Here is a 57671-nt window from a genome sequence, read left to right on the forward strand (position 1 = left end):
GAGCCTTAAGGTCCCGGTCGACCTCGCCGCCCTGCCCACCTACTCGCGCTCGCGGGAGTTCGACGGTTTCCGCGGCTTCGGCATCGTGCGCGTTGCAGATGCCGTCGAAGATCACAACGCCAACGGCCTTTCGCTCGATCGTGACGAGGATGCGATAGAGGCCAACGATCTGACGGCGCCAACTTCGCCGAATGGCGTGGCAGCCGTTGAAGAGGCGACCCACGAGATCGCGACCGCCGGCGCGAATGAAGCCGACGAACCTGCACTTTTTTCCGACGAGCCGCAGCCGACCGAGGCAGTAACGACCGACCAGCCCGCGGTGCCGGCCGATCCCTTCCTTGGTGAGCGCCCAGCACTTCGCATCGTCGAGACGCCCGGACGCCGGGCTTCCGACAAGATCATCGAACTCGAGCTACACCGCCCGGCCGGTTCAAGCGCGCTCACCCGCGGCGAGCAGGCGGCTTTTCGCGAAATCGCGCGGCAGCTCGGCGAAAATTTTGTGGGACGCCCAGAGGCGCACGAGACCCGGTCGGACGAGGCTTCAGACGACGCCATCCAAGGCGAAGCGGAACAACCGGTATCTGAAACCCTGGACGAAGCAGCTCTTGAGGCCGCGCCGACCGCGACCAGCGAGTCTGAGTTCGAGACGCCAGAAGCTTCGAGCGAGGTGGCCGCAGCCGAACCTCGATCCGACGACCTGGCCGAGGCGAGCATGGACCCGGCGACGATCGCGACCGTCGGTTTCAGCGGCGAGATCCTCGATAGCCTGCCTGTCGGCCTGCTCGTGCATCTCGGCGACGACCTGCTGCACGCCAATCCGGAATTCCTGCGACTGACGGGCTACGACACGCTCGATGATTTCAAAGAGGAAGGCGGCATCGACGCGCTCTTTGCCAATGACGAGGAGGTCGGCGACACGGAGCCGGACGGCACGATGACGCTGATCCGCAAGACCGGGCAGTTGCTTCCGGTAACGGCCCACTTGCACTCGATCCGCTGGGACGGAAAGAGCGCGCTGATGCTGGCCCTGGCATCGACGGAAGTCGCGCAGCCCCAAGAGAGCGAAGCGAGCCCGGTCGAAACCGCTCCGGCTCCCGTCGCCGACGAACAGGTCGGCAAGCTCAAGACCGAAATCGACGAGCTGCGCTCGATCCTCGAGACGGCGACCGATGGTGTCGTCATTCTCGGACACGACGGCGATATCCGCTCGATCAACCGCTCAGCGAGCGCGCTCTTCAACTACGATGAGAGCGAAATCCGCGGCAAGCCGTTTGCAGCGCTCTTTGCCCATGAGAGCCAGAAGGCGGTCATCGATTATCTGCAAGGCCTGTCCGGCCATGGGGTTGCCAGCGTACTCAACGACGGCCGCGAAGTGATCGGCCGCGAGGCCGCAGGCGGCTTCCTGCCGCTGTTCATGACCATCGGCCGCCTGTCCGCCTCCAACGGCTATTGCGCCGTCATCCGCGACATCACCCAGTGGAAGCGGACCGAAGAGGAGTTGCGCAACGCCAAGCGCGCGGCCGAGACGGCAAATGCCCACAAGACGGAGTTCCTGGCGCGCGTCAGCCACGAAATCCGCACGCCTCTCAATGCGATCATCGGCTTTTCCGACATGATGGCGAGCGAGCATTTCGGCCCGGTTGGCCATCCGCGCTATATCGAATACGCCGGCGACATCGGCCGCTCCGGCCGCCATGTGCTCGATATCGTCAACGACTTGCTCGATATCTCGAAGATCGAGGCGGGCGAGATGGATCTCGACTTCGGCTCGGTCGAAATCAACGATGCGGTTTCCGAAGCGGTGTCGCTGGTGCAGCCGCAGGCAAACAGCCAGCGCGTCATCATCCGCACGTCGCTTTCGACAGCTGTGCCGAACGTGGTTGCCGACAGCCGCTCGATCAAGCAGATCGCACTCAACATCCTGGCGAACGCCATCCGCTTCACGCCATCGGGCGGACAGATCGTGGTGTCGACCTCCTATGAGCCGAACGGCAGCGTGATCCTGCGTATCCGCGACACCGGCGTCGGCATGACGCGCAGCGAACTCGACCAGGCGATGAAGCCCTTCCGGCAGGTGACGACCGGTGGCCGCAAGCGTGGCGACGGCACCGGCCTCGGGCTGCCGCTGACCAAAGCCATGGCCGAAGCCAACCGTGCGCAGTTCGCCATCACCTCGGCACCGAACGAGGGCACGCTGGTGGAAATCTCCTTCCCGTCACAACGCGTCTTGGCGAACTGACGACAGATGCTGTAAGGAAATGTTGACTTGGGGAAACCAGTTTGTTGGCATCCTCACGGCAATTCCTGCTGCATAATCCTCTTCTTGAAATCGGAGGCGATCCAAGGGGAAGATTATGCAGCGAGTTTAAAGCGTTACAGCATCCTTAGAGCGTCATGTCAGACGCGCGGCGCTGTGGCCGTTTCGCTCCGGATCAGATCGATTGCAGTCCACGTCACAAATCCTCAAGCGGCGCCCAACCGGCGCGAAAACCGGTCTTTCGCATCCGCTGCTCGCCGTATGGGCCGGGGGCGCATCGCTGATCGTGCTGATGCCGATCCTCGCCATTGCATGGCTGGCGATTTCCGGCGGCGGTTCCGACTGGCCGCATCTCATGCAAAACGTCATCCCGCGCGCCACCATCCGCACGTTGCTGCTGATCGCGTTCACCGGGATGACGACGGCCGTCGTCGGCATCGTGACCGCGTGGCTGGTGGCGAGTTGCGAGTTTCCCTTGCGCCGGTTTCTGTCCGCCGCGCTGGTGTTGCCGCTTGCCATTCCCGCCTATCTCGCCGCCTACGCCTTCGGTGAGCTGTTCACCTTCACCGGGCCGGTGCAGGGGCTGATCCGCGCTATCTTCGGCTTCAAGACCAGCCGCGACTACTGGTTTCCCGATATCCGCTCGCTCGGCGGCGCCGTCCTGGTGCTGAGTTCCGTGCTCTATCCCTATATCTATCTCGCCTGTCGCTCGATGTTTCTGATGCAAGGGCGCGCGGCGGCCGATGTTGCCCGCACGCTCGGCGCCGGGCCGCTCAAGGTGTTCTTCCGCATCCAGATCCCGATGGCGCGACCGGCGATCATGATCGGTCTGACGCTGGTGGCGATGGAGACGCTGAACGACATCGGTGCCGTCGAATTCCTCGGCGTGCAGACACTGACCTTCTCGATCTTCGACACCTGGCTCAACCGCGGCAGCCTTGCCGGCGCGGCGCAGATCGCCTGCATCATGCTCGTCTTCGTCATCGGGCTGATGATGATCGAGCGGGCTGCCCGGCGAAGGCAGCGCTTCTCCAGCCAGAAGACGACGTCGGCAGTCCATGATGCGACCAGGCTTCCGCTTTCCGGCTGGAAGAAGTGGGCCGCGACGATTGCGTGCCTGCTTCCGGTGCTCTCCGGCTTCGCGGTCCCGTTCCTGATCCTCGGCAATTACGCGCTGAAGCGCCTCGATCAATTCATCGAACCGCGGTTGCTGAACGCACTCTTCCACAGCATCCTGGTTTCCGGTGCAACCGCGCTGGTCACGGTGCTGCTCGGTTTCGTGCTTGCCTATGCCGCGCGTACCGGACGCTCGCGTTTCACCGATACCGCCGGCCGCCTCGCCTCCTTCGGCTATGGCGTGCCCGGCACGGTTCTGGCGATCGGCGTGCTCTTCCCGCTGGCAGCGCTAGACAATCTGGTCGACGCCGGCTTTCGCAGCACCTTCGGCATATCCACCGGGCTACTGATGACGGGAACGGGCTTTGCCATCATCTACGCCTGCACCGTCCGGTTCCTCACCATGGCCGAAGGCACGCTGGAGGCGGGTTTCCAGAAGCTGTCGCCGCACCTCGACATGGCTGCACGTGCGCTTGGCCGCACCGGAGGGCAGACGCTGCGAACCGTGCTTCTGCCGATGATGCGCCCCGCCGTGTTGACCGCAGCACTTCTCGTCTTCATCGAGACCATGAAGGAACTGTCGGCGACGATCATGCTGCGCCCGTTCAACTTCAACACGCTTGCGACGCTTGTTTACGAGGACGCATCGCGTGCCAAGGTCGAGGATGCATCGGTGGCTGCGATGATCATCGTCGTTGCCGGCATGATCCCCGTGATCCTGGTTTCGAGATCGATGGAGCGTCGGCCCTAACGCAGGTCGCGCAAAAGTGCGCAGCGGTTTTGCGATAAGGACATGCGTTAAGAAAAGAGCTTAAAGCGCAACAAGGGAATCCTGGAAATCGCAACGCGCTTAACAGCATTTCCAGGAAAAGTGCGAAGCGGTTTTCCGTCTGGAAATACGGGAAAACAAAGAGATAGAGCGTTTCCGCACCTCCGCCCAAAACGCTCTGTCCCGAAGGCAAAAAAAGAGGTGGCTGGGAGGCCACCTCGATAATTCAATGCTAAACCAACAAATGCTCGAGAAGTAATGACATCATGTCTGCGGCGGCATCGCTGCCAGGCGCCGACCACTCATCGGCCGGCCTCAAGTTGACATGACCATGCGCCCCCAATCGTTAACAAGACCTTACCAGCCGATCCGACAATTTTAGGGATTTATCAGCAAGTCTGAAGCCTTGGTTAATTCCGAAAGCGCGAACAAGTTAACGGCCCCTCAATTTTTGAGGGCATCGAGCCCGGCGAAAAGATCGAGCGCTTCCGGGTTGGCGAGCGCCTCCTTGTTCTTGACCGGGCGTCCATGCACAACGTCGCGGACCGCCAATTCGACGATCTTGCCCGACTTCGTGCGCGGAATATCGGCAACGGCGATGATCTTCGCCGGCACATGGCGGGGCGATGCGCCGGTGCGGATACGGTTCCTGATCGCCTTCTCCAATTGCTCATCGAGCGAGGCGCCGGATGCCATGCGCACGAACAGCACGACGCGCACGTCGTCTTCCCAGTCCTGTCCGATGCAGAGCGCTTCGGCCACCTCTTCCATCTGCTCGACCTGATTGTAGATCTCCGCCGTGCCGATGCGCACACCGCCGGGATTGAGTGTCGCGTCGGAGCGACCATGGATGACGATGCCGCCATGCGACGTCCATTCGGCAAAGTCGCCATGGCACCAGACGTTGTCGAAACGTTCGAAATAGGCGGCGCGGTATTTGACGCCTTCGGGATCGTTCCAGAACATCACCGGCATCGACGGGAATGCCTTGGTGCAGACGAGTTCACCCTTTTCGCCGCGCACGGAGCGCCCCTCGTCGTCCCAGACATCGATCGCCAGTCCGAGGCCAGGACCCTGGATCTCGCCACGCCAGACCGGCTTCAGCGGATTGCCGAGCACGAAGCACGAAACGATGTCGGTGCCGCCGGAGATCGACGCAAGCTGGACGTCCTGTTTGATGCCTTCATAGACGAAGGAGAAGCCTTCGGGCGACAGCGGCGAGCCAGTCGAGGTCAAGAGCCGCAGGCTTGAAAGGTCGTGGGTCTTGGCCGGCTCAAATCCGCCCTTGCGGACCGCGTCGATGTATTTTGCCGACGTACCGAAGACGGCAAACGTTTCGTCCGCCGCATAATCGAACAGGACGTTTCCATCAGGATAGAACGGCGAGCCGTCGAACAGGCACAGCGTCGCGCCGACCGCCAGGCCGGAGGCGAGCCAGTTCCACATCATCCAGCCGCAGGTGGTGAAATAGAAGAGCTTCTCCCCGTCGCCGAGCCCGCAGTGGAAGCGATGTTCCTTCAAATGCTGCAGCAGCGTGCCGCCGGCCGAATGAACGATGCACTTCGGGACGCCCGTGGTGCCGGAGGAGAAGAGCACATAGAGCGGGTGGCTGAACGGCAAACGCTCGAAGGCGAGCGCCTCGGCTTTAAACGGAGCGATGAAGTCCTCGAGCGTCACGCCATCGGCAATTGAGGCCGCCAGCGCCCTCGCCTCGCCCGCATAGGGAACGATGAGGGCTGGAACGTCGAGAGCCATGGAGACCGCACGAACCTTGGCGTCGACGTCCTGTCGTTTGCCGTTGTACCAATAGCCGTCGCAGGCGATGAACAGTTTCGGGGTGATCTGGCCAAAGCGATCGAGAACGCCCTGCTCGCCAAAATCGGGAGAACAGGACGACCAGATCGCACCGATCGACGCGGTCGCCAGCATGAGAGCGATCGTTTCGGGCATATTGGGCATCATCGCGGCGACGCGGTCACCCTTGCCGATGCTGCGCGCTTTCAGCGCCTGCTGCAGCCGCGAGACCAGCGTGCGCAGATCATCCCAGGAAAGCCGGTAGCTGACCTTATCCTCGCCGCGGAAAATGAGCGCATCGTCGCCGCCGGCGCGCCGCAGCAGGTTCTCGGCGAAATTCAGCGACGCCTCGGGAAAGAACCGAGCGTCGAGCATGCTGTTACCATTGACCAGAGCCGTCGCGCCACGATCGCCGATGACTTCGCAATGCTCCCAGACCGCCGTCCAGAAATCGCCGCGTTCGGCAACCGACCACGCGTGAAACGCGTCGTAATCGGCAAAGTCTTTGCCGAAGCGCTCGCTGCACCAGGCGATAAATTGCGCCATCGGGCTGTGCTCGCGGATCTCTGGACCGGGAACCCACAAAGGTTGCTCAGACTGCATGCTTTCCTCCACTCCTACTCCATGCCCTCTATACCATGCTGCAACGCAAAATAAACAGCAGGAGAACCCGCTCCGGCGTCGCATTGGCGACATTTCCATGTCGGGCGCATTTGATTTATGCGGGCTGAAAGCCTATCCAAGCAGCGTGATCCCAAGCGATGGGCAACCAGGCGGAAATGACAAGAAAAATCCTGCATATGATGGGTGAATCACGCCTTTGGTCGCGGCTTCGTCGTCGCCATTTCCTCTGGCCGGCGGCGATCGGCATCGTGCTGGCCGTCGGATACAACGCGGCCCTGCCGCTCGTGATCTCGACGACGGACGTGCGGCCGACGATGGAGCGCATGCTCGACGCCTGGTCGGGTGGCAAGAGCAGGATAACCGGCGAGCCGAACATCCGTTTCTGGCCGAACCCGACGCTGACATTGTACGGCGCCACGATCGAGACGACCGACGGTACCCCCCGCACACTCGCCCGGATCGGCAGCATCACCGCAGCCTTCAGCCTGGTTTCTGCGCTTCGCGGCGAACCGGCACTCGAAGACATCCGCCTCATCGAGCCTGTGGTAACGCTGGAGCGTGGCATCGACGGCACGCTCAACTGGGAGCGGCCGCGCTGGCTTGCGCCGCGCGAGGCGAAAGCGGACAACGACGACACCCCCTTCGGCGACATCACGATCGAGAATGGCCGCCTGCAGGTATTCGACCGGGCGACCAATTATGCGCGGGAGTTTCCCGGCATATCCGGCACCGTGAAGTGGCCCTCCTTTGCCGGGCGCCTGAATGCGCAACTGTCGAGCATGATCGGCGGGCAGGCCGTGAGCTGGGCGCTGGCCTGCGACGAGCCGCTGACGCTGCTGGCCGGCCGCAACACGACGCTGAAGACATCGCTGACCTCGGCCCCCCTCAATTTCTCCTTCGAGGGCGTCGGCAATCTGTCGATGAAACCATTCGCCTCGGGGCGGCTCCAGGTTTCCACCGCCTCGCTGCCGGCGCTTGCCGCGTGGTTTGAGGGGGCCTCGCATGAGGGGCTGCCCGAGAGCAGCTTCGATCTCAGTGCCAACGTCACGACCGGAGACGCGACGCTGAAGCTGGATGACTTGCGCCTGGCGATCGGCGGCGCGACGGCAACCGGGGTGCTCGACGTTGTCGCTCCTGCCAACGACACACCGCGCGTCGAGGGCACGCTCGCGTTCGACAGGATCGACCTCAACGGACTGCAACCACTTTTTGCGCAGCTTCCGGTCGATCCAGAAGAACTCGCCAGACATATGACCGAGGCTTTCGCCCGCACCTGGCGCGTCGACGTGCGCCTTTCGACGCAGGAGGCAGCGATCGGCCCGTTGCGGCTGACCGACGTGGCGGCCGGCGTCATGGTCGATCACGGGCGGGCGTCGCTTGATATCGGCGACAGCACCTATGCCAATGGCAGGCTCAGCGGCCGCCTCGTGCTGTCGGAAGCGGGCTTGACCCGTGGCGGCAAGCTAGAGCTGGCTCTCAAGGATGCGGATCTTGCGGCCGCCGTCGCCGACTTCGGCTTCACCGGCCCGGTGCCGACGGGACGCGGCAACGTCAACCTGGACCTGGCGACCGATCACCCGTTCTGGACGCCACGCGCAGCCGACGCATCCGGGCGCCTGACCTTGTCGCTTGCCAACGGCAGACTATCCGAATTCGACTCCGACGCCTTCTCGGACCTGGTCCGCAGGGGTGAGTTCTTCTCGCTGTCGCAGGCAGGCAGCGGCACGTTCGATTTTCAGCGGGCCGACATCGAGGCGCGCTTCAGCGACGGATCGGCCCGGTTGAACCGCGCTACCTTTATCGGGCCGACGGGCAGCCTGTCGGTCAACGGCGTCATACCCTATCGCAGCGGCAGCCTGGCTCTTGCCGGAACCTTTACCGACGCTACCAATGCCGCCCAGCGATTGCGGTTCTTCGTCGGCGGCTCCTGGCCGAATGCGGTGATCTCGCCGCTCTCGGTTCTCGGCGAGCCCAACTGAAACGGCCGGCGCTTTAAATGCACCAGCCGTCCTCTTGAAAACGGAGCTGAACTCTACTGCGCGAAAGCGGCGCGCTCGTCCTTCTCGCGTTGCGCTTCACGCTGTTTGGTCACAACAGAGGCAACGACGACACCGATCGCGACAATGCCGATCAGGATCGTGCAGATCGCGTTGATTTCAGGCGTCACCCCGAGACGAACCTGGCTGTAGATCTTCATCGGCAGCGTGGTGGCACCGGGGCCTGTGGTGAAGCTCGAGATCACGAGATCGTCGAGCGACAGCGTGAAGGCCAGCACCCAGCCGGAAAAGACGGCCGGCGCGATCACCGGCAGAGTGATCGCAAAGAAGGTCCTGACCGGGGTCGCGCCCAGATCCAGCGCCGCCTCCTCGATCGACTGGTCGAAGCTCAGGAGCCGCGACTGCACGACAACGGCAACGAAGCACATGGTGAAGGTGATGTGCGCAAGGGTGATCGTCCAGAAGCCACGGTCGAGCCCGATGGCAACGAACAGCAACAGCAGCGACAGGCCGGTGATCACCTCAGGCATGACCAGCGGCGCATAGACCATGCCGGAAAACAGCATGCGGCCGCGAAAGCGCGTGTAGCGCACCAGCGCGAGGGCCGCCAAGGTCCCGAGCACGGTTGCGCAGGTGGCCGAGATCAATGCCACGCGGATGGTGACCCAGGCGGCGTCGAGAAGCGCCTGATTGTGCCAGAGCTGCGCGTACCATTTGGTCGAAAACCCGGCCCATACCGTGACCAGCTTCGATTCGTTGAACGAGAAGATCACCAAAAGCACGATCGGCAGATAGAGAAAGCCGAAGCCGAGCACGATCGAGGCAATGTTGAAGCGTGACCAGTTGCCCATGACCTACTTCCCCTCGCCGTCGGCTTTGGCCTGCGCGTTCTGGAAGAACACGATCGGTATCACCAGGATCAAAAGCAGGATCGTGGCAACCGCCGAAGAGACCGGCCAGTCGCGGTTGGCGTTGAACTCGTTCCACAGCGTCTTGCCGATCATCAGCGTTTCCGATCCGCCGAGCAGATCGGGGATGACGAACTCGCCGACAGCCGGAATGAAGACGAGCAGGCAACCGGCAACGACGCCGGCCAGTGACAGCGGGAACGTGACGCGCCAGAAGGCGGAGAATGGCGTGCAGCCGAGATCCAGCGCCGCTTCCGTCAGCGTGTGGTCCATCTTCTCCAGCGACGAATAGATCGGCAGGACCATGAACGGCAGGTAGGAATAGACGATACCGATATAGATCGCCCAGTTGGTGTTGAGGATGATCAGCGGCTGGTCGATGACATTGATGCTCATCAGGAACTGGTTGAGCAGTCCTTCCGGCTTCAGGATGGCGATCCAGGCGTAAACGCGGATCAGGAAGCTGGTCCAAAACGGCAGGATCACCAACATCAACAGCGTCGGGCGGATCGATTTCGGCGCCTTCGCCATCCCGTAGGCGACGGGATAGGCGATCATCAACGTCAGCACCGTCGAGATTCCGGCGATGATGACACTCGACACATAGGCGTTGAAGTAGAGAACGTCCTCGGTCAGCCAGACATAGTTGTCGAGCGAGAACTCCCGTGCCTTTTCCATAATGCCGGAAAGGCCACCGAGGAGATCGAAGACCGGCGTATAGGGTGGCATCGCCACCGCCGTCTGCGACAACGAGATACGGAAGACGATGAAGAAGGGAATCAGGAAGAAGAACAGTAGCCAGGCATAGGGGATGATGATGACCAGGCGGCTGAAGACGGCTGATGCAACGCGCGCCATGGCTTCAATCCTTCAAGACGACGCCGGCGTCTTCGCCGAACGAGATCCAGACCTGCTGGTCGTAGCCGAAGGGATCTTCCACGGCGCGCACCGCGTTCAAGGACGACGCCTTCACGACCCTGCCATCCTTCAATCTGATATGGAAGACGGTCATGTCGCCGAGATAGCCGACGTCCCAGATCTCACCCTCGACCGCGTTGACCGGCGCGTGCGCCGGCGGCTGGCGGGTGACACGGATCTTTTCCGGGCGAATGGCGACCGCGGCCTTGGCGCCGGCGGCAGGCCTCTCCGGCGATGCCATGCGAATGGGAAAGCCGTTGCCGGTTTCAATGCTGAGGTAGCCGTTTTCCGCGGTTGTGGCTGTTCCGTCGAAGATGTTCACATCGCCGATGAAGTCGGCGACGAAGCGCGAATTGGGCGCCTCGTAGATTTCCGCTGGCGTTGCCACCTGCGCGACCTTGCCGTGGCTCATGACGGCGATGCGGTCCGCCATCGTCATCGCTTCCTCCTGGTCGTGCGTGACCACGACGAAGGTAAGGCCGAGTTCCTGCTGCAGGTCCATCAGTTCGAACTGGGTTTCCTCGCGCAGCTTCTTGTCGAGTGCGCCGAGCGGCTCGTCGAGCAGCAGCACCTTCGGGCGCTTGGCGAGTGAGCGTGCCAGCGCGACACGTTGGCGCTGGCCGCCGGAAAGCTGGTGCGGCTTGCGCTTGGCAAACTTCTCGAGCTTCACCAGCTTGAGCATCTGGCCGACGCGCTCGGCGATGTCGGCCTTGGGCATGCCGTCCTGCTTCAGGCCGAAGGCGATGTTGGTCTCAACGGTCATATGCGGAAACAGCGCGTAGGACTGGAACATCATGTTGACGGGCCGCCGGTAGGGCGGAATGCCGGCAAGGTTCTGGCCGTCGAGAATGATCTCCCCCGAGGTCGGCTGCTCGAAACCGGCCAGCATGCGCAGGAGCGTCGACTTTCCGCAGCCCGACGCACCCAAGAGTGCAAAGAACTCGCGCGTGTAGATGTTGAGCGAAAGATCGTCGACGGCGGTGAAATCGCCGAACTTCTTGGTGACGTTCTTGACGGAAATGAATGGCTTGGAAGCGGGATCCGCCCAGGGGGCGAAAGAGCGCCTGATACTGCCGAGTGACTTCATCATCTATCCCCGAATGATACAGCCGATGGGCACTCTCGTTTTCCCCGGTGCCCCCTTTAAGAAAATTGCCCGGATTTTGAGGTCCGGGCAATTCGTTTTGCTCTTACTGGCCGGTGACGACCTTTGTCCAGAGCCGGGTCAATACCCGCTGCTCCTTCGCCTCGAACGGCGTGACCGTGAACAGTTTCTGCATCACATCATCGGTGGGGTAGATGGCGGTGTCTTCGAGAACCGCCTTGTCCAGGAACTGCTGCGAGGCCTTGTTGCCGTTGGCGTAGAAGACATAGTTCGACGCCTTGGCGACGACCTCCGGCTTCATCATGTAGTTGAGGAATTCATGCGCTTCGGCGACATGCGGAGCGTCCGCCGGAATGGCGAGCATGTCGAACCACATCTGCGCGCCCTGCGACGGGATCGCATAATCGACGGTTACGCCAGCCTTGGCTTCGGCGGCGCGGTCACGGGCCTGAAAGACATCGCCGGAAAAGCCGACCGCGAGGCAGATATCGCCATTGGCAAGCGCGTTGATGTATTCCGACGAGTGAAACTTGCGGATATTCGGACGAACGCTGGCAAGCAGTTCGGCAGCCTTTTCAAGATCGGCCGCTTCGTGGCTATCAGGATTGAGGCCGAGATAGGCGAGCGCCGACGGCATCACATCCGTCGGGGAATCGAGAACATGGATGCCGCAATCCTTGAACTTGGCGGCTAGTTCCGGCTTGAAGATGACGTCCCAGTTGGGCTTCTCGTCGGTGCCGAGAATTTCCTTCATCTTGTCGACGTTGTAGCCGATGCCGGTGGTGCCCCACATGTAGTCGATGGCGTATTCGTTGCCCGGATCGTACTTGGCCGTACGCTCCATGATCACGTCCCACATATTGGTGAGGTTCGGGAGCTTGGACTTGTCGAGCTTCTGGAACACGCCGGCCGCGATCTGGCGCTGCAGGAAGGTCGCCGTCGGGACGACGACGTCGTAGCCCGAGCCGCCTGCGAGCAATTTGGTTTCGAGGATCTCGTTGGAATCGAAGACGTCGTAGACGACCTTGATGCCCGTTTCCTTGGTGAAGTCTTCCAGAATGCTGCTGTCGATATAATCCGACCAGTTATAGACGTTGACCACCCGCTCCTGCGCCGAAGCGAGCATGGTCGAACCGGCCAGTATGACCGTCGCCATGGTTGTAACGATGAATTTGGACATGCAGTTCCCTCGTTATTATCGGTCCGGACAAGGCCGCCCCGTGACACGGATCCAGGCCCATTCTGGATCGCTCCGGGGCGAGGTTAGGCATGTTTCTCGACAACCTCAAGCGGTTTTGTGCCGGAAAGAGGCGGACCTCTTCAGCCACCCCAGTTTTCGCAAGCCAAGGAAAATCGGGCACTTATGGCGAAGGGCGCGATCCCGCCATCGGCAGGTACCAAGCGGCCGACGTTAACCATGGCGGCAACCAGCCAGAACACGCGTTCGTTTACGATTGATTAACCATAAGGCGCATGCGATTTTTCCCCTCGGTTGTGTATCAGCGTCTGGGTAGTGTCATGAGTGGACGGAACCGCAGGATCGATCCGAGAGAGTTGAAGCGCCTTTCGATACTCGAGCCACAGAAATCCCTTGCGGCGATCGCGGTCGACTGGGCGATCATCGCCACCGCCATCGCCGTCAGCGAATATACCGGCAATATCCTCGTCTACCTCATGACCGTGATCGTGATTGCCGGTCGCATGCATGCGTTCGGTTGTCTCGTTCATGAGGCGGCGCACTACCGCATCATCAAGAACCGCAAGCTCAGCGACTGGATGAGCGACCTGTTGCTCGCCTGGCCGATGCTGGCGACCGTCGATGGCTACCGGCAGAACCACCTGGCACACCACCAGCATGCCAACACCGACGACGACCCGGACTGGACGGCAAAGCTCGGCATGGCGCAGTTCACCTTTCCGCAGAAGATCGCGCGTGGCGTGATGCAACTGCTCGGCTATCTCGTCGCCGTCAACTCGATCCGCGACATGGTGCACATGGCCAAGCGCATGTCGAAGAACGACCGGTCGACGCGGAGCTACAAGATGCTGCGCCTTTGCTTCTATATCGCTGCCGCCGCCATTTTCAGCCTTCTCGGCATCTGGCGCGAATTCGCGCTCTACTGGCTCGTGCCGTTCTTCACCTTCTTCTGCCTGTTCCTTTACGTGCGCAGCGTTGCGGAGCATTTCGGCAACATGGACTATAGCGACGAGCTGACGAGTTCACGCACGGTCTATCCGCATGCCTGGGAAAGACTGTTCTTTGCTCCGCACCACATCAACTATCATCTGGAGCACCACCTCTATCCCGGCGTGCCGTTCTATAACCTGCCCGAACTGCACGCGATCCTGATGCGCGACAAAGCCTATGCGGACAAGGCGCACATTACCCGCGGCTATACGACCGGACTACCGGCCGAATGCTTCGCCGCCAGTGCGCCGCTGCTGCCGAGCCATCACCCCGTCAGCTACTGAAAGTCCCAGCGCCTACTGAAAATCGAAGACGCTGAGGCCTGTTGCCATCTCGTCGAGCCCAAGCGGGCGCGTCACCGGAGGCTCGGCGCGCGCAAGACAGCCCTGCCGCTCGCAGAGCCGACAGGCCGCCCCGATCGCAACCGCGGGCGAGCGTAGCGTGCCATAGACCACCTCATCGGCAAAAGAGGCCTCACAACTGATCAGCAACGCGGTGCGGCGAACCCGCTCTTCAAAGCCCGCCTGCGGACCATCGAGCGTGCGCGACACGGTAAGGAACGCCAGTCCCTCTGTTGTCTCTACGCGGTCCACCAGGATTTGCCCCGGCACCGAGAAGGCGGCATGGATATTGAGCTTCGGACAGCCGCCGCCGAACCTCGCTTGCGGGAAACCCGATGCGCCGGAACGACGGAGCCGATGCCCGGCATTGTCGATCTCCATCAGGAAAAACGGAACGCCGGTCGCGCCGGGCCGCTGCAGCATGGTCAGCCGGTTGGCGACCTGCTCGAACGACACTTGGAAACGCGCCCTGAGCACGTCGATATCGTATCTCGCCCGGACGGCTGCCGCATGAAATGCCGCATAGGGCATCATCAATGCGTGGGCGGCATAGCGGGCGAGTTCGAAGCGGCCGATGCGGCGCGCTTCGGCGGTCGACAGGCGCAGCGTCTCCAACTCCCGGACGATCGCTTCGTGACAGGCAATCGAGGCAACCTCCATGGCGATCTCGCGCAACTGGTCATAGGGCGATAGGCGCTCGGAGATGAAGAGCCGCATGGAATGGCGATCGAAGCGGCGACGCAGATTGGGCATGGCATGAACGGGCAGATTGCGCACGACCAGGCCGTGTTCCTTCTTCAGCCAGGCTTTCAGTGCGCCGATCAGATCATCGCCCGGCGAAAGCGCCTCGTGAAAGGCCTCCGCCATTTCTTCGATCCGGGCGAAATGATTGGGTCTCGCCTCCAGCGTCTCGCGCACCTCGTCCATCGGTAGGCGGGTGCCCGACAGCGCCTCCATGTGCCCCTGCCCCGCCAGGAGGTCGGCAAGGTCCTTTAGCCGCGCCGCCTGCTCGCGATAGGCGCGGTAAAGCTTGACGACGCCGCCGGCGGCATTGGGCGCCGCTTCGGCAACTTCGATCAATTCCTGATCCCCCGGCAGTTCCGCCGCCAGCAGCGGATCGGCAAAGACCTCGCGCAATTGCGCCAGTCCACCGCCAGTTTCACCCTGCAGTTCCTCGAGGTCGACCTTGTAGACCGATGCGAGTTTCAGAAGCAGCTGGACGGTCAGCGGACGCTGATTGCGCTCGATCAGGTTGAGGTAGGACGGCGAGATGCCAAGCGCTTCGGCCATCGCCGTCTGCGTCAGCGAGAGCCCGTTGCGGATCCGCCGGACACGAGGACCGGCAAAGATCTTGTTCTCAGCCATTTGTCACTACCTTTACAACTCTGACGACGACCACACATTTACATAATTTACAAATTTACCGTGCACGCCTGTCAAAGGCAAGACAAGATAACCCTTTTGAAAGGCCATGAACTTCGATTTCCATAGCCCTATTGCGCAGCGCAATGTAAAAACTGTCACATCAACTAGAGACGAGGAAAGCCATACGACAAAAGTCGAATGGTGGATGAGTTCCAGCAGGAGGAAATGATGACTGATTTTTACAAGCTTGTTCCCAGTGCCCAGCAAGGCCGCTTTGATGGCATCGAACGCCCCTACACCGCTGAAACCGTGAAGCGGCTGCGTGGTTCGGTCGAGATCCGTTACTCCCTGGCCGAAATGGGTGCCAACCGCTTGTGGAAGCTCATTCACGAAGAGGACTTCGTCAACGCGCTCGGCGCGCTCTCGGGCAATCAGGCCATGCAGATGGTTCGCGCCGGCCTGAAAGCAATCTACCTCTCCGGCTGGCAGGTCGCGGCCGACGCCAACACCGCATCAGCGATGTATCCGGACCAATCGCTCTATCCGGCAAATGCCGCTCCGGAGCTGGCAAAGCGCATCAACCGCACGCTCCAGCGCGCCGACCAGATCGAGACCTCGGAAGGCAAGGGGCTATCGGTCGACACCTGGTTCGCACCGATCGTTGCCGACGCCGAAGCCGGTTTCGGCGGCCCGCTCAATGCCTTCGAGATCATGAAGGCCTTCATCGAGGCCGGAGCTGCGGGCGTTCACTACGAGGACCAGCTGGCGTCCGAAAAGAAGTGCGGCCATCTCGGCGGCAAGGTCCTGATCCCGACGGCCGCGCATATCCGCAATCTCAACGCGGCACGGCTTGCAGCCGACGTCATGGGTACGCCGACGCTCGTCATCGCCCGCACCGATGCGGAAGCGGCCAAGCTGTTGACGTCGGATATCGACGAACGCGATCGCCCCTTCGTCGATTATGACGCCGGACGCACGGTCGAAGGCTTCTACCAGGTGAAGAACGGCATCGAGCCGTGCATCGCGCGCGCCATCGCCTATGCGCCGCATTGCGACCTGATCTGGTGCGAAACCTCCAAGCCGGACCTGGAGCAGGCCCGCAAGTTTGCCGAGGGCGTGCACAAGGCGCATCCGGGCAAGCTGCTCGCCTACAACTGCTCGCCGTCGTTCAACTGGAAGAAAAACCTCGACGACGCGACGATCGCCAAGTTCCAGCGGGAACTCGGTGCGATGGGCTACAAGTTCCAGTTCATCACGCTTGCCGGCTTCCACCAGCTGAACTTCGGCATGTTCGAGTTGGCGCGCGGCTACAAGGCCCGGCAGATGGCGGCCTATTCGGAGCTTCAGGAGGCGGAGTTCGCCGCCGAGGTCAATGGCTACACCGCGACCAAGCACCAGCGCGAAGTCGGCACCGGCTATTTCGACGCCGTGTCGCTGGCCATCACCGGCGGCCAGTCATCGACGACAGCCATGAAGGAATCGACCGAGCACGACCAGTTCCGCCCGGCCGCAGAGTGAAGGACCGGGGAGCGTGGCAATCCCTGCCCGCCGCGCTCCCCATGCAATCGACGAGAAACCGCTGACACCAAGGAGAACTCCAATGACAGTTCAGACACGCGTCAAGGAAAGGGCCGAGGAACAGTCTTCGGCCATGACCCCGGATCAGCAGGCGGCGATCCGCATGGTCGCCAACGACCTGCACCGCCTTAACCAGGCCGTCATGAAAGCCGTCGACGCCGGCGTATCGGTCGAGCTGGTACGTTCGGCCCGCCATCATGGCGGCGAAGGCAACTGGGGCGACCTGTTGATCCCTGTTATCGTCACTCAGGGACGCGCGTGATGACGGTGCTGACGGCCGCAGCCTTGCTGCTTCTGGCGGCTTGGTCGAGCATACCCAAACCACAGACGGCAACCGCGACCGTCCGCCGCCCCGTTTAGCACCCCACAGACCGACAACCCTGACGCGAAAACGGCCGGCAGCAACGCCGGCCTGCCGCGTTTCACGCCGGTCTTGCAAGCAGATATACCATTTCAAGTTGCTTATTGCCGAGGCTCCTGCCTATACTAACTCGGTCTAGTGCGAGCGGGGGCACGCATGTTCCGGACAGGAACGGCGAATACGGAAGAACTGATCGATCTGATCTATGGCGCTGCGTTCGGCGAATGCAGCTGGGAGGATTTTCTGAGCCGGTTGGCGGGCACTGTGCCAAACGGTAAGTCCGCGCTCCACTATCATGACCTCGCGGCACCCGCGTCGCATGTCCCCTATGTCTCCGGATTTACGGCCGACGACCTCGATCAATTCAACAACCATTTCGCCGCAGTGAACCCGTGGATCCCGAGAACCGTTCTGGTACCCGTCGGCCGGGGCCTATGTGGCGAGCATATCGTTTCGCGGGAAGATCTGGTCAAATCCGAATTCTACAACGACTGGCTAAAGCGACAAACCGGATGCGAGACCAGCGTCGGCGTGACGATCATAAGAGATGCGACACGCACATTCATTCTATCGACATGTACGACATCAACCGACGCAGAGTTCAACCATCACGCCGCCGATCAATATACGAGCCTTGCACCGCATCTCAAACGCGCGTTCGAGTTTGTCCGGAAGCGCGATGTGATGACGGTCGAGCGCCAGCAAGGGCAATCTTTGCTCGATTCGATCGGCGTTGGCCTGATGTATGTCGGCGAGAATCTCCGTGTCCGCTCCATGAATGAACACGCGCAACGCATATCGGCGACAGGCGCGCCAATTCGTATCGCTACAGGCGGGCGCTTGACGTTAAGCTGTCCGCAGACAAGCGCAGCGCTGGAAGCGCTGACATTGCGTGGCTGCACGGATACGCGCCCACATGTCTCCATTGTCAAGGGCGCCGGTGGGACGGCATATCGCATCACGCTCTTGAAGTTGAATTCCGATGCCTTCACCGAACTCCTTAGCGGCCCAACCGTTGCTGTCGTCATTGAACCGACCACGTCGCTGCTTCCGGAAGTGCGGAGCAGGCACTTGGAGGACATCTACGGATTGACTCCCGCCGAAATCAGAATCGCCTCCGGCCTCGCTGCAGGACTGTCGTTAAGGGAAATCGCCCTGGCGAACAGCGTCAGCTACGAAACGATCCGCACCCAGCTGAAGAGCATCTATTCCAAGACCCAGGTGAACTCGCAGGCGGCACTCGTCAGCCTCTTGATGCGCTGACCGCTTCAGCTGCGGCGGGGTCGTTTGCCGGCGAAGATGTCGGCGTGGCTTTTCAGTAATTTTGTCATGCGATCGACGACCGTGCGGATTTCCGTGCGATGGCGGTCCTCGTTGTTCATCACGATCCATTGCCGATGCATAAGCGCAGGGATCTCCTCGCCCGCCCGCTCCAGCAGAGGGTCGAGGTCGCCGACGAAACAGGGCAGCACGGCACAACCGGCTCCCGCCCGGGCGAGATCGAGCAACGAACGAGGGCGCGTTACGGTCGCTACGATACGTCCCGTCGCGTTCTCATGCGGCCAACGCAGATAGGACGAGATTGCATCCTCGTCGCCGACGGCGACCCATCGGCCGTTTGCCGCCGGCGTTGCATTCTTCTGCCGGTAGACGGCATAGGCAACTTCTCCCACCGGGCGGGCTGCCAGATAGCTCTCTTCCGGCTCGAAAGCGCGGATGCCGATATCGCTCTCGCGATAGGCAAGGTTGGCGCGGGTCTCGCCTATGGTGATCGCAAGGCTGAAGCCATCGCGCTCGGTGCAGAGCGCCGGGAAATTTTCGGCAAGCAGCCAGGACACCCAGGTTCCGGCGGTGATGCGAACGACCGCCCCCTCGCCCTCCCGTCGCCAGCTCTCGACGCGGCGGGCCGCCGCCTCCATCTCCTCGAGCTGCTCGAACAGAACCTGCCCGTCGCCGGTCAGCTGGTAGCCGGTCTGGCTGCGCACGAACAGCGTGCGGCCGGTGCGTTCCTCGATCTCGAGCATGCGCCGGCCCAAGGTCGCCGGGCTGGAGCCCAGCGCCTGCGCGGCGCCCGTCAGTCCGCCGGTGCGCGCGACACTCATGAAGCAGCGATAAATGTCCCAATCCATGTCTTTCATCGGTGAAAAACATAGGCCGATATCTTGTGTATGTAAAATAGCCTTTGCTGCATAGAAGAGGGGATGCCATCCAATGAGGAGCATCACCATGGAAATACTGGCAATGGCCTATCTGGCCGATATGACGATGAAAAGCCGCCGCTGGGACGAACATTTCGACCCCAAGCCGCCGGGGTTGGTGAGGCGGATGTTTCGCCGCTGCATCGCTGCGTTTGCGGCGCATCAAGAGATACAAGCCGGCAAGAATAGCCTACAAACGACTTGCGCCGCGCAACCGGTGGGTCGCGCGGCGCGATGCTGAGGACGAAGCCGCTGTGGCCTTGGCCAATCAGGCGGCGCGGTAAGCGTGGATATCGGCGGCTTCCGGCTCGAGCCGGAACTGCTCGACCAGCATCATCAGCGTGTCGGCCTGGTTGGAGAGCGCCAGGCTCGTTGCCGTTGCCTCTTCGACCATCGAGGCGTTCTGCTGGGTCATCTGGTCCATCTGGTTGACCGATCCGTTGACCTCGTTGAGCGCCACCGCCTGGTCACGGCTGGCGGTCGCGATCATTTCGACATGCTGGCTGACAGTAACGATCTGGGCGCTGATCGAGGCCAGCACCGCGCCGGTCTCCTTGACCAGGTGCGAACCGGAATTGACCTCGTTGGTCGACTTGTTGATGAGGCCCTTGATCTCGCGGGCAGCTTCGGCTGAGCGTTGCGCCAGTTCGCGAACCTCCTGTGCCACCACCGCGAAGCCCTTGCCGGCTTCGCCGGCACGTGCCGCCTCGATGCCGGCATTCAGCGCCAAGAGGTTGGTCTGGAACGCAATGTCGTCGATCACCTCGATGATCTGCTCGATCTGGCGTGAGGCCTCTTCGATGCGGCCCATGGCGGCGATCGCATTGGTGACGACGGTTGCCGAGCTGTCGGCGCTCTTCTTCGTCTGCGTGACGGCGACGTTAGCCTCGTTCGCGCGCTCCGCCGACGAGCGGACCGTCACGGTGATCTGGTCGACCGCAGCGGCCGTCTCTTCGAGCGAGGCTGCCTGGGCCTCCGTCCGCTTCGACAGCGAGTCAGCGGCATGATGCATGTCCGAGCCGCTCTGCTGGATCGCCTGTGCATTGGCGCGGATCTGGGCCAGCGTATCCTGCAGGCGGATCAGCGAGCCGTTGAAGTCCGTGCGCAGCTGTTCGAGGCGGCCATGGAACGGAATGTCGATCTGGCGCGACAGGTCGCCCTGCGCCAGACGGCCGAGGCCGGCGGCGAGTTCGCTGACGGCAAGATCGATCTGGCGATCGAGCTCGCGCTTCTCGGCGTCGTTGCGGCTTCGCTCGATCTCGGCGCGGGCGCGCTGTTCTTCGCTTTCTGCCTCGATGCGCACCTTGGAAAGCGCGTTTTCCTTGAAGACGCCCAAGGCGCGGGCCATGTCGCCGATCTCGTCCTGACGGGCGTCGCCGTCAATGGAGGTATCGAGGCGGCCGTCTGCCAGGCGACGCATGGCGGCGGTGATCTGACCGATCGGCTTCTTCAGCGTCAGCGTCAGGGCGATGCCGGCAAGCAGGGCGATGACGACGCCTGCAACAGTCGCGGCCACGGAGATCTGGTTTGCTTCCTGGCGCTCGGTGCCGGCGGCAACCTTCTGCTGTTCGGCAAAACCGGTCAGGTCGCTCCAGATCTGGTTGATCGACTGGCCGGCGGCGTCGAAATCGGCGGTCCGCTTCACGGTGATTTCAACCAGAGACGCGGCGTCCTTTTTCATTACGGTGATGATCGGCATCAGCGTGTCGGCAATGGCGTCGAAGGAGGCACCTTCGCTTGCAACACCGCGCAGCGTTGCCATGTTCTGCTGAACTGCAAGGAACTTGTCGAGCAGCTTCTGGCGGTTGCTTTCCGTCGTCGACCCCATGAAGGTTGCGGCGGAGATCTGGATGTCGGTGATCGAGCTCGAAAGCCGGCGCGTGGCCGTCAGAACGGATTCGGTGCTGACGATAAGCTGATCGAGTTCGGCGAAAATCCGGGTGGCATCGCGCATCTTGCCGACAGAAGCCGCTTCGAGACGGAAGCTCGCGGTGCGGAAACGGTCGACATACTTCGAGATACCGGCAAGCGTTTCAGGACCGGCGGGCGCCTTCAAAAGCGCACCGATCTCGCTCGATGCGGAGGTGATCGTCTCGGTCAGCGACTTCTCGTCTTTCGGCAACAGCCGGAAGATGTCGCGCTCGGTGCGGCCGATCATCGGGAAGCGTTCCTTGACGGCCTTGAGCTTATCCTCGACCGTCGTCGCCTTGCTGACTTCGGTGCCGAACTCGTTGAAGAAGCGGCTGGCGCGCATCAGCTTTTCGGCTTCGCGCAGCATGGTCTTGGCGGCATTCTCGTTCTTGCGCACGGCATATTGCAGCCGGTTCGACTCGTCGTTGATCTTGGCGCGTTCGACCAAGAGAGCATCGAGGTTCGCCGTCATCGTTGCGCGCATCTCCTGCTCGCCGACATGCAGCTTCCAGAGCCCGTCGATGCGGGCTTCGATGTCGGCGGTCGCGGCGATAGCGGCCGTCAACTCGTCCTGGCCGCTCTGGCCGGCAACCTGTGCGGCGGTCTCGGCGAGAATTTCCTTCTGCGCAGTGATCTTGCCCTGCACGGCGTCGCGGGTTTCCTCGGTGGTCGAGTGCAGGAAGTTGTTCATCCCCGCATAGACATCCTTGAAGCCGCTCAGCGTCTGCAGGACGCTGTTCGAAATCTCCATCCGGCCCTGAAGCAGGCCGGACGCATAAAGGCCGGTAATGCCGACGGCACAGATGCTGACGACGAAGGGCAGAATGAAGAACAGCACCTTCGTCTGGATCTTGAAACGGGCAAGAATTCTATCGATGAACATGGAAAACACCTTGGCTCGCAGCTCGCATTCGCCTCCCCCGGCGGCTCGAAACATGTCCCGCCTTCCGCGTAACCGCGAAAAGGACGAAACGATCGAGAGCCACCCGATGCGCAAACAGGCTGATGTTTTTCGGAAAAATCATGCGGCGCACACCGCCAGTCCGTCAGCAATCATTGCGGGACCGCGCCACCTCCCCGGTAGCGAAGTCCTGACGGAACTCACTTCGTCGCAATATTCATTTTGAACGATTAAAAATTGTATAAGCGCGGAGCACTCGCCAACGAATTTCCGAAGGCGTTGGGCTCATGAGGCGCTCGAGGTCCGGCCGTTAGCGGCCGGCTGGCAGCATCAGAGCCAATAAGCCGGCAGCGTTGCGAGGGCAGCAACGGCAAAGAACGCGATCAGAGCAATGCGGGTCAACGCTACTCTCTGGACGCGGCTCTCGTCGGTGCGAGCGATCGCGATGGCGCGGGGACGACGGCGTGGCTGGTTCATGACATCCTGTCCTTCTCACTGACCGGCAACGTTCGGCCCGGATAAACCGGCTTGCCAGTCCAGACCATATTGCAGCCATGCCGTGGCAGAGAAAAGCCCTAAAAATGGAAACAGTGTGATTTCCGTTTGCGGAACAGTTCTTTCTGACCAACCGCCGGCTGTGCCGACACCAAAGAGGTTCCGGCATATCCGTTAACAATGGCTGAAGCCAAATGCCGCAAAACCAGGGATCAGACGTCCTGGCCGGCTGCGAAGCCCGATGCCCAGGCCCATTGGAAATTGTAGCCGCCGAGCCAGCCGGTCACGTCGACGCATTCGCCGACGAAATAGAGACCGGGAACAGCCTTCGCCTGCATCGTCTTTGAATCGAGACCATTGGTGTCGACGCCGCCGAGCGTCACCTCGGCAGTGCGATAGCCTTCGGAACCGGCGGGCTTGATCGCCCAAGCCTGGATCGATGCCGATAGCGCATCGATGGTCTTGTCCGAGAGGTCGGCGAGCTGCCGTCCCGTCAGCTTGGCGCCATCGGCAAAGAATTGCGCAAGCCGGCGTGGCAGAATATCGCCGAGCGCCGTCTGGACGGCCTGCTTGCCATTGGTGCGGCGCAAACCTTTTAGGATCGAGGCGATGTCGATATCGGGCATCAACCTCAGAACGATGTCCTGCCCCTCGCGCCAGTAGGACGATATCTGCAGGATCGCCGGGCCACTGAGGCCGCGATGGGTGATCAGCACCGCCTCGCGAAACGCCGTCTTACCGGAGCGCGCCTCGGCGTCGGCGGCGACGCCGGCTAGTTCGCCGATCGTCTCAAGCTGCACCGGATCGAGCGTCAGCGGCACAAGCCCGGGACGGGTTTCGACCAGGGCCAATCCGAACTGCTCTGCGATTTTATAGGCAAGCCCCGTTGCGCCCATTTTCGGGATCGACTTGCCGCCGCTGGCCACCACCAGCGACTGGGCATCGACCGGTCCGTCGCCGGTCATCACCCGGAAGCCGGCACCATGGCGCTCGACACTCGCGACCGTCGTCTCAAGCCGAAGCTCGGCGGCCGCATCGCGCATCTCGGCGAGCAACATCCTGATGATGTCCTTGGCCGAATGATCGCAGAACAATTGCCCCAAAGTCTTCTCGTGCCAGGCGATGCCGTGTTTTTCGACCAGCGCCAGGAAGTCTCGCGCGCCGTAGCGCGCGAGCGCCGATTTGCAGAAATGCGGATTGGCCGAGAGGAAGTTCTTCGGCCCGGCATGGATGTTGGTGAAGTTGCAGCGGCCGCCGCCGGAGATGCGGATCTTCTCGCCCGGCGCCTTTGCATGGTCGATGACCAGCACCCGCCGGCCGCGCTTGCCGGCCTCGATGGCGCACATCATGCCGGCCGCACCGGCGCCAATGATCACCACATCCTTCTTCTCAGCCACGAAACACCTTTGAGCTCTTTGCGCATTCCATTCCGGTCACGGCGGGGAAAGTCAATCGTCACGCTCTAGCCAATTGCCAATCTCTGGTTATGATGCGCTATCCGAAGCCAAAACCGGTGATTTATGCCCTCCAAGAGAAGTGCTGCCCAACAAACAACGAAAATCAGCAAAACCTCGAAAATACCCGCCGCCCTGCATTCCCTCCGAGGCGTCAAGACCTGGAAGGAAGCAACGGATTGGCTGAAGATCCGCGGGATCGAAGACATCGAATGCATCACGCCCGACCTTGCCGGCGTTCCCCGCGGCAAGATGATGCCCACCTCCAAGTTCACCTCCAACACCTCGCTTGCACTGCCTTCCGCCGTCTACCGCCACACGATCTCAGGCGAATATCCTGACGAGACCGGACAATTCCGCTACGATTCGCGCGACAGCGACATCAAGCTCGTCCCTGATCTTTCGACGCTTTCGGTCGTCCCCTGGGAAACCGACCCAACGGCGCAGGTGATCTGCGACATCGTCGGCTCCGAAGGCGAACAGATCAGCTACACGCCGCGCAACGTCTTGAAGCGCGTGGTCGACCTCTATCGCCAGAAGGGCTGGAAGCCGGTCGTTGCGCCCGAAATCGAGTTCTACCTCGTCGCCACCAATGACGATCCCGACTATCCGCTGCATCCGCCGAAGGGCCGCTCCGGCCGGTCGATCCTTGGCGGCCAGGGCTATTCGATCGCCGGCATCAACGAATTCGACGAGCTGATTGACGACATCTATCACTTCTCCGAGAAGCAGGGTCTGGAGATTGACACGCTGATCCACGAGGAGGGACCAGCGCAGCTCGAAATCAACCTTCGTCACGGCGATCCGATCGAGCTTGCCGACCAGGTGTTCCTGTTCAAGCGCACCATCCGCGAGGCGGCGCTGAAGCACGGCATCTACGCGACCTTCATGGCCAAGCCGATGCAGGGTCAGCCGGGTTCGGCCATGCACATCCACCAGTCGGTGATCGAGATCAACACCGGCCGCAATCTGTTCTCCAATCCGGACGGCTCTGCCTCCAAGGAGTTCTTCAACTTCATCGGCGGCATGCAACACTATGTGCCGCGCACGTTGGTGATGATGGCGCCCTACGTGAACTCCTTCCGCCGGCTGACGCCCGATATGTCGGCGCCGGTGAATACGGCTTGGGGCTACGACAACCGCACGACCGCGTTCCGCATTCCGGTTTCCGAACCGGTTGCCCGGCGGATCGAGAACCGGCTGCCGAGTTCGGATGCCAACCCCTATCTGGCGCTCGCCGCCTCGCTTGCCTGCGGCTATCTCGGCATCATCGAAGGCCGCGATCCGACGGCACCGACGGAAGACACGGCCAACGAAGGCGAAATCGATCTGCCGCGCGGGCTGCTCGAGGCCGTCGCCCTGCTCGAGTCGGCGCCGTCGCTTGCCGAGGTGCTGAGCCCCGAATTCATCGCCATCTATGCCGGCGTGAAACGTGGCGAGTTCGAAACCTTTATGCAGGTTATCAGCCCGTGGGAACGCGAGTTCCTGCTGCTGAACGTCTGACCTGAAAGGCAGTCCAATGCCCTGGCAAAGCCCGATCTCGCCCGGTTTCTCCTGGTATGAGGCAACCGTTCCCGATCGACCCGAATATCCGCAGATGCCGGGATCGAGGAAGGCGGATGTCGCCATTATCGGCGGCGGCTATACCGGGCTTCAGGCGGCCTACAACCTTGCTCGGCAAGGCGTCGATGTCACGCTCATCGACGCCTGCCGCTTCGGCGACGGCGCGTCGGGGCGCAACGGTGGCCAGTTCGGCACCGGCCAGCGCGCCTGGGCCGACGAGACCGAGGAAACGCTTGGCCAGGAACGGGCACAACTGCTGTTCGATATGGCAGAGAACGCCAAGCGGCACGTGCTCGACTTCGCCAGCCAACACGACATCGATATCGAGTTCATGCCGGGGCAGCTCTCCGTCGGCCACAAGAAGAGCCTGGAGAAGGATTATCGCGACCACGTCGAGGCGATGGCGACCCGCTTCGGCTATCCGCATCTCTCGTTCATGGAACGGGAGGAGACGGCGAGCCGGCTCGGATCGTCTCGCTATCACTTCGGCATCCGCGATGTCGGCACCGGACATATCCATCCGATGAAGCTGCTGCTCGGACTGGCGAAGCAGGCGGCCCTTGCCGGCGCCAATCTGTTCGAGCAGACCAAGGCGCAGAAGATCGAGCGCAAGGGAACGGCTGTTGTCATCACTACCGATCGCGGCACGATCACCACTGAGCGGGTGCTTGTCGCGTGCAATGCCTATATCGGCAATCTCGAGCCGGTCAGCGCCAGCCATGTGATGCCCATCCGCTCCTTCATCGGCGCGACCGAAGTTCTTTCCGCTCACCCCAACGTGCTTCCCGGCGGTGAATCGGTCGACGATTCGCGCTTTGTCGTGCGCTACTTCCGCAAATCGAAAGACGGGCGGCTGCTATTCGGCGGGCGCGAAGCCTACACCGCCGACAATCCGCGCGACATTTCCACCCATATCCGCCGGCAGATCAGCGAGATCTATCCGGAACTCGGCAATGTCGAGATCACCCACGCCTGGGGCGGTTCCGTTGGCATCACCTTGCCGCGGACGCCCTTCTGTCGCGAGGTGATGCCGGGCGTCACCTCGATCGGCGGCTATTCCGGCCACGGGGTCATGCTTTCCAACTATTGTGGCAAGCTCTACGCTGACCTTGTGCTGGGCAAACCGACGGAACTCGACCTGTTGAAAGCCTTGAAAATACCGGCTTTTCCGGGCGGAACACGCTTCCGATCGGCGCTTCTGTTCCTGGCGCTCAGCTGGTATGCGCTGCGCGACAGGCTCTAAGGCACGTTGTGTCAGGATGGTGTCACACTATGTGCATTAGATCTTTGTTTCCGTGCATGTCGTCGCCCCGAAACCGCGGCATATTTTCGGGCGACATGCATGAGAAAGCGTGTGCGACAGCATTTTATTGCGTCGCACCCTAGCGCGTTTAAATCGATTAGATTATATGTGTCCCTGACCTGAACAAGATCGAGATTATCCCATGAGCAGCCAGATCATTCCCGTCGAACCATTTGATTATGTCGTGTTCGGCGGCACCGGCGATCTCGCGGAGCGCAAGCTGCTGCCAGCGCTCTATCACCGCCAGATGGAAGGCCAGATTACCGAGCCGACCCGCATCATCGGCGCCTCGCGCGCCGCGTTGACGCATGAAGAATATCGCAAGTTCGCCGCCGATGCGCTGAAGGAACACCTGAGGCCGGCGGAATACAATGAAGAGGAAGTGGCGAAGTTTACCGCCCGCCTCTTTTACGTTTCCGTCGATGCCAAGTCCGACCAGGGCTGGGATACGCTGAAGAAGATCCTGGAAGAAGGCAAAGACCGTATCCGCGCCTTCTATCTCGCCGTCGGACCGGCGATCTTCGGCGATATTTCCGAGAAGATCCGCGATCACAAGCTGATCACCAAGACCACCCGCATCGTCGTCGAAAAGCCGATCGGCCGCGATCTGGCGTCGGCGACCGAGCTCAACGACACGATCGGCAAGGTCTTCCGCGAAGAGCAGATCTTCCGCATCGACCACTATCTCGGCAAGGAGACGGTGCAGAACCTGATGGCGCTGCGTTTCGCCAATGCGCTCTACGAGCCGCTGTGGAACTCCGCCCATATCGACCACGTGCAGATCACCGTTTCGGAAGCCGTAGGCCTCGAAAACCGGGCCGGCTACTACGACAAGGCCGGTGCGCTGCGCGACATGGTGCAGAACCACATCCTGCAGCTCGTCTGCTTTGTCGCAATGGAAGCCCCGACCTCAATGGACGCGGAAGCCGTGCGCGATGAAAAGCTTAAAGTTCTGCGCGCGCTGAAGCCGGTCAATGCATCCAATGTCGAGCAGGTGACGGTGCGCGGCCAGTACCGCGCGGGCGCCTCTGCCGGCGGCCCGGTCAAGGGCTACCTGGAAGAGCTCGAAGGTGGCGTTTCGAACACAGAGACCTTCGTAGCGATCAAGGCCGAAGTCAGCAACTGGCGCTGGGCCGGCGTGCCGTTCTACATCCGCACCGGCAAGCGGCTTGCTGGCCGCATGTCGGAAATCGTTATTACCTTCAAGCAGATCCCGCACTCGATCTTCGACAACAGTGCCGGTCGCATTTCCGCCAACCAGCTCGTCATCCGCCTGCAGCCGAACGAAGGCGTCAAACAGTCGCTGATGATCAAGGACCCCGGTCCAGGCGGCATGCGCCTTCGCAACGTTTCGCTCGACATGAGCTTCGCCGAGGCTTTCGACGTGCGCAATGCCGACGCCTACGAGCGGCTGCTGTTCGACGTCGTGCGCAACAACCAGACGCTGTTCGTACGCCGCGACGAGGTCGAGGCCGCATGGAAGTGGGTCGATCCGATCCTGAAAGCCTGGGAAGAGACCGGACAGCAGGTGCAGGGCTACACCGCCGGCACCTGGGGTCCGAGCCAGTCGATCGCACTCATCGAGCGTGACGGCCGCACCTGGCACGATGCGATATAGGTAAGGCAATGAGCACGACGCTTCACACATTCGACAATGGCGCCGCCCTGGCAGAGGGCTTGGCGGACGCCGTCAGCGCCGCACTTGCCACCGGCATTGCCACCCGTGGCACAGCAAGCATCGCCGTTTCCGGCGGCTCGACGCCCAAGGCATTCTTCCAGGCGCTCGCCAGGAAGGATATCGCCTGGGACAAGGTGACGGTCACGCTGGTGGACGAACGCTTCGTTCCACCGGAGAGCGATCGCTCCAACCACGCGTTGGTCACGGCCAATTTGCTGCAAGGCCCTGCGGCGAAAGCGCATTTCCTACCGCTTTACCACGCCGCCGCTTCGGCAGAAGATGCGGCCGGGCTCTCCAGCAAGGCGACGGCAAAGATCGGCACGCCCTTCGACGTCGTCGTGCTCGGCATGGGAACGGATGGCCATACCGCGTCGTTCTTCCCGGGCGGCACGCAACTTTCAAGGGCGATCGACGCGACGACGCCGCGCGGCGTGATCACCATGGAAGCCGAAGGTGCTGGCGAACCGCGCCTGACCTTTACCTTCTCCAGCCTTCACGATGCCAGGCTGCTGGTCCTGCACATCGAAGGCGAGGGCAAGAAGGTGGTGCTTGCCAAGGCGGAAGGTCCCGGCGACGAAGCCGAGATGCCGATCCGCACCATGCTGCGCCGTGCGGCCTCGCCGCTGCAAATATACTGGGCGCCATAACGGCCGGATCACCGGCCGGTTCAGGACGCTTTCAACCGGTGGCGCCCCACCGGAACGCGAAGGCGTTGAAAGAGCTCATACCGGGGCGTGGCCTGCACGTTCTCCCAAGCAGGCAACGCTCCGGATCGATGACTGGATGAAGATGAGGAGTCTCAAGACTCCGGAACAGGATTTGCCATGTCCGCCGATTCCCGCATTGCCGCAATCACCGCCCGCATCGTCGAGCGCTCGAAGCCGCACCGAGAGCCTTATCTCGATCGGGTGCGTCGTGCGGCGTCCAGCGGCCCACATCGCAGCGTTCTTGGCTGCGGCAACCTCGCGCACGGGTTTGCCGTCTGTTCCCCCGCCGAGAAGGTGGCGCTCGCCGGGGATCGCGTCGCCAACCTAGGCATCATTACCTCCTATAACGACATGCTTTCGGCGCATCAGCCGTTCGAAACCTATCCGGCGCTGATCCGCGAAGCCGCGCACGAGGCAGGCGGCGTCGCCCAGGTTGCCGGCGGCGTGCCCGCCATGTGCGACGGCGTCACCCAGGGCCAGCCGGGCATGGAACTGTCGCTGTTTTCGCGCGACCTGATCGCCATGGCCGCCGGTGTCGGCCTGTCGCACAACATGTTCGATTCCACCGTCTATCTCGGCGTCTGCGACAAGATCGTGCCGGGCCTTGTCATCGCGGCCCTGACCTTCGGTCACCTGCCGGCAGTCTTCGTGCCGGCCGGGCCGATGACGACGGGCCTGCCGAACGACGAGAAGGCGCGCGTGCGCCAGCTCTTCGCCGAAGGCAAGGTTGGCCGCGAAGAGTTGCTCGAAGCGGAATCCAAGTCCTATCACGGACCCGGCACCTGCACCTTCTATGGCACCGCCAATTCCAACCAGATGCTGATGGAGATCATGGGCTTCCACCTGCCCGGCGCCTCCTTCATCAATCCCGGCACGCCGCTGCGCGACGCGCTGACGAAGGAAGCGACGAAGCGGGCGCTGGCGATCACCGCCATGGGCAACGAGTTCACGCCATCAGGTGAAATGATCGACGAGCGCTCGATCGTCAACGGTGTCGTCGGGCTGCACGCCACCGGTGGCTCGACCAACCACACCATGCATCTCGTCGCCATGGCGCGCGCCGCCGGCATCCTGCTCACCTGGCAGGATATTTCCGAACTTTCGGACATCGTGCCGCTGCTTGCGCGCGTCTACCCGAACGGCCTTGCCGACGTGAACCACTTCCATGCGCCGGCGGCATGGGCTTTCTAATCAGCCAGTTGCTTCGGGGCGGCCTGCTGCACGACGATGTGCGCACCGTCGTCGGCCAGGGCCTGGAGGCCTACAAGATCGACGTCCGCCTCGGTGCCGACGGCGGTGTCGAGCGCCGGCCGACGCCGGCCGAAAGCGCCGATCCGAAGGTACTCTCCACCATCGACCAGCCGTTCCAGCACTCGGGCGGCCTCAAGATGCTGACCGGCAATCTCGGCAAGGCGGTCATCAAGATTTCCGCCGTCAAGCCGGACCGCCACGTCATCGAGGCACCGGCAAAGATCTTTCATGACCAGGGCGAGTTGAACGCCGCCTTCAAGGCCGGCAAACTCGAAGGCGACTTCGTCGCCGTCGTGCGCTTCCAGGGCCCGAAGGCGAACGGCATGCCGGAACTGCACAAGCTGACGACCGTGCTCGGCATCCTGCAGGACCGCGGCCAGCGCGTGGCGATCCTCACCGACGGCCGCATGTCGGGCGCCTCGGGCAAGGTGCCTGCCGCCATCCACGTTACGCCGGAAGCCAAGGATGGCGGGCCGATCGCCCGCATTCAGGAAGGCGACATCGTGCGCATCGATGCCGTCACCGGCACGATCGAAGTGCTTGTCGAGGATATCGCGCTCAAGACGCGCATTCCCGCCCATGCCGATCTCTCGGACAACGAGTTCGGCATGGGGCGCGAGCTGTTCGCACCGTTCCGCGCCATTGCCGGCTCGGCCGACCACGGAGCAAGCGTGCTGTTCAACTGAGCCGAACCTCGGCGTCACCGCGGAGGATTTGTCTTCCATCGAGCTATCGCTGCCGGCCCTCGCCGCCGGTAGCGGGCCGCGCTTGCGAAGACGAGCGCTACTTCAGCGGCCCCGGATACATGTCGTTTCGACCGTCGTAACGCTCGACCTCCAGCGTGAAGATGTCGATATCCTCGATGCAGCGCGCATTGAGCGAGACGCGATTGTTCGGGTAGCCGCTGCGCATGATCGCCACACTGCAGGTCGGGCAGAAGTGATGACCTTCAGTCACGCCGCGCCAGACATAGGTGGAAAGGCGACGCTTCTCGGTGATCAACCGGATCTTGCTGCCGCCAATCTTCCAGTGGAGGAAGCCGGTGCGCCGGCATGTCGAGCAGTTGCACTCGACCAGCCCCGAGAGCTCCTCATCGACTTCGATGCAGATATCGCCGCAGTGGCAGGAAAGGCGGTAGGGTCGTTTCATCGATCGGTTGCCTCGCTTCTGGCGTGCAGGCGACAACAATCCAACGCCCACACTCCATGTCAAGCATAGTTTGGAGGCCTCGAAATACGGTGTCCCTGGCCGCAAAGGCGCATCGCCCGCCAGTCCGTCTCGGCCGGACGGGGCACCCGCACGAACGCTTGCCGGTTCAGCGGTAGATGTCGAGTGTGCGGTTCCGGTGGTTCGGATGGGTGCTGTAGACGAAGATGCGATTGAGGTCGCGATCGGTCAGGAGCCGCAGGAAGCGCGCTTCGACGATGTTGTTGGCGTGCACGCGCTTGAGCAGGCAGCCGACCATCTGGATGCGGGCGCTTGGAATGTCGAGGTAGAAATTCTGCGGCAGCTGGTACTTGGTCAGGATACCCAGAACCGCGCCGCTTTTCGACAGCTTGATGATTTCGCAGCGGCGGGAGCTCAGCTGCGTCATGCCCTTTTCGGTATATTCGATCCGCGCCTCGTTCCTCGTGTCCTCCATCGGGAACGTGGTTTCGCGATCGTACATGAAAGATTCTTCCTTGTTCAGGAAGTGTTGCTGCATCACCGGTGCCGCGGTCGTCATTCTACAGGCCCCTTAGTATCCCCTGCCCGTCAGGCTAGAGGAAGAAATTTAACAGAGGGTAGATTGAGGGCCTTCGCAAAGAAAAACCCGTCCGAAAATCGGACGGGTTGAAGACAAACGATGGTGGTCTTTGTCAGACGCGGTAGCTCTTGCCGCCGGCTTCGAACAGATGCAGCTTGTTCTTATCGGCCGTGAACCGGACTTTTTCGCCGCGATGAACGGGCAGGATGCCCGGGATCTTGGCGATGATCGGCTCCTTCTCCACCAGTCCCTCGATATAGAGCAGCGTCACCTCGCCGAGCGCCTCGACGATGGCGACCGTTCCTTCGAACAGGAAGTCCTCGCCGCTGGCCGTCTGGAGATCTTCAGGACGCACGCCGAAGCTCGCCGTCTTGCCGTTTTCCGACGCGTTCGTGGCGATATCGAGTGTCACCGACTTGCCGCCAGAAAGCTTCACCGTCGTCTGCGGGCCGGTGGCGGTGATCGTCGCGGGGATGACGTTCATCGCTGGCGAACCGATGAAGCGGGCGACGAACAGGTTCGCCGGGCGCTCGTAAAGCTCGAGCGGCGGGCCGACCTGCTCGATATGGCCGGCCGACAGCACGACGATACGATCGGCAAGCGTCATCGCCTCGACCTGGTCGTGGGTAACGTAGATCATCGTCGTGTCCGCCATCTGCTCGTTGAGCTTGGCGATCTCGATGCGGGTGGCAACGCGAAGCGCCGCGTCGAGGTTCGACAAAGGCTCGTCGAACAGGAAGACCTTGGGATCGCGGCAGATCGCCCGGCCGATCGCCACGCGCTGGCGCTGGCCGCCCGAAAGCGCCTTCGGCAGACGATCGAGGTACTTGGTGAGCTGCAGGATATCGGCTGCCGCGCGCACGCGCCGGTCGATCTCCTCCTTCGTCTCCTTGGCGATCCGCATGCCGAAGGCCATGTTGTCGTAGACGGTCATATGCGGATAGAGCGCATAGGACTGGAACACCATGGCGATCCCGCGCTTGGACGGCGGCACGTCGTTGACGCGCTCGCCATCGATGAACATGTCGCCGCCGGTAATCTCCTCCAGACCCGCGATCATGCGCAGCAATGTCGACTTGCCGCAGCCGGACGGACCGACAAACACGACGAACTCGCCCTGCTTGATGTCGAGATTGATGCCGTGAATGACATCGACCGCACCGTAGGACTTGCGGATATCTTTAAGCGTCAGACCTGTCATCGCACCCTCCCCTTCGTCTCTTTTGTCTGTCGTTGTCTCAAACCAGCCGCGCGAAGAATGCGCTCCAGGCTGGAAGATTGACCTTGTCGTTCTTGATCTCGGCCGTAAAACCATGGCCGTCAAGCGCTTCCACTGGCTCCTTCGGCAAATCAACCGTAGCGGCCGTACCGCTCATGTTGAATGCGCAGAAGAGCTTCTCGTTGCCGTGGCTGCGCACGAAGGCAAGCACGGGCGCATCGGTGCTGCGGAACTCGATCTCGCCTTTGGCAAAGGCCGGATGCGCCTTTCTGAACTGCAGGAAGCGTCGATAGTGCTCCATGACCGAAGCGGTGTCATCCTTCTGCGCGGAGACCGCCCGGTTCAGGTGTTCGGCCGGCACCGGCAGCCAGGGTTTGGCATCGCCGAAGCCGCCATTGGCAGCAGTGCTATCCCAGACCATCGGCGTGCGGCAGCCGTCGCGCCCCTTGAAGTCGGGCCAGAACTGAATGCCGTAGGGATCCTTCAGATCCTCGAAGGCAAGCTCGGCTTCGGTGAGAGCCAATTCCTCGCCCTGATAGATGCAGACCGAGCCGCGCAGCGACATCAGCAGGCTTGCCAGCAGCTTGGCGTGCGCGTCGCGATCGGCAACGCCATCGCCCCAGCGACTGACATGGCGAACGACGTCGTGGTTGGAAAAGGCCCAGCAGGCCCAGCCCTCCGGCGCCGCCTTGTGAAAGTCGCGCAGAACCTCGGCGACACGCGCCGGTGTCAGAGCGTCGGGCGCCAGGAACTCGAAGGCGTAGCACATGTGCATCTTGTCGCCGCCGGAGGTGTACTCGCCGGCGATCTCGAGACCACGCTGGCTGTCGCCGACTTCGCCGACCGCCGCGATTGCCGGAAACTCGTCCATGACAGCACGGAACCGCTTCAGGAACGCAAGGTTCTCCGGCTGGTTCTTGTCGTAGAGATGTTCCTGATAATTATACGGGTTGACCGCCGGTGCAGTGGAGGCGTTGCGCCGCTCCGGCGCCAGCGCCGGATTGTCGCGCAGCTGTTTGTCGTGGAAATAGAAGTTGATGGTGTCGAGGCGGAAGCCATCGACGCCGCGCTCCAGCCAGAAGCGCTCGACGCCCAAAAGCGCCTCCTGCACATCAGGATTGTGCAGGTTGAGGTCCGGCTGCGAGGTCAGGAAGTTGTGCAAGTAATATTGCAGCCGCGTCGGATCCCAGGCCCAGGCCGAGCCGCCGAAGATCGACAGCCAGTTGTTCGGCGGCGTTCCATCGGGTTTCGAGTCTGCCCAGACGTACCAGTCCGCCTTGGCGTTCGCCCGGCTGGCGCGGCTCTCGACGAACCAGGGATGCTGGTCCGAGGTATGGGACAGAACGAGGTCGATCATCACCCGGATACCGAGCCGATGCGCCTCGGCGATCAGCGCATCGAAATCGGCGAGATTGCCGAAGATCCCGTCGACGTCGGTATAGTTCGAAACGTCGTAGCCGAAATCCTTCATCGGCGAGGTGAAGAAGGGCGATATCCAGATAGCATCGGCGCCGAGCGAGGCGACATGCGGCAGGCGGGCGGTGATGCCCTTCAAATCGCCGATGCCGTCGCCGTTGGAGTCCTGGTAGGAGCGCGGATAGATCTGATAGATCACCGCGCCTCGCCACCAATCCTTGTCGGCCTGCAAAATGGATTCGCTCATTTCAGTCATGCTCATTCCGTTCAGAAGTCCCTGTGAGGTCAACCACCCTTGACCGATCCCGCCAGCAGGCCGCGCACGAGGTAGCGCTGCAGGCTGAAGAACACGATCAGGGGGACGACGATGGTGATGAAGGCGGAGGCGGTCAGGATTTCCCAATTGCCGCCGCGAGAACCCAAGAGATTGACCAGCCGGCCGGTGAGGACCAGTTCATCCTGGCCGCGCCGAGGAAGACGATGGCGACGAGCAGGTCGTTCCAGGTCCACAGGAACTGGAAGATCGCGAAGGACGCCAGCGCCGGGAACGACAGCGGCAGGATGATCTTGACGAAGATGTCGAAGTCGCTGGCGCCGTCGACGCGTGCGGATTCCATGATCTCGCGCGGCAGGCCGGCCATGTAATTGCGCAGGAGATAGATCGCCAGCGGCAGGCCGAAACCGGTATGGGCGAGCCAGATGCCGACATAGGTCTTGGCCGGCACGCCGAAGAAGGCGCCGACGCCGTTATAGAGTTTCAGAAGCGGGATCAGCGACATCTGCAGTGGCACGACGAGCAGGCCGACGACGACCGCAATCAGGATCGCGCGCCCCGGAAACGGCATCCAGGCGAGCGCATAGGCGGCGAAGGCCGCAATCAGGATCGGGATGATCGTCGAAGGAATGGCGACCGTCAGCGAGTTGATGAAGGAAGCGCCGATGCCTTCGGCGCTCAGCACTTCGACGTAATTGTCGAAGGTGAAGCGCGGCGGAACGGCGGCGGTGAAGAAGATGCGCTGGCCGCGCGAGCCTTCCATCTTCGCGTCCGAGACGATCTCGAAGCTACCATCGGCCTGGACGGTCAGCTTCTCGCCGTCGTTGAGCTCAGCAGTTTCGCCAGGCTTGAAGGCGGTCGGCTTTTGGCTCGAAAAGCCGAAGGCGGAAACCTCACCGGCAGAGGTGCCTTCAAGCACGTCGCCCGAGATCACGAACTTGCCGTCGCGTTCGACCTGGGTATCGGCACCCGGCGCGCGGGCGACGATATTCTGGGTCGAAGTCGACAGTGCCGTCCACCAGCCGGAAACCGCGAGCTGATCCTTGTCGCGCAGCGACGAGATCAACAGGCCGGCGGTCGGCAGCGTCCAGAGGGCGACCAGGAGAAGAACAGATAGATGTACGGCCCAGGTGAGAGGGGAGCGTGTCGCCGGGTTCATCTCAGTGCCCCTTCATTTCTTTGGCCGCATTGCGGATGTTCCAGATCATGATCGGGATGACGAGGACCATGATGACGACGGCGATCGCCGCACCGCGCCCAAAGTCGCCGCCGCCGCGGAACATCCAGTCGAACATGAGATTGGCGAGCACCTGGCTCTGCCATTGCCCGTTGGTCATCGCCAGAACGATATCGAACACCTTGAGGACCAGAATAGTGATCGTCGTCCAGACGACGGCGATCGTGCCCCAGATCTGCGGCACCATGATCTTGAAGAAGATCTGCCAGCCGTTGGCGCCGTCGATCACGGCGGCCTCGACCGTCTCTTCCGGGATACCGCGCAGGGCGGCCGAGAGGATCACCATGGCGAAGCCGGTCTGGATCCAGACCAGGATGGCCATGAGGAAGAAGTTGTTCCAGAAAGGCAGCGTGATCCAGGCCTGAGGATCGCCACCGAAGGCAACGACGATCGCGTTCAGGAGGCCGATCTGCTCCGTGCCCTCGGCGCGATAATCATAGATGAACTTCCAGATGACGGCGGCGCCGACGAAGGAGATCGCCATCGGCATGAAGATCAGCGTCTTGGCGATGTTGCCCCACCAGATGCGGTCGGTCAAAGCGGCGATGACCAGCCCGAAGAAGGTCGCGAGCGCCGGCACCACCAGCAGCCAGAGGAAGTTGTTGAAGATCGACTGGCGAAACTCTCCGTCGTTCAGCATCCAGACGTAGTTACTGGCACCGACGAAGTTTTGTCCGGCGCGGTCATGCAGGCTGAACCAGACCGACATGATCACGGGGTAGATGAGGTAGATCGTCAACGCGAACAGCGCCGGGGCGAGAAACAGCCATGGCCGGATGGCATTGGTGATGCGCAGGTTGCGCGACGCCTCGACACCAGATCTCCCCTTCGATGGGAAAATCAGATCGAGAATGAAGCTGGTTCCCCAGAAGTAGGCGGCGCAGCCGAGAACCCCGGCCACCATCGTTCCTACGGCAAAGACGAGCTGTTGCATGACATGTCCCTCCCCCTGAAATGCACTTTGCGTGCAGGGCATGGCGATTGTCGCCGTTCTCGTTGGGGCCCTGCCGCGCCAAGCGTTCAACGGACCCAAGGACAGGACGGGCGGCGCAATCGCCGCCCGTCGTCCATTTTTACTTGATGGCGTCCCAGGCCTTCTGAACGCTGTCGGCAACGTCGGAAGCGGACTTGCCGCCGACGAAATCGACCATGCCGGTCCAGAAGGCGCCCGCGCCGATCTTGCCGGGCATCAGGTCGGAGCCGTCGAAGCGGAAGGTCGTCGCATTCAGCAGGATCTCGCCCTGCTTCTTCAGCGGCGGGTTGCCGTAGGCATCGACGTTGACGCTCTTGTAGGGCGTCAGGAAGCTCGTCTGCGCCATCCAGACTTCATGCGCGATCGGTGTCTTCAGGAACTCGATGAAGGCGCGTGCCGCCGGCGTGTCCTTGGTGATCATCGCCAGCGTGCCGGCACCGAGAACCGGATTGCCGAGATCCTTCTTGCTGTCATAAGGCGGCATGTAGAAGAAGTCGGCATCCTCGCCGATCACCGTGCCCTCAGGGAAGAACGACGGAATGAACGAAGCCTGGTGATGCAGGTAGCACTTCGGCGGCGACGCGAAGAGCCCCTTCGGGCTGTCGCGGAAGTCGGAGGACGCGACCGCTGCCGCGCCGCCGTCGACGAACTTGTCGTTCTTGGCAAACCAGCCGAACTCGTCGATCGCGCCGACGACTGCCGGATCGTTGAACGGGATCTCGTTCTTGACCCACTTGTCGTAGACATCGGCCGGCTGCGTGCGCAGCATCATGTCTTCCACCCAGTCGGTGGCCGGCCAACCGGTCGCGCCGCCCGAGCCGAGGCCAATGCACCAGGGCTTCTGGCCATCAGCGGCGATCTTCTCGGTAAGCGCCTTCAGCTCTTCCATGGTCTTCGGCACTTCGTAGCCGGCGTCCTCGAAGTTCTCAGGCGAATACCAGACCAGCGACTTCACGTCGATCTTGTAGGGGAAGGCATAGAGGGCGGCGTTACCGTCCTTGCCCTTGTAGGTCGAGAGATCGACCCAGGACTGGCCGGCCGCATAATTGTCGAGCAGCCACTTCTGAGTATCATCGCCGAGCGGCGTCAGGTAGCCCTTGGACGCCAAGTCGCCAATCAGGCCCGGCTGCGGCAGGATGGAAATATCGGACGGGCTGCCGGCCTGGGTGTCGATGACGATCTGCTGTTCGTAGTTTTCAGAGGACGAATATTTGAGCTCGACGCCGGTCGCCTCGACGAAATAGGCATAGACGCTCTTGAAGAGCGCTTCGTCCTCGCCGCGCCAGGGTCCGAAGATCGTCAGCGTCTGCCCCTTGAGGTCGTGACCCTTCTTGAATTCCTCGAAGCTCGCCCAGTTGAATTTGGAATCTTCGCCAGGCTTGAACTTCAGATCCGCAGCGCCGGCAGCGCCCGCAAACAGCGCCAGCGCAGCCACGCTCAACAGAAATGATCTCTTCACGGTGTTCTCCTCCCAAGATGAACCCGGATCCCGCCGGGCAGATCATCAACGCGCAAAATTCAAAGCGCTTTGAGTTTGCTAACAAACCATTCCGACACTCCAGGAGTCAAGAGCTTTCGATTCACCGGCCTTCTGCCGACAGTATTTTGCTTTGCGGCAACTTTTTGCAGCGCGAAGTCGGCTAATTCCGCTTTGTATGATGAAAAACGAGTGTTACAGAATTCGAGGGCGCTGGATCAAACCATAAAAATCATACGGATATTCAAAGCGCTTTGGGAGGGAAATTGACCATGGCGGTCAATCTCAAGCAGCTCGCGGAACTGCTCGGCCTGTCGCAGACGACAGTCAGCCGGGCGCTGAACGGCTACCCGGAAGTCAATGCGGAAACCCGCCAACGCGTGCTGCAGGCCGTGCGCGAAACGGGCTATCGGCCGAACCGGGCCGCCCAGCGCCTCGCTACCGGCAAGGCCTATTCGATCGGCATGGTCATGCCGATAGCGGCCGGCATCGATTCCGACGTGCATTTCGGCGAATTCCTCGCGGGCCTCGGCGAGGAAGCGGTCAAGCACGACTTCCATTTCGTGCTCAATCCGAGCGCGCCGGAAGACGAGGAGGCGACCTTCCAGCGCCTGGCCGCCAGCGGCAACGTCGACGCACTGTTCCTCGCCTATATGCGCGCCAACGACCCGCGCATCGCGATGCTCAAATCGCTGTCGATGCCCTTTGTCGTCCATGGGCGCTCGATCGGCGAGGCACGGGACTATCCTTTCCTCGACATCGACAACACCGGCGCCTTCTATGACGCGACACGGCTGCTGATCCAGCTCGGGCATCAGCGGATTGCGCTGATCAACGGACCCGACTACCTGACCTTTTCCATCCGCCGCCATAAGGGCATGGCCCGGGCGCTGGCCGAGCATGGGCTCAACCTCGACGAAACCCTCGTCCACCACTCGCTTATGACCGACGAACACGGATATCGCAGCATGCAGCGCTTCCTGCAGCAGCCCGACGCGCCGACCGCGGTGCTCTGTTCAAGCACCGTGCTGGCGCTTGGCGCCGTCAGGGCGATCAACCAGGCGGGACTGGCGATGGGCCGCGACATCTCGCTGATCGCGCATGACGATGTGCTGCCGATGCTGAAGCCGGAGAATTTCAGCGTGCCGCTGACGACGACGCGGTCGTCGCTCCGGGCAGCCGGCGGGCGCATCGCGACCCGACTGATTGCAGGCATCCTCAAGAGCGGCGATTATCCCGACCAGGAACTCTGGCGCGCCGAATTGATCGTCCGCGCCTCGACTGGCCCCGCTCCGCAGAAATGAAAACGCGCCGCAGAGGCGGCGCGTCAGATATCGACGGATACCAATTTGCGCTGATCAGAAGCGCGGCGGCTTGCGACCCGCCTTGCGATAGGCAGCGATGACGGTGTTTGCCATCAGCATGGCGATGGTCATCGGACCGACGCCGCCCGGTACCGGCGTGATGACGCCCGCGACCTTTTCCACTTCGGAAAATGCAACGTCACCGACGAGCTTGGATTTGCCTTCGCCCTTTTCCGGCGCGGACACGCGATTGATGCCGACATCGATGACGGTGGCGCCGGGCTTGACCCAATCCGCCTTGACCATTTCCGCACGACCGACAGCCGCCACGAGAATATCGGCATTGCGGCAGACTGCCGGCAGATCCCTGGTGCGCGAATGGGCCGTCGTTACGGTCGCATTGGCGGCAAGAAGCAGGGCCGCCATCGGTTTGCCGAAAAGGTTCGAGCGGCCGATAACCACCGCATTCAGGCCCGAAAGGTCTTCGCCATGGGTCTGGCGCACGAATACCATCGCGCCGGCGGGCGTGCAGGAAACCAGACCGCCTTCGAGATCGCCGGTCGCAAGCTTGCCGGCGTTGACGACGTGCAGGCCGTCCACGTCCTTTTCCGGCAGGATCGACTGGATGATCGGTTCGGAGTTCAGATGCTTCGGTAGCGGCAGCTGGACCAGAATGCCGTGGATGGCGGCGTCCGCATTGAGCTTGGCAACCAACGCCGCCAGATCTTCCTGGGTCGTTTCTTCAGGCAAGGTGTGCTGGACCGACTGAAAACCGCATTCCTTGGCCATCTTGCTCTTCGAAGAGACATAGGCATGGCTTGCCGGATCATTGCCGACGATCACGACCGCGAGACCGGGGCGCACGCCCGCATCAGTTTCGAGCGCCTGTGTCGCGGATTTCACGGCCTCGATAACCGAAGCGGCAACCTGCTTGCCATCAATCACAGTCGTCACGGCATTCCTCCTGGCTTCCTGTTCGCGGGACACTCTAATTCGCCTCGGGAAAGGCGATTGCCTCAAAGCGCCCTATGCTGTCCCAAACGCATAAATGCAAGGGGTCGGCATGGCCAGATGCACGTTTGCAGCGCAGGCCGCGACATTTCCTCTCATCACTGAAAGGCTGCCTGCTCGTTCTTCGCAGATGCTGAGGTTCAGCGACGCGCGACCTTCTGGCGGGAGTAGCTCTCGACGCGCGACCTGAGCGCGCGAAGATCGTCCTGCACCTTGGCGATGCCGAGATCGTCCTCGGGCTCGATAGCCAGGGGCGACGGCCTTGTCGGGGAAGCCTGGCTTGCCAGCTCGCGCGAAGCGAGATAGGCGGCAGCCAGCGACTGCGCATGGTGGGCTGCTGGCGAGAATGGCGGCGGCAGATCCGGTTCGCGCGCCTTCATTTCTTGCTCATTGCGCGCGCCAGGCCCCGGTTCCGGGTCGGTGCCCGGCTCTGGCGGATCCGGGTCGACAGTCTCCGGCGGCGCACCCCTCGGGCCGACAAACAACCCGTTCAGGCTGCGATAGATGCCGAGCAGGATACCGAGACCGAAACCGGCGAAAAAGCCCGCAAGCGTTGCGCCGATGACGATGATCTTGCGCGACGGCCCCTTGGGCTGCAACGCAGGCTCCGCCCGCGAAACGACGCGGATGTTCTTGGCCGTCAGCTTTTCTTCCTCGCGCGTTTCGCTGGCGCGCTTCAGGAAGGACTCGTAGATTTCGCGGGTCGCGGCAGCATTTCGCTCCAGTTCGCGCAGCTCGACCATCTCGCCGGACGAATTGATCTGGCGGGCCTTCTGCGCTGCGAACTGCCGGACCAGATCCCGCTCCGCACTCTCGGCACGATCGAGTTCGGTCTGGGCGGTGGCCGCAATGCGCCGCAGCTCATTGGCGATCTCGGCGCGGGAGGATTCAAGCGACTGTACGGCGGCAATGCGCTGCGGGTGACGGGGACCGAGGCTTGCATCGAGCGAGCTCAACTGCGCCCTGGTCGCCGCATATTGCTTGCGCAGCTCGGCGAGCGCCATCGAGCTGACTTCCTCCGGAAAGGCGCCGGTCAGCACGTCATCGAGCCGGACCTTGCCGGACACGTCGGCCTTCGCCTTTGCTTCGGCGATCCGGTTGCGCGCAGCAGCGACCTGATCGCTGAGGCTGAGCAGTTGTTTGTCGGCGATCAGCTCGCCGCCGGCGCCGACGATATCGTTGCGCGCCTTGTATTCCTCGATCGCCTTTTCAGCGGTATCGAGTTCGGCCTTGAGTTCGGAGATACGCTGATCGAGCGCCGCGGTGGTCTTCTGGAAGAAGCCGGACTGTGCCGCCGTCTCCTCGCCCAGAAAGGTTTCGACCAGGCGGTTGACGATCAGCGCCGATCTCTCCGGGCTTCGGCTCTGCGCTTCGACGATGACGATGAAGGTCTTGGGATCGCGCCAGACGCGGATGGCGTCGCTCAGTTTCTGCAGGGTGCGCGGCGAGACTTCGCCTTCCGCCGCGCCAGTTCCTGAAAACTCGGCATCGTTCTGCAGATCGAGATCACGTGCGACCTTCTCCATCACGGTGCGCGAGCGCAGAACCTCGAGCTGGCTGTCGACAAGCGCAAGAATGGCTTCCGTCGCCAGCGACTGCTTGGAGAGATCGGAATCCGTCAGCCGCACCTCGCGCGGGTCGATATAGAGCCTGCTCTCCGAGAGATAGATGCTGGGTGTCGACAGGGCGATCGCGACGCCGGCGACGGCGCCGAGTATCGTCGTGGCGGCAATGACGAAACGAACCTGCCAGACGGAGCGAAGCACGGCCTTGATGTCGACGAGCGGTCTGTCACCGGGTGGCAGCAATGCATCTCCACCCGAACCGTCGGAGGCGTCGTCCGCATCCCGACCGGCCAGCCACCGGGCAATCTTGCCGTCCGCACCGCCAAGGCCACGCTGCGGCCGAGTAGCCGGACCGCTCAGTGCCGACGGTATCTTGGGTTGGGGTGTCGCGCGAGCTGCATGCCGCGACGCGGCATAGCCCGGCTGTGTAGCCGCTTGATCGGCCTCGACAAAGCGGTCGAGCAACGACGAGCCGGCGGATCCTCGGCCTTTGGCGTCGGGCTTTTGCGCGCGCGCCGAGACCCGCGGGCCCCCTGCTGCGATATCGAGCAACGATGCACGCGGAACCGGGCGTTTTTCGTCGTCGACGTTGAACATGACTTATCCCGCGGCTGCCGAGATGGCGAATTCCGAATAGTGAATTCAACCTAAGGAAACAGGGAAAACAAATGGTTAATTTTGGAGAAAGAACCAACCCCAGAAACGGGCGATCTCACGCCTTATTAAGCTTTCCCGCCTATGACGGGAGAGACTCCTGGAAGTTCGATCGTGCACCACCGCATCAAAGCGCTTTATCTTCGCCACAGGGCGCTTGTTCACGCCTATCTCTCGATGACGGGGGGTTCGGCGGGGCGGCTCGTGTTGTCGCTTGCGTATTTTATCGCTGTTGCCAACACGCTTTCCATCGCCGATTTCGGTCTCTTTGCCACGGCGTCCGCCGCCGGCATCATGATCTCGCGCGCACTTGCCTTCGGCTTCATGTCGCCGCTCTACCGCGTGGCGACGGTGAAACCGCTGCTGGTGGGTACCTATAGCGCCGGGTTTCTCGTCGGCGCGCTGCTTTCCCTGCCGGTGATCGCACTGATCTGCGTCGGCACCTTCATCGCGCTTTTTTCACGCGACATGTCGGCCGGCACCTTTGCGGCCTTCATGGCGGCCGAGATCATCTGTTGGCGCGGGCTCGAAACGGCGGTCATCGTTCTCAACGGCCTCGGCCGCTTCGGCCGCGGCGCTCTGCTCGTGGTCATCGCCACGGCAATCCGCACGGCGGCGGCGCTGCTGTTTGCGCTGCTTCAGGTCAACACGCTTGGCGCCTGGTCGCAGTTCTATCTCGCCGCCAACGCCATCAGCCTCGTCATCGCTCTCGTACTGTTTTACCCAAGGGTGCGTCTTCGCTGGCAGCCCCGGCTCTACTTCCGCCGCTGGGGCGATTCGGTCTCGGTCGCAGGCGCCGAAATCCTCTTCTACATTCAGTCGGAGTTTGACAAGATCGCCGTGCTGGCGATCGGCGGCCCGGCCGTATCCGGCATCTATGCGATCCTGATGCGGCTTGCCGATCTGACCGCCCTGCCGGTGCGCTCGTTCAACACGCTGCTCGTCCAGCGGATCATGCGCACACCCGATGCGATCGCCCGCTGGCCCGTTCGCCTATCGATCGAGTTTGCCGTGGCTGCCGCCTCGTTTGTCGCCATCGCTGCAATGGCCGTTTATCTTTACGTTTTCCCGAACGGTCTGGGCCATAACGTTTCGGCTGCAGCACCGATCGTGGCGATGATCCTGCTGGTACCATCGTTCCGCAATCTGATCGAGTATCATTCGGAACTGCTCTATGCGACCGGCCGCACCGTGCGGCGCATGGCCAACCTGCTGGTCGCGGGCGTGGTGAAAGTGGGGTTGCTTGGGATGCTGCTGACGACGACCACGGATGTTGCCGAGTGGGCGCCATCGCTCAACCTGATCTTCCTGGTTTTGTATTTGCTATCCTTCGGCCTGACCTATACCGCGCTGAGCAAGCCGGCCAACCGGGTCATCTGACGCGAGTTCGACCACAGCTTTGCGGATATCGTCGAGATCGTGGCCGACGAACGACTGGACGCCGATGCCGATCTGGTGCGGGGCCATATCCCTTAGGAAATCCCTGAGGCCGGCAATGCCCTGCCGATAACTGTCGTCGAACCAGAGCACGTGGCAAAGTGCATCGGATGAGGGCTTGTGCCCCTGCCCGCCCATAACCTCGTCGACGAAGCGGCCATAGATCGTGCATTCGGAAAAGGCGCGTGTTTTTGTCACCGCTCGAACCCAGTTGCGGCCATGCAGCGCTTCAACATGGTCGACGAGCTTGCGGCATGTGTCGTTGCGCCAGGCGATCAACGTATTGATGTAATCGTTGGCCGGCAGCGCATAGGGGCCGATACCGAGAAGCCGATCGGAATGCGCAAGCCATGCCAGATGATTGGAGCGCATATTTGCGTCAATCGCCGCATCCTTGCGGTAAAGCGTCAGTCGGCCGTCCCGCCAGAGTGTGGCGGGGTCGAAGTCGCGAAGGAAGACGACATCGGAATCGACCGCGAACATCGCCGCCTCATCGATATGGCGGGCAAGCGCCAGACGTCGAAGCTGCTGAACGTGCCAGCCGCGCAGTGGTAGGCCAAAGGGGCTCAGCCAGATCTTGCGGCGCCCGCCCGAGAGCGGGTCGGTGACGGGACGCAGCCACCAGGGCAGAAGATCGCGCTCGTCGATGACCTGCCGCCGCGATCCTTCGAGTTGCCGGAAAAGCGTGACGTCGAAATCGGCGACGAGCAGATAGTGCACCCAATCGCCCTGCAGCCGCCGATCCATGCTTTCGCACATCAGGCGGCAGCGCTCGAAATCATTGGCGTAGGACGCAGTGACAACAGCGGTTCGCCTGGAGGGCTCGGTCAGCATTTTCGCGCTCCGAGGCTGGAGTTGCCGACGCTTTTTCGAGCGCGGCCCGTCAGCTTGTGCAGGAATACACGCAGCAGGAACAGCGGGTTGCCGAGGACATAGCGGCGCCACATGCGCTTCGGCTCAAGAGCCAGCCGGTAGAACCATTCGAGCCGCAGCTTGCGCAGAAGCTTCGGCGCACGCGGGAACTCCTGAGCGACGAAATCGAACAATGCGCCGACGGTGATCACCAGCCGTGCATCCTGCGGGCCGACATAGGTATCGACCCATTTCTCCTGCATCGGGCTGCCCATTGCCACGAGAAGAATATCGGCTCTCAGAGCCCGCACGTCGGCGAGCAGTTCGCGCGACCGGCTGCGATCGAAGAAACCGTCCGAAACAGGCAGGAATTCGTGCCAAGGCGCGTGTTTGCGAAAGTTCTCGGCCGCGCGCGCCAATACGTCCGGCCGCGCGCCGATCATCGCGATCCGCATCGGCCGATCGAGGTAGGTCAGCAAGGCCGGAACGAAATCGGTGCCGTTGAGATTGGCCGGGAACATGCCTCCATGGAACAAATAGGAAGCGATATCGACGCCGTGGCCATCGGGAAATACGATCTGGCGGCGCAGCACATCCCGATATTCGGTGTCCTTCAACATCAGGTTGGCGTTGTTCGCATTGAGAAAGGCAAGACTCACCTGTCCACTGCTGCGAGAAACCGCGTCGTTGGCAAAGGCGAAAGCGCTCGCCCAGCCGAGATCGGCGACCGGCATGCCCAGGATCATGCGCTGCGATACCGCAACGTTCGAGGCGGCGACAGATATGGTCACGACCGGCCTCCGTCGTGGACCTTCAATCGTGGTCGAACCTGGGCGCTTGCGTCATTTGCGGCAAGGCCGGGCAACACATCCAGCATGACCTGCATCATCCTGGCCTTTTGAGTCCGGTGGAACGCTGCGCCGTCCAGGCGCTGCGAAAGGCCGGCGCGCGCGTGGGCGACCTTTTCCACCAGCAGGCGGGCAAACTCCCGGGGATCGTCGGTCGGCGTGCAATTTTCCGGGATCGTCTCGATGCCACGCAACGAAGCCTGCGTGGCAACCGACGGCATGCCGAGCTCGAACGTCTCGATACTTTTCAGCTGTACCCCCGTGCCGCCACGGCTGATCAGCGGCACGACGGCACTGGCCGCAACGAAGGCGCGGGCGTCCGGCACGCGACCAACGAAACGAATGCCCGGATGCGAAACGACAGGCGCTCCATCCAGTTGCCCGGCGATCGCGATCGACATGTCCTGGGGAAGATGGGGCACGACCTGATCCAGGAACCAGTCCAGGCCGAGCCGGTTCGGCCGCCAGCTCCAGGTGCCGATCAAGCCGAGGTCGTGCTGGCGCTGCACATCAGGCACAATCGGCGCGTCCCAGCCGGTAACCAGCGGCAGCACGAATGCCCGGTCGTAAACAGCACGACCGAAACCGAGACGATCCGCCTCGGCGAAGGTCCACAATCCGACGGCATTCTGCGCCAGTTGCTGTTCGTAGCGTTCGAGATACAACGCCTCGCGCCGAAAGAGGAAGCGCTCCAAAAGGCCCTTGGCACGCTCGGCATTTTCCAGGGCGGAATCGGCCTCGACATTGTGAGCGACATAGATCGACGGATAGGACCTGAAAACTTGAGCGAACGCCGCGGGCAGTTGCACGGAATTGAGGACCAGACCGTCGAAGGGTGCAAGCCCGTCGAGGATCGACTGGATCCGGCCCGCCGATACGCCAAGCATCTTGGCTGACGACACCGAGGTGCGATTGAGAAAAGCGGTCGCAAGCCAGCTCAGCTTTTGCAGGCGGCCAGCCTTGGCATTGGTCACTTCCAGTTCGCCAAGCAGGTGCATCTCGCAGTCGGGCGCGGGCGCCGCCCGGGCTGCAGAAATCCGATGACACTGACCCGATGGCCAAGCGCGAGCAGACCGTCAAGCACCGCACGATTGGCGATATCGAAACCGGAGGCGGGATTGTCTACGGGAACGAGTGAGGAAACCAGGACCAGATGCATTTTGCCACACGTCATGGATGGAGCATTGCGCCTTTCTTTAGCAGCGCGGGGTGAAGGACCGCTTAAAGCATTCATTCAAAAGTCGTTTTGCCGGTTCAGCATCTGTTTAGGAAGATTTGCTTTAGTGCTTGCCAGCAATCCGCTTGCACAGGTTTCACGATGACGTCTATCGGCCAGGATATTTCCGTCTATTTCCGGACCGAGTTGGAAGACGCCGGTGACATCGAACTCGTCGTGGTGCTACCGACCTTTCGGCGCCCGGAACATGTCATCAAGACGCTGAAAACCATTGTTTCCCAACGGCCTGACGTTGCCTTTGCCACGGTCGTCATCGAGAACGACGATGAAGGTCTGGCAGGTGCTGCGGCGGCGAAGGACTTCTTCCTCGGGCACCCGTCCGACTCCATCGTCATCATCGCCCACCAGCGTGGAAACTGCTACGCCTACAACGCCGGCTGGGCGATGGCGCTCGAAACCTATCCCAACCTGCGCGCCATTGCCATCATCGACGACGACGAGATCGCCTCACCCGAATGGCTCGATTGCCTCGTCACGGCACAGCAAGCGACCCAGGCGGACATGGTCGGCGGTCCACAGCTGCCGGTTTTCGAGGATATGAGCGGGCAGAAGTGGAAGCGGCACCCGGTGTTTACGCCCCATTATGAGACGACAGGACCTGTGCCTATCCTGTTTTCTTCGGGTAACGTGCTGGTGACGCGCCGGGTTCTCGACGCCATGCCGCGCCCGTTTCTGGACCCGGCTTTCAACTTCATCGGTGGCGGCGACGCCGACTTCTACAGCCGCAGCAAGGAGAAGGGGTTTTCGTTCGCCTGGACCAAGGAGGCCTGGGTGGCGGAAACGGTGCCGGCACGGCGCACCAACGCATCATGGATCCGTGCGCGAAGCCTCAGAAACGGGGCAATTTCGACGATGCTCGAGCACCGCCGGGATCCGAGCTTTGGCGGACGGGTGAAGACCTTCGGCAAATCGCTTGCGCTGCTTGGCGCCGCTATCCCGCGCGGCATCAAACTATGGAGAAAAACCGGTCTTGCCGCCGCCGGTCTCTACCACTTCTATGTGGCTGTCGGGCGGCTGATGGCGGAGTTCGGCCTGGTCAACGAACAATACCGCAACCCCGAAAAGAACTGAGCGCCGCTGAGTGGCGATCAGTGGGTGCTGGCGTTGATGCTGCCTTCCGGCAACTTGTCGTTGGCGACGTTGCCGTTCTTGTCGACGATGGCGACCGGCTTCTGACGCGGGACGTTCTGGCCGTTGGCCACGCGCTTGACGTCGTCCTTGGTCAGATATTCGAGCTGTTCGACGAGGACCTCGGTGATCACCTCGCCGCCAAGCTTCTTGTTGAGCCCATCCTTGACCGTCGACTTGAAGGTCGGCAGGTCGAACGTGCCTGTGTCGCCGACATCGATGAACCTCGAACCGACCAGCATGTCGTAGAGTTCGTCGGTGACCATCTGGCGAAGCGGCGCGCGCAGATTGTTGATGCCTTCCTTCGTCGCCGAGAAGGAAAGCTTGGTCAGGAAATAGCCCTGTACGGCGCCGTCCTTGATGACGGGAACCGTGATCATTTCTCCCGGAACATATTGCTCCGATGCACGCCGCGTTGCTTCCGCATCCGAGACGACGGGCGCCGAGGCGCTCTGCATCGAATAATAGACGGATCCGAGCGTGACGGCGCAGACCCAAACCCCGGTGAGAACGAGCTTGAGCATTCAGAAATCGCTATAGCGGAACTGCGCTTCGGAATAGATGCCGTCGGCATCTGCATCCTGGGCGGCGGTCTTCAGCAGATCGACGACGGATCGCACTGCGTCGAGGTGGGCTTCGACCTTTTGCGAGTTGATCTCGAGCTTGTCGCGCAGGTGACGGGTCTGCGACGCGAAGGCCGGCGAAAACTCGCCCGGCAGCGTATCGCGGTGCAGCATCGTCAGTTCGTAGAGGCAACGGCTCTTGTGCGCGTTCGACGTCTTGATATCGAACTCCGGATCGACGCCGATACGGCTGTTCTCATTGTCGATGATCATTTCCAGCCGGCCAAGCACGTTCTGGATCCGGACGTCGTTGGATGCCACAGCTTCCATAAATGAACTCCCAATTAAGCTTGTTTGTTTTTATCGTCTTCAGTCGTGTAGCCAGTGAGCGTCTTGCGCTCGTATTCCTGCACGAGGCTTGCGGCCAGGTTTCGGCTGTTGCCATCGAGCGAGGCATTGACACGTTCGCGCGCATCGCCGGCAGCCAACTGGTCGGCAATGCCGATGCCGCCGCTCTTGGAAATGACATCGCCGATCTGCTCGGCCATCATGCTTTTCCAGATGTCGCCGGACGTGCCCTTTCCGAAAACATTCTCGCTGTCGTTCGGAAGCATGGATTTCACGAAATTCTGCAGGATCATCGCTTCGAACTTGCGATAGGTCTCGGGAACCTTCTTCTGCTCGACCCGGTTGTTGATATCGCCGAGGCCGCTCGATCCCTCCGAAGAGTTGAGGACGTTGACGGCGGCGGCGAAACCGTTGCCGTTTTCGGCGAGGCTCGTCGCCTGGAAGGCGGCGCGATTGGCCTTCAGCCGGGCCTGCGCTTCCTGCACCTCGGCCGGATCGGCCGCGCGCACGACGTCCATCACCAGATCGCTGGGCGGAGAGATAGCCATGACAAATCCTCTCGACAACGGCATCGCAGCGACCCCGACCGGGCCGACGCAATCGCGCGTTCAACATCTCGACCGAACGTCCCACCACACGGGGGTGGAGCGTTCCGGATGTCGCACTATCGCCCGTCAACCTTACCGGAAGCTGGCGCTTGGCGGGCAACGTGTTGATCGATCAGGTCATAGATCGAATTGTCGGCCTCTTCCCGGTCTTCCGATTGCCGGGCATCCTTCATGTTTTCCTCGAGCCGGTCGGCCTTGGCCCGCTCCTTCAGCATGCGCGCTTCGTGCGTCTGCTGGATGCCGAACAGCATCTGGTCCTTCTGCACGAGGCGCCCGACCTGCGAGGAATAGTGGCCGGAAAACATGCGATGCATCGGATGGGCCGAGCCCATGGCATCGACGACGACATCAATCGTCTCGGCCAGGGCCTCGCGCTGCCGCACCATCTCGACAAAGTCAGCCTCGGCCATCTGCTCGAGATGCCGTTGGACTGCGACCAGGCGCTTGAGCTTCTGCGACCGCGTCTTCATGTGGCTATCCCCCTTGCATGACCGGCGCAAAGCCGTCGCCGAACAGGCGCAGCATGGCGGCGATACCGAGATAGAGCAGGAACATGCCGCCCATGATCAGATAGGGCTGCGAGATGAAGTAGATCGGGATCTGCGGCGCCAGCTTGTTGACCATGCCGATGGCGACGTTGAACAAAAGGCCATAGATCAGGAAGGGGCTCGCGAGCCTCAGCATGATCATGAAGGTCTGCTCGAGCGAATCCGTCAGGGTGATGAGCACGCCCTGCGGATCGAAGACGCTGCCGACCGGCATGACCCGATAGGACTGGGCGATCGCCTCGAACATCACGTGGTGGAAATCGAGCATGAACAGGATCATCAAGCCGGCAAAACTGATCATGCTGGTGAGCTGGTTTTCCGCCGTGTCTTCGATCACGTCCGACGACGGCGGCGGGCTGAAGCCCATCAGCATCGTTATCGTCGTGCCAGCGAACTGAAGGCCGAGCACATAGTAGCGGGCAACCAGGCCGATGACCGCGCCGACGGCGGTTTCGGCAGCGATCAGGTAGATATAGGTGTGTCCCTTGCCGGTCACCTGCGGATAGATATCGGTCCACATGACGGGTAGGATCGCCATGGAGATGGCGACCGCGATGAACAGCCGGATCTGCATGGGAATGCGCGCGGTCGAGAACCCCGGCATGATCATGATACACGCCCCGATCCGGCAGAATGCCGCAAACAGTGCGAGCACCGTGCCCTCGGGGTCGGTTATCATGAAATAGAGCCGATGATCTTGATCTCGAGGCCCTTGGCAAGCTCGACATGCGAGAGCACGGGCAAAGTGGCAAAAAGACGCTCGATGATCATGCGGACATAAGAACGGGATTCGGGCGAACTTACCAGTACGAAGGGCATGCCGCGATCGAGATGTTCACGGATAACTTTCGTCGCCTGCTCGCTGAACTCTTCGAGATGGCGCGGATCGATGTCGAACTCGACGACTTCACCCTTTGCGTCGCGCTTCAGCGCCTGGTGGAACACCATATCCCATTTGTTGCCGAGGCGCAGGACGCGCAGGACGCCGTTGTCGGCAAGGTCGCCGCACAGCTGCTGCGACATGCGCACACGCACGTGCTCGACGATCTGCTCCGTCTTGCGGACATGCGGCGCGAGTTCGGCCACCGCTTCGAGGATCAGGTGCAGGTTGCGGATCGATACCCGCTCCGCCAAGAGCAGCTTCAAGACTGCCTGCAGGCCGGAATAGGACATGTGCGAAGTGCAGATTTCGTCGGCCAGCTTGCGGTATTCCGGGTCCAGCCGATCGATCAGTACCTTCACATCCTTGTAGGACAAGAGATGCGGCAGGTTGTTGCGGATCACTTCGGACAGATGCGTCAGCACCACCGAGACGTTGTCGATCGGGTGGAAGCCTTCGCGCTTCAGGTCTTCGGTGAATGTCTCGAGGATCGAGACCGCCGGCATGCCGAAGGCGGGCTCACGGATCTCGTCTCCCGGCACGCTCGGACGGCGGCCGCGCCTGTGACCACCAGAACTTCACCGACACGCACCGTGTTGGAGGCGATCGTCGTGCCGTGGATGCGCACGTGATAGGCCTTGTCCGGGATGCTGATGTCGTCGGAAACCTTGATCTCCGGAATGACGAGACCGTATTGACCGGCGAACTTGCGGCGCATCTTGCCGACGCGGAAGGCCAGTTCCTGGTGCGCGCCGAGCAGTCGGGTCGACACCTGCTTGCCGAGCAGCAATTCGATCTCCGCCGTCTTCAGCACCGATTTGACCGAGTCCGCCTCACCGTCCTTAGCCTGCTGGGCCGTCGCGGCTTCCTCCATCCGGCGCGCCGCATTTTCCGCCTCGATCTGCCGCGGAATGACCCAGCTCAGGAACGCCATGCCGCCGCCAAGGAACGCAAACGGCAGAAACGGCAGTCCCGGAACCAGCGCAAGCAGGATGATCAGACCGGAGGCAACCATCAAAGCGCGGGGATAACCACCGAGCTGCCCGACAACGGCCTGGTCGGTCGAGCCGGCGGTTCCGCCACGCGACACGAGGAGGCCGGCGGCGAGCGAGACGATCAGCGCGGGGATCTGTGAGACCAGACCGTCACCGACGGAAAGCTTGACGAAGACGTCGGCCGCTTCGCCGATCGGCATGTCATGGCGCAGATAGCCGATGATGATGCCGCCAAAAATATTGATCGCGGTGATGATCAGGCCGGCGATCGCATCGCCGCGCACGAACTTCGACGCGCCGTCCATTGCGCCGAAGAACGAGCTTTCCTGCTCCAGTTCGCGACGACGATGCTGCGCTTCCTTTTCGTCGATCAGACCGGCCGAAAGGTCGGCGTCGATCGCCATCTGCTTGCCGGGAATGGCATCGAGGGTGAAGCGCGCGCCGACTTCGGCGATACGCGTCGCACCCTTGGTGATGACGATGAAGTTCACCGTGATCAGGATCAGGAAGACGATCAGACCGATGACGAAATCGCCGGACATGACGAGGCTGGCGAAACCGGAAATGACGCCGCCGGCGCGCCGTGGCCTTCGTGACCGTGGGAAAGGATGACGCGCGTCGTTGCGATATTCAACGCCAGGCGAACCATGGTCGAAATCAAAAGGATCGTCGGAAAGGACGAGAATTCGAGCGGCCGCTGGATCCACAGCGCCACCATCAGGATCAGGACCGAGAAGGCGATCGAGAAAGCCAGCCCCATGTCGATCAGGAACGGCGGGATCGGCAGGAAGAGAATTGCCAGGATCATGACGATCCCGAGCGCAAAGCCGATGTCCCGGCCCTTTGGTGCTACTTTCGGGATGATCAACGCCGCTTGCTGTGCCATGTCTCTTCCGTCTCTTCATGAGAGGTCGGGCAGCATTCACACGCGCTGCCCCAATCTTAAGACTGGAGATAGAGGCCCAAGCTTGCGCGAAGGTGGTAGCGCGACAGCGCCGCGCGTCAAATATGACGCGCAAAGGACGCTGTATCGCTTTAAACTTGCTGCATAATTTCATTCTTAAATCGATCCGATTTAAGAATGAAATTATGCCGTAAGGCGCGCTCAGAATCCGGACTGGATTCGGGAGAAGACGATGTCGGTGAAGATCGAGATCTGGGCGCCGATGAAAGGCGCGGAAACAGCGACCGTGATCATCACGGCAAGGATCTTCGGTACGAAGGTCAGGGTCATTTCCTGAACCTGGGTCAGCGCCTGAATGAAGGCGATGACGACGCCGACGATCATCGCGGCGAGAACGGCGGGCCCCGAGGCAACGATCACGGTCCAGATCGCAGCCTGCACGATATCGAGGGCATCCGCCTCATTCATAGGGGTATCACTTTACCTTGACGCCTGGGCCGATAACGAGCTCCTTGCCGTTATCCAGCACTGCAATGATTCCGTCAGAGTATAGTTTGACTTCCTTGACAACGCCAGTGACTGTGCCGTCGGCATTGGTGACAGTCTTGCCGATCACCGCGTCCGCCTCGCTGAGCGACGTGCGCTGCAGCAGGCTTTCGAGATTCTTGTTGGTCTTGATCGTCTGTTCGACCTGCGAGAAGGTCGCGAGCTGCGCGATCTGCTGCGTGGCGTCCATCGGCTGCGTCGGGTCCTGATTCTTCATCTGGGCCACGAGCAGCTTGAGGAAGCTCTCGTAGTTCAGCGACGCCTTGCTGGCGTCGTTGCCAGAGTCGGCACCCGAGACGATCGGGGTGTAGTCATTGTTGCTGACGCCGCTTACCGCCATGGTGCGATCTCCTTGCGAATCTGCTCGACCGTGGCCGGCGTGATTTCCTGCGTGTTGAGGATGCGGTCTTCGATGGCGTAGAGCCCACGGATCGCCTTCAGCGCTTCGAAGGCGCGGCCGTTGGTGACCAGGCCGTCGACCCGCTTCAGTTCGGCCAGGATCTCTTCGTTCTTGAAGCAGTTAAGCAGCATGACGACCGACTTGCGGAACATTGCGGTCGATTGCTCGGCGCCTTCCGGGTTGATCAGGATCATCTGGGCGATGAAGTAGAGCTGCTTCAACGGCGTCGTCGCGTCTTCCGGCTGAAGCACGTGGTTTTCCAGAAGGAAGGTCACGTCATTCAGGAATTCGACGGCGACCTTGCGGTCAACGCGAAGAACCGCGCCGTTTACAAAAATTCTTTCGCCCGACTTCAGCGAGATACGCAGTGTGCTCTTCATTTCAGTCCATCCCTGATGATGGTGGTAATGTCAATTATGCCCTGGAAGTTGGAGGATTCGCGTTTGCGGATCTTTTCCGTCTCGTTGAGTATCCAGATGGCGATCGAAATCAGATTGGCGCGCAGCTCTTCGTTGAGCTGGTTTTCCGGAGCGCGAAGATCCTCGATGAAGCGGATCCAGACGCGCCGGGTGAAATAGATCGCCTCGATGGCTTCTCTCGAATACCCGTTCTGCTGTCTTGCGGCTTCAAGGAGCGCAATCGAGCGATCGAGTACCTGCCGCTCTCGATTCTTGGAGTCGGCAACGCCATCCTCCATGATCTCGGCATAGGAAAATTGGTACATTCAGACATCCTTCATGTTTGTCCGGTCGCCTCTTCTCAGAGGTAGTTGAGCAAGCTCATCTGCTGCAGTCTCGACGTCAGCGCGTAGGATGTATCGAGCTGGGTCTTCAACATATTCACGCGCGTTGCGTTTTCTTCCTGATCGATGCCGTTGACGTCGATGATGTGGGTCTTGATGAGCTTCTCCTGCGCCTCGATCGAAGTCGTCGCCTTCTTGACGCGCGACTCCGAGATACCGAGCGAGCTGCGTTCCCCGTTCAGGCCGGCAATAGCCTGCTCCATGTAGCCGAATGCGGCGTTGTTGAGCGTGTTGCGGACCTGCGAATTGACGTTCTTGTCCATCAGTTCCGACGAGATCACGCTGGCAAGCGCGAACATCCGGAAGCTCTTGGTATTGGCGTTGGTCGAGCTCTCGATGACCTCGCTGGCGCTGATCCGGCTCGTCATGTTCTGGCTCGAGGCATCAGACCAGTTGGCATCCCAATCCGTGCCCATGAACATCGGTTCGAGCTTGGTCGTGATGAAGTCCTGCATCTGTGCCGGCGTGAACTGGCTCATGTCGGTCAGGCTGTTTGTCGACATGTAGCTGCTGAGCGCCGTATCGAATGCGGCCTTGGCCGCAGACGGAGGCACGGAGTTGTAGTCCGCGAGCGGCTTGACGTCTGAGTTGATGCCCGAAAACAGGAACTCACCGTTGAAAGAGGTGTTCGCCGCCGATGTGAAGATCTGAAGCGCGCCATTCACTTCGGACTTCAGGATCTTCATCGCGTCGACGCTGTCGTTGCCCTTGTAGGTCACAAGCGTGTCGCGCACCTTCTCGGCGGCCTTCTGCATCGTCTCAAGCGCGCCCTGGGAGGCGGAAAGCCTCTGCGTGACCACGGCGTTGGTGCCCTTCAGGGAGCCCATCCTGTCCAGCTCGCGCTGCAGATTGAGCGATCGCGACGTCGACGCCCCAAGCGTTAGGCCGATGTCGTAGTGAATGCCGCTCGTGCTTTCCTGGGTGCGTCGCAGCAACTCGGCCTGAGTCTGCTGGATCGTCAGGCGCATGGCGGTCTGAATCGCCAGGTTCGAAACGAAGGATGTCTTCATGATTACCTCACAGCTTCCATAAGGGCCGCCATCATGGCGTCCACGGTGCTGACCAGCTTGGCCGATGCTTTGTAGGATTGTTCGAGATCGAGCAGCAGCGACAGTTCTTCGTCGATGCTGACGCCAGTCTGCTTGCTCAGCGCTTCCGCCGTGCGCGACAGCAGAGCCGACTTGTTGTCGTCGGCTGTCGATGCCGTCTTGCGGAACTGCTCCAACCAGCCGACGGAGCTGGTGGCGAAATTCAGAATGTTGCTGTTGCTGTCGAGGCCGGACGCTGGGTCGAACGCCATGTTCTCACCCATTGCGTTGATGAAGCCGTCCAGCAGGGCGGTATAGCCTGCATTGCCGGTGGGGTTGTTCGACGTACCGTCGAAACCACCGTCGCGCAGCATCAGCGGGTCTGCCTTGGCAAGCGCGTTGACCGTGATCTTCGATGCCATGCCAGGCACGATGCCGACTGGCGGAATACCCGCCGTTCCCCAGGTAAACAGGCCGGGCTGGCCGCCTTCCTGGAACATCGTCACCAGGCCGCGGGCGATTTCGTCGAGCTGCGACTGGAATTTCGGCCCGACGTCGTCGCGCAGCTGTACGAGTGCTGCTAGCTTGCCCTTCGCCGTCGTATCGGCGCCGGTTCCCGCGGCAATCGGCACGCCGTCGACATAGATCTTGTTGCCGACTGTCGTCGCGTCGTAAACGTTTTGCGAGGCGAAGGTGACCGAGCGCGGAATCGTCTCGAACAGCACGGTCCCGTCGGTGGTGAAGATCACAGTGTCGTTGTTGGCGCGCGTCGTCGTCGAAATGCCGACGATCTCGGAGACCTGCTTCAAAATCTTGTCGCGCTGATCGAGCGCGTCGTTCGGGTCCGACCCTTGCGCCGTTGCCGCCTTGACGGCGTTGTTGGCCTTT

At 61.6% G+C, this 57671-nt stretch carries 48 protein-coding genes and 3 pseudogenes (2 of these 51 only partly in view); 17 read left to right on the forward strand and 34 right to left on the reverse strand.

Annotated features, from left to right (window positions below; translation table 11 throughout):
- Window positions 1–2239 carry the 3' portion of a PAS domain S-box protein gene (locus BKP54_RS12215; RefSeq protein WP_057211559.1) on the forward strand. Its footprint begins 1400 nt before the window's first position, so the window shows 2239 of its 3639 coding nt (coding positions 1401–3639); the start codon falls outside the window, past its left edge; its stop codon occupies window positions 2237–2239.
- A gap of 202 nt (window positions 2240–2441) precedes the next feature.
- Window positions 2442–4124 carry an iron ABC transporter permease gene (locus BKP54_RS12220; RefSeq protein ID WP_057211557.1) on the forward strand — a complete coding sequence of 561 codons (1683 nt, stop codon included), beginning with the start codon at window positions 2442–2444 and terminating at the stop codon, window positions 4122–4124.
- Between the two features lie 462 nt (window positions 4125–4586).
- Here BKP54_RS12220 and BKP54_RS12225 read toward each other — a convergent pair whose 3' ends face one another.
- The gene (locus BKP54_RS12225; protein WP_025425986.1) at window positions 4587–6539 is read right to left on the reverse strand and encodes an acetoacetate--CoA ligase; all 1953 of its coding nucleotides are present in this window, start codon (window positions 6537–6539) and stop codon (window positions 4587–4589) included.
- 176 nt (window positions 6540–6715) lie between these two features.
- Between BKP54_RS12225 and BKP54_RS12230 the strand changes: the two genes are divergently transcribed.
- Complete coding sequence (locus tag BKP54_RS12230; RefSeq protein WP_025425985.1) at window positions 6716–8539, forward strand: AsmA family protein; 1824 nt, start codon at window positions 6716–6718, stop codon at window positions 8537–8539.
- A 53-nt stretch (window positions 8540–8592) separates the two neighbouring features.
- Here BKP54_RS12230 and BKP54_RS12235 read toward each other — a convergent pair whose 3' ends face one another.
- The 4 genes from BKP54_RS12235 to BKP54_RS12250 all read right to left on the reverse strand — a co-directional run bounded on the left by BKP54_RS12235 (window position 8593) and on the right by BKP54_RS12250 (window position 12668).
- The gene (locus BKP54_RS12235) at window positions 8593–9408 is read right to left on the reverse strand and encodes an ABC transporter permease subunit (protein ID WP_025425984.1); all 816 of its coding nucleotides are present in this window, start codon (window positions 9406–9408) and stop codon (window positions 8593–8595) included.
- A 3-nt stretch (window positions 9409–9411) separates the two neighbouring features.
- Window positions 9412–10323 carry an ABC transporter permease subunit gene (locus tag BKP54_RS12240; RefSeq protein ID WP_025425983.1) on the reverse strand — a complete coding sequence of 304 codons (912 nt, stop codon included), beginning with the start codon at window positions 10321–10323 and terminating at the stop codon, window positions 9412–9414.
- 4 nt (window positions 10324–10327) lie between these two features.
- Window positions 10328–11470 (reverse strand): ABC transporter ATP-binding protein, encoded by a 1143-nt coding sequence (locus BKP54_RS12245; RefSeq protein WP_025425982.1) that lies wholly within the window; start codon window positions 11468–11470, stop codon window positions 10328–10330.
- 103 nt (window positions 11471–11573) lie between these two features.
- Window positions 11574–12668: a polyamine ABC transporter substrate-binding protein gene (locus BKP54_RS12250; RefSeq protein WP_025425981.1), complete on the reverse strand. Its 1095-nt coding sequence runs from the start codon at window positions 12666–12668 to the stop codon at window positions 11574–11576.
- A gap of 89 nt (window positions 12669–12757) precedes the next feature.
- On the opposite strand from BKP54_RS12250, the gene BKP54_RS35035 reads away from it, so the two are divergent.
- Together BKP54_RS35035 and BKP54_RS12255 are read left to right on the forward strand one after the other, a co-directional pair.
- Complete coding sequence (locus BKP54_RS35035) at window positions 12758–12946, forward strand: hypothetical protein (protein ID WP_128090405.1); 189 nt, start codon at window positions 12758–12760, stop codon at window positions 12944–12946.
- A gap of 60 nt (window positions 12947–13006) precedes the next feature.
- On the forward strand, window positions 13007–13960 hold the full coding sequence (locus tag BKP54_RS12255; RefSeq protein ID WP_158071690.1) for a fatty acid desaturase family protein: 954 nt from the start codon (window positions 13007–13009) through the stop codon (window positions 13958–13960).
- Between the two features lie 12 nt (window positions 13961–13972).
- Here the strand turns inward: BKP54_RS12255 and BKP54_RS12260 are convergent, their stop codons facing one another.
- A complete protein-coding gene (locus tag BKP54_RS12260; protein ID WP_025425979.1) occupies window positions 13973–15382 on the reverse strand; it encodes an XRE family transcriptional regulator in 1410 nt (469 codons plus the stop codon).
- Window positions 15383–15610: 228 nt separating this feature from the next.
- On the opposite strand from BKP54_RS12260, the gene aceA reads away from it, so the two are divergent.
- The 3 genes from aceA (at window position 15611) to BKP54_RS12275 (ending at window position 18584) form a co-directional block, all read left to right on the forward strand.
- Window positions 15611–16900, forward strand: a complete 1290-nt coding sequence (gene aceA / locus BKP54_RS12265; RefSeq protein ID WP_025425978.1) for an isocitrate lyase — start codon at window positions 15611–15613, stop codon at window positions 16898–16900.
- Window positions 16901–16982: 82 nt separating this feature from the next.
- On the forward strand, window positions 16983–17222 hold the full coding sequence (locus tag BKP54_RS12270; RefSeq protein WP_025425977.1) for a hypothetical protein: 240 nt from the start codon (window positions 16983–16985) through the stop codon (window positions 17220–17222).
- A gap of 255 nt (window positions 17223–17477) precedes the next feature.
- On the forward strand, window positions 17478–18584 hold the full coding sequence (locus tag BKP54_RS12275) for a helix-turn-helix transcriptional regulator (protein ID WP_025425976.1): 1107 nt from the start codon (window positions 17478–17480) through the stop codon (window positions 18582–18584).
- Between the two features lie 5 nt (window positions 18585–18589).
- Here BKP54_RS12275 and BKP54_RS12280 read toward each other — a convergent pair whose 3' ends face one another.
- Window positions 18590–19459: a LysR family transcriptional regulator gene (locus BKP54_RS12280; protein ID WP_025425975.1), complete on the reverse strand. Its 870-nt coding sequence runs from the start codon at window positions 19457–19459 to the stop codon at window positions 18590–18592.
- Between the two features lie 88 nt (window positions 19460–19547).
- On the opposite strand from BKP54_RS12280, the gene BKP54_RS12285 reads away from it, so the two are divergent.
- The gene (locus BKP54_RS12285) at window positions 19548–19760 is read left to right on the forward strand and encodes a hypothetical protein (RefSeq protein WP_057211550.1); all 213 of its coding nucleotides are present in this window, start codon (window positions 19548–19550) and stop codon (window positions 19758–19760) included.
- Window positions 19761–19787: 27 nt separating this feature from the next.
- On the opposite strand, the gene BKP54_RS12290 is transcribed toward BKP54_RS12285, so the two are convergent.
- The 3 genes from BKP54_RS12290 to BKP54_RS12295 form a co-directional block, all read right to left on the reverse strand.
- A complete protein-coding gene (locus BKP54_RS12290; protein WP_025425973.1) occupies window positions 19788–22313 on the reverse strand; it encodes a methyl-accepting chemotaxis protein in 2526 nt (841 codons plus the stop codon).
- A 348-nt stretch (window positions 22314–22661) separates the two neighbouring features.
- Window positions 22662–22808 carry a hypothetical protein gene (locus tag BKP54_RS36030; RefSeq protein WP_164474899.1) on the reverse strand — a complete coding sequence of 49 codons (147 nt, stop codon included), beginning with the start codon at window positions 22806–22808 and terminating at the stop codon, window positions 22662–22664.
- A gap of 230 nt (window positions 22809–23038) precedes the next feature.
- Window positions 23039–24223 carry an NAD(P)/FAD-dependent oxidoreductase gene (locus BKP54_RS12295; protein WP_025425972.1) on the reverse strand — a complete coding sequence of 395 codons (1185 nt, stop codon included), beginning with the start codon at window positions 24221–24223 and terminating at the stop codon, window positions 23039–23041.
- 123 nt (window positions 24224–24346) lie between these two features.
- Here BKP54_RS12295 and BKP54_RS12300 point away from each other — a divergent pair, with 123 nt between their 5' ends.
- The 5 genes and pseudogenes from BKP54_RS12300 to edd all read left to right on the forward strand — a co-directional run bounded on the left by BKP54_RS12300 (window position 24347) and on the right by edd (window position 31468).
- Entirely contained in the window at window positions 24347–25783 is a 1437-nt protein-coding gene (locus BKP54_RS12300) for a glutamine synthetase family protein (RefSeq protein ID WP_025425971.1), read from the forward strand.
- A 16-nt stretch (window positions 25784–25799) separates the two neighbouring features.
- Window positions 25800–27086: an FAD-binding oxidoreductase gene (locus BKP54_RS12305; protein WP_025425970.1), complete on the forward strand. Its 1287-nt coding sequence runs from the start codon at window positions 25800–25802 to the stop codon at window positions 27084–27086.
- A 202-nt stretch (window positions 27087–27288) separates the two neighbouring features.
- On the forward strand, window positions 27289–28764 hold the full coding sequence (gene zwf, locus BKP54_RS12310) for a glucose-6-phosphate dehydrogenase (RefSeq protein ID WP_025425969.1): 1476 nt from the start codon (window positions 27289–27291) through the stop codon (window positions 28762–28764).
- An 8-nt stretch (window positions 28765–28772) separates the two neighbouring features.
- Window positions 28773–29471: a 6-phosphogluconolactonase gene (gene pgl, locus BKP54_RS12315; RefSeq protein ID WP_025425968.1), complete on the forward strand. Its 699-nt coding sequence runs from the start codon at window positions 28773–28775 to the stop codon at window positions 29469–29471.
- A gap of 411 nt (window positions 29472–29882) precedes the next feature.
- Window positions 29883–31468, forward strand: a pseudogene (edd, locus tag BKP54_RS12320) (phosphogluconate dehydratase).
- Window positions 31469–31565: 97 nt separating this feature from the next.
- Here the strand turns inward: edd and BKP54_RS12325 are convergent.
- The 7 genes and pseudogenes from BKP54_RS12325 to BKP54_RS12355 all read right to left on the reverse strand — a co-directional run bounded on the left by BKP54_RS12325 (window position 31566) and on the right by BKP54_RS12355 (window position 39107).
- Window positions 31566–31931, reverse strand: a complete 366-nt coding sequence (locus BKP54_RS12325) for a GFA family protein (protein ID WP_084814478.1) — start codon at window positions 31929–31931, stop codon at window positions 31566–31568.
- Between the two features lie 166 nt (window positions 31932–32097).
- Complete coding sequence (locus BKP54_RS12330) at window positions 32098–32508, reverse strand: hypothetical protein (protein ID WP_025425965.1); 411 nt, start codon at window positions 32506–32508, stop codon at window positions 32098–32100.
- 133 nt (window positions 32509–32641) lie between these two features.
- Window positions 32642–33730 (reverse strand): sn-glycerol-3-phosphate ABC transporter ATP-binding protein UgpC, encoded by a 1089-nt coding sequence (ugpC, locus tag BKP54_RS12335; RefSeq protein WP_057211548.1) that lies wholly within the window; start codon window positions 33728–33730, stop codon window positions 32642–32644.
- 37 nt (window positions 33731–33767) lie between these two features.
- Window positions 33768–35426 carry an alpha-glucosidase family protein gene (locus tag BKP54_RS12340; RefSeq protein ID WP_107026830.1) on the reverse strand — a complete coding sequence of 553 codons (1659 nt, stop codon included), beginning with the start codon at window positions 35424–35426 and terminating at the stop codon, window positions 33768–33770.
- A gap of 23 nt (window positions 35427–35449) precedes the next feature.
- Window positions 35450–36597: pseudogene (locus tag BKP54_RS12345) on the reverse strand (carbohydrate ABC transporter permease).
- Between the two features lies 1 nt (window position 36598).
- Entirely contained in the window at window positions 36599–37609 is a 1011-nt protein-coding gene (locus BKP54_RS12350; RefSeq protein ID WP_025425961.1) for a sugar ABC transporter permease, read from the reverse strand.
- Window positions 37610–37748: 139 nt separating this feature from the next.
- Window positions 37749–39107 carry an ABC transporter substrate-binding protein gene (locus BKP54_RS12355; protein WP_025425960.1) on the reverse strand — a complete coding sequence of 453 codons (1359 nt, stop codon included), beginning with the start codon at window positions 39105–39107 and terminating at the stop codon, window positions 37749–37751.
- Between the two features lie 290 nt (window positions 39108–39397).
- Here BKP54_RS12355 and BKP54_RS12360 point away from each other — a divergent pair, with 290 nt between their 5' ends.
- The gene (locus BKP54_RS12360; protein ID WP_025425959.1) at window positions 39398–40429 is read left to right on the forward strand and encodes a substrate-binding domain-containing protein; all 1032 of its coding nucleotides are present in this window, start codon (window positions 39398–39400) and stop codon (window positions 40427–40429) included.
- 54 nt (window positions 40430–40483) lie between these two features.
- Here the strand turns inward: BKP54_RS12360 and folD are convergent, their stop codons facing one another.
- A complete protein-coding gene (gene folD / locus BKP54_RS12365) occupies window positions 40484–41383 on the reverse strand; it encodes a bifunctional methylenetetrahydrofolate dehydrogenase/methenyltetrahydrofolate cyclohydrolase FolD (RefSeq protein WP_025425958.1) in 900 nt (299 codons plus the stop codon).
- A 197-nt stretch (window positions 41384–41580) separates the two neighbouring features.
- Window positions 41581–43602 carry a GumC family protein gene (locus BKP54_RS12370; RefSeq protein WP_025425957.1) on the reverse strand — a complete coding sequence of 674 codons (2022 nt, stop codon included), beginning with the start codon at window positions 43600–43602 and terminating at the stop codon, window positions 41581–41583.
- Between the two features lie 171 nt (window positions 43603–43773).
- Here BKP54_RS12370 and BKP54_RS12375 point away from each other — a divergent pair, with 171 nt between their 5' ends.
- A complete protein-coding gene (locus BKP54_RS12375; RefSeq protein ID WP_245317826.1) occupies window positions 43774–45039 on the forward strand; it encodes a lipopolysaccharide biosynthesis protein in 1266 nt (421 codons plus the stop codon).
- Here BKP54_RS12375 and BKP54_RS12380 read toward each other — a convergent pair.
- The 3 genes from BKP54_RS12380 to BKP54_RS12390 are packed head-to-tail and all read right to left on the reverse strand — an operon-like array spanning window position 44983 to window position 47794.
- Entirely contained in the window at window positions 44983–45930 is a 948-nt protein-coding gene (locus BKP54_RS12380) for a DUF6492 family protein (RefSeq protein WP_025425955.1), read from the reverse strand. The two genes, BKP54_RS12375 and BKP54_RS12380, sit on opposite strands and share 57 nt — an antisense overlap.
- Window positions 45924–46739 (reverse strand): WecB/TagA/CpsF family glycosyltransferase, encoded by an 816-nt coding sequence (locus tag BKP54_RS12385; protein ID WP_239637564.1) that lies wholly within the window; start codon window positions 46737–46739, stop codon window positions 45924–45926. The genes BKP54_RS12380 and BKP54_RS12385 overlap by 7 nt, the downstream gene beginning before the upstream one ends.
- Entirely contained in the window at window positions 46736–47794 is a 1059-nt protein-coding gene (locus tag BKP54_RS12390; RefSeq protein ID WP_084814480.1) for a glycosyltransferase family 4 protein, read from the reverse strand. The genes BKP54_RS12385 and BKP54_RS12390 overlap by 4 nt, the downstream gene beginning before the upstream one ends.
- A gap of 320 nt (window positions 47795–48114) precedes the next feature.
- Here BKP54_RS12390 and BKP54_RS12395 point away from each other — a divergent pair, with 320 nt between their 5' ends.
- Window positions 48115–49104, forward strand: coding sequence for a glycosyltransferase (locus BKP54_RS12395; protein WP_025425952.1), 990 nt, complete (start codon window positions 48115–48117; stop codon window positions 49102–49104).
- A gap of 17 nt (window positions 49105–49121) precedes the next feature.
- On the opposite strand, the gene BKP54_RS12400 is transcribed toward BKP54_RS12395, so the two are convergent.
- From BKP54_RS12400 to flgK, 12 genes and pseudogenes are all read right to left on the reverse strand, one after another.
- Window positions 49122–49685, reverse strand: coding sequence for a hypothetical protein (locus BKP54_RS12400; protein ID WP_025425951.1), 564 nt, complete (start codon window positions 49683–49685; stop codon window positions 49122–49124).
- Entirely contained in the window at window positions 49686–50054 is a 369-nt protein-coding gene (locus tag BKP54_RS12405) for a hypothetical protein (protein WP_025425950.1), read from the reverse strand.
- Between the two features lie 14 nt (window positions 50055–50068).
- Window positions 50069–50620, reverse strand: coding sequence for a rod-binding protein (locus tag BKP54_RS12410; RefSeq protein ID WP_025425949.1), 552 nt, complete (start codon window positions 50618–50620; stop codon window positions 50069–50071).
- A 116-nt stretch (window positions 50621–50736) separates the two neighbouring features.
- Window positions 50737–51150, reverse strand: a complete 414-nt coding sequence (locus tag BKP54_RS12415) for a hypothetical protein (RefSeq protein WP_025425948.1) — start codon at window positions 51148–51150, stop codon at window positions 50737–50739.
- A 4-nt stretch (window positions 51151–51154) separates the two neighbouring features.
- Window positions 51155–51907 carry a flagellar biosynthetic protein FliR gene (gene fliR, locus BKP54_RS12420; RefSeq protein ID WP_025425947.1) on the reverse strand — a complete coding sequence of 251 codons (753 nt, stop codon included), beginning with the start codon at window positions 51905–51907 and terminating at the stop codon, window positions 51155–51157.
- Window positions 51904–53989 (reverse strand): annotated as a pseudogene (gene flhA / locus BKP54_RS12425) (flagellar biosynthesis protein FlhA). Before flhA ends, fliR begins: the two are co-directional and overlap by 4 nt.
- A 219-nt stretch (window positions 53990–54208) precedes the next feature.
- A complete protein-coding gene (gene fliQ, locus BKP54_RS12430; RefSeq protein WP_025425945.1) occupies window positions 54209–54475 on the reverse strand; it encodes a flagellar biosynthesis protein FliQ in 267 nt (88 codons plus the stop codon).
- A 7-nt stretch (window positions 54476–54482) separates the two neighbouring features.
- On the reverse strand, window positions 54483–54893 hold the full coding sequence (flgD, locus tag BKP54_RS12435) for a flagellar hook assembly protein FlgD (protein WP_025425944.1): 411 nt from the start codon (window positions 54891–54893) through the stop codon (window positions 54483–54485).
- Window positions 54884–55333: a flagellar biosynthesis repressor FlbT gene (gene flbT / locus BKP54_RS12440; protein ID WP_025425943.1), complete on the reverse strand. Its 450-nt coding sequence runs from the start codon at window positions 55331–55333 to the stop codon at window positions 54884–54886. The genes flgD and flbT overlap by 10 nt, the downstream gene beginning before the upstream one ends.
- A complete protein-coding gene (flaF, locus tag BKP54_RS12445) occupies window positions 55330–55677 on the reverse strand; it encodes a flagellar biosynthesis regulator FlaF (RefSeq protein WP_025425942.1) in 348 nt (115 codons plus the stop codon). Before flaF ends, flbT begins: the two co-directional genes overlap by 4 nt.
- A gap of 35 nt (window positions 55678–55712) precedes the next feature.
- On the reverse strand, window positions 55713–56765 hold the full coding sequence (locus BKP54_RS12450) for a flagellar hook-associated family protein (RefSeq protein WP_025425941.1): 1053 nt from the start codon (window positions 56763–56765) through the stop codon (window positions 55713–55715).
- A 2-nt stretch (window positions 56766–56767) separates the two neighbouring features.
- A protein-coding gene (gene flgK / locus BKP54_RS12455; RefSeq protein WP_025425940.1) for a flagellar hook-associated protein FlgK crosses the window boundary here: on the reverse strand, window positions 56768–57671 show its 3' portion. The gene runs 512 nt beyond the window's last position; 904 of the gene's 1416 nt are visible here — the last part of the coding sequence; its start codon lies off the right edge, out of view; the stop codon is at window positions 56768–56770.

Source organism: Ensifer sp. 1H6 (assembly GCF_001976035.1).
Classification (GTDB): Bacteria; Pseudomonadota; Alphaproteobacteria; order Rhizobiales; family Rhizobiaceae; genus Ensifer; species Ensifer canadensis.

Excerpts from the sequence above, each read along its gene's own strand:
- BKP54_RS12225 (WP_025425986.1), bottom strand. The coding sequence starts at position 6,539 with ATGCAGTCTGAGCAACCTTTGTGGGTTCCCGGTCCAGAGATCCGCGAG.
- BKP54_RS12230 (WP_025425985.1), top strand. The coding sequence starts at position 6,716 with ATGACAAGAAAAATCCTGCATATGATGGGTGAATCACGCCTTTGGTCG.
- BKP54_RS12235 (WP_025425984.1), bottom strand. The coding sequence starts at position 9,408 with ATGGGCAACTGGTCACGCTTCAACATTGCCTCGATCGTGCTCGGCTTC.
- BKP54_RS12240 (WP_025425983.1), bottom strand. The coding sequence starts at position 10,323 with ATGGCGCGCGTTGCATCAGCCGTCTTCAGCCGCCTGGTCATCATCATC.
- BKP54_RS12245 (WP_025425982.1), bottom strand. The coding sequence starts at position 11,470 with ATGAAGTCACTCGGCAGTATCAGGCGCTCTTTCGCCCCCTGGGCGGAT.
- BKP54_RS12250 (WP_025425981.1), bottom strand. The coding sequence starts at position 12,668 with ATGTCCAAATTCATCGTTACAACCATGGCGACGGTCATACTGGCCGGT.
- BKP54_RS35035 (WP_128090405.1), top strand. The coding sequence starts at position 12,758 with ATGTTTCTCGACAACCTCAAGCGGTTTTGTGCCGGAAAGAGGCGGACC.
- BKP54_RS12255 (WP_158071690.1), top strand. The coding sequence starts at position 13,007 with ATGAGTGGACGGAACCGCAGGATCGATCCGAGAGAGTTGAAGCGCCTT.
- BKP54_RS12260 (WP_025425979.1), bottom strand. The coding sequence starts at position 15,382 with ATGGCTGAGAACAAGATCTTTGCCGGTCCTCGTGTCCGGCGGATCCGC.
- aceA (WP_025425978.1), top strand. The coding sequence starts at position 15,611 with ATGACTGATTTTTACAAGCTTGTTCCCAGTGCCCAGCAAGGCCGCTTT.
- BKP54_RS12270 (WP_025425977.1), top strand. The coding sequence starts at position 16,983 with ATGACAGTTCAGACACGCGTCAAGGAAAGGGCCGAGGAACAGTCTTCG.
- BKP54_RS12275 (WP_025425976.1), top strand. The coding sequence starts at position 17,478 with ATGTTCCGGACAGGAACGGCGAATACGGAAGAACTGATCGATCTGATC.
- BKP54_RS12280 (WP_025425975.1), bottom strand. The coding sequence starts at position 19,459 with ATGAAAGACATGGATTGGGACATTTATCGCTGCTTCATGAGTGTCGCG.
- BKP54_RS12285 (WP_057211550.1), top strand. The coding sequence starts at position 19,548 with ATGGAAATACTGGCAATGGCCTATCTGGCCGATATGACGATGAAAAGC.
- BKP54_RS12290 (WP_025425973.1), bottom strand. The coding sequence starts at position 22,313 with ATGTTCATCGATAGAATTCTTGCCCGTTTCAAGATCCAGACGAAGGTG.
- BKP54_RS36030 (WP_164474899.1), bottom strand. The coding sequence starts at position 22,808 with ATGAACCAGCCACGCCGTCGTCCCCGCGCCATCGCGATCGCTCGCACC.
- BKP54_RS12300 (WP_025425971.1), top strand. The coding sequence starts at position 24,347 with ATGCCCTCCAAGAGAAGTGCTGCCCAACAAACAACGAAAATCAGCAAA.
- BKP54_RS12305 (WP_025425970.1), top strand. The coding sequence starts at position 25,800 with ATGCCCTGGCAAAGCCCGATCTCGCCCGGTTTCTCCTGGTATGAGGCA.
- zwf (WP_025425969.1), top strand. The coding sequence starts at position 27,289 with ATGAGCAGCCAGATCATTCCCGTCGAACCATTTGATTATGTCGTGTTC.
- pgl (WP_025425968.1), top strand. The coding sequence starts at position 28,773 with ATGAGCACGACGCTTCACACATTCGACAATGGCGCCGCCCTGGCAGAG.
- BKP54_RS12325 (WP_084814478.1), bottom strand. The coding sequence starts at position 31,931 with ATGAAACGACCCTACCGCCTTTCCTGCCACTGCGGCGATATCTGCATC.
- BKP54_RS12330 (WP_025425965.1), bottom strand. The coding sequence starts at position 32,508 with ATGACGACCGCGGCACCGGTGATGCAGCAACACTTCCTGAACAAGGAA.
- ugpC (WP_057211548.1), bottom strand. The coding sequence starts at position 33,730 with ATGACAGGTCTGACGCTTAAAGATATCCGCAAGTCCTACGGTGCGGTC.
- BKP54_RS12340 (WP_107026830.1), bottom strand. The coding sequence starts at position 35,426 with ATGAGCATGACTGAAATGAGCGAATCCATTTTGCAGGCCGACAAGGAT.
- BKP54_RS12350 (WP_025425961.1), bottom strand. The coding sequence starts at position 37,609 with ATGCAACAGCTCGTCTTTGCCGTAGGAACGATGGTGGCCGGGGTTCTC.
- BKP54_RS12360 (WP_025425959.1), top strand. The coding sequence starts at position 39,398 with ATGGCGGTCAATCTCAAGCAGCTCGCGGAACTGCTCGGCCTGTCGCAG.
- BKP54_RS12370 (WP_025425957.1), bottom strand. The coding sequence starts at position 43,602 with ATGTTCAACGTCGACGACGAAAAACGCCCGGTTCCGCGTGCATCGTTG.
- BKP54_RS12380 (WP_025425955.1), bottom strand. The coding sequence starts at position 45,930 with ATGCTGACCGAGCCCTCCAGGCGAACCGCTGTTGTCACTGCGTCCTAC.
- BKP54_RS12390 (WP_084814480.1), bottom strand. The coding sequence starts at position 47,794 with ATGCACCTGCTTGGCGAACTGGAAGTGACCAATGCCAAGGCTGGCCGC.
- BKP54_RS12395 (WP_025425952.1), top strand. The coding sequence starts at position 48,115 with ATGACGTCTATCGGCCAGGATATTTCCGTCTATTTCCGGACCGAGTTG.
- BKP54_RS12400 (WP_025425951.1), bottom strand. The coding sequence starts at position 49,685 with ATGCTCAAGCTCGTTCTCACCGGGGTTTGGGTCTGCGCCGTCACGCTC.
- BKP54_RS12405 (WP_025425950.1), bottom strand. The coding sequence starts at position 50,054 with ATGGAAGCTGTGGCATCCAACGACGTCCGGATCCAGAACGTGCTTGGC.
- BKP54_RS12410 (WP_025425949.1), bottom strand. The coding sequence starts at position 50,620 with ATGGCTATCTCTCCGCCCAGCGATCTGGTGATGGACGTCGTGCGCGCG.
- BKP54_RS12415 (WP_025425948.1), bottom strand. The coding sequence starts at position 51,150 with ATGAAGACGCGGTCGCAGAAGCTCAAGCGCCTGGTCGCAGTCCAACGG.
- fliR (WP_025425947.1), bottom strand. The coding sequence starts at position 51,907 with ATGATAACCGACCCCGAGGGCACGGTGCTCGCACTGTTTGCGGCATTC.
- fliQ (WP_025425945.1), bottom strand. The coding sequence starts at position 54,475 with ATGAATGAGGCGGATGCCCTCGATATCGTGCAGGCTGCGATCTGGACC.
- flgD (WP_025425944.1), bottom strand. The coding sequence starts at position 54,893 with ATGGCGGTAAGCGGCGTCAGCAACAATGACTACACCCCGATCGTCTCG.
- flbT (WP_025425943.1), bottom strand. The coding sequence starts at position 55,333 with ATGAAGAGCACACTGCGTATCTCGCTGAAGTCGGGCGAAAGAATTTTT.
- flaF (WP_025425942.1), bottom strand. The coding sequence starts at position 55,677 with ATGTACCAATTTTCCTATGCCGAGATCATGGAGGATGGCGTTGCCGAC.
- BKP54_RS12450 (WP_025425941.1), bottom strand. The coding sequence starts at position 56,765 with ATGAAGACATCCTTCGTTTCGAACCTGGCGATTCAGACCGCCATGCGC.